We start from the raw sequence: 56,672 nt of genomic DNA, 5'->3' as shown, positions 1-56,672 counted from the left end.
GGACCTTGGCGCAGCCTGCGCCAGCGGCTACAGGGTCAGCCCAGCTTCTGCGCCAGCACCGCAATATGCTCAGGCCCGATGCCGCAGCAACCGCCCACATGGCTGGCACCGCGCCGCTGCCAGTCCGTCACCCATTGCAGGTAGCCCGGCGGGTCGAGGTCCTCACGCAGCGGGCACAGGCCGTCGTTGGCGGTGGCGTCCTCGGGCTGCGGCGGGAAGGCGTTGGCGTACACCCCGATGTTGATCGACGCGCCCAGGCGCTCAAAGGTTTCACGGGCCGCATCCACCGCCGCACCAATCACTTCCGGCTGGCTGCAGTTGAACAGCAGGGTCTGCACGCCCAGTTGCGCCGCCACCGCCGCCGCGTCAGTCACCGGCTCGCCGGAACGCAGGCGCGGTACTTCATCGACGTCTTCATCCTTCAGGGTGAAGGACAGCCAGAACGGCTTGCCGTCCTTGGGCAAGCCGGCGTGAATCGCCCGCGCCTCGATGATCGAGCTTTGGGTCTCCGCCAGCCACAGGTCGACAAAGGGCGCCAGGCCCTGAACCAGCGGGCTCAGGAGCTCCTCGACCCGGGACGCATCGAACAGGTCGGGGCGATAGGAACCAAACAGTGGCGGCAACGAGCCCGCCACCCGCACCGGCTTGCCCGAGGCTTGCACGGCGCGGCGTGCCAGTTCGCCAGCCAGCGCCGCCAGGGCTTGGCCTTCAGCGGCAAAACGCGCTTCACCGATATGAAACGGCACCACCGCGTAGCTGTTGCTGGTGATCACGTCGGCACCGCTGTCGATATAGGCCGCGTGCACCGCTTCCACCGCTTGCGGCGCTTCGCTCAGAGCCAGCGCCGACCACTCAGGCTGCCGGAACGGCGCCCCGCGACGTTGCAGTTCACGCCCCATACCGCCGTCCAGAATTACCGTATTGCCTGCGCCCATATGCTTTTTACTCATATGCTTATGAAAATAACTCACTATCAGAGTCGTTCTTATAACTATTAAATACGCACCATTCCGTTAATAACAACTTTTTTCAGTCAGGATTGCGATGACATTCAAACCGCTGCTAGCCCTCGGCCTGACCCTTCTGGCTGCCTCTTCCCAGGCTTTCGCCGGTGCCACTCTGGAACGTATCGAACAGAAAAAAGAGCTGGTGGGGGTGCTGATGGAAAGCTACCCGCCCTTCTCCTTCCTCAATGAGCAGAACCAGCTGGACGGCTTCGACGTCGATGTGGCCAAAGCCGTGGCCGACAAGCTCGGGGTCAAGCTGCGCCTGGAAACCCCGTCCTGGGACGTGATCGCCGCCGGACGCTGGGCCGGTCGCTACGACATCTGCATCTGCTCCATGACCCCGAGCAAGGCCCGCGCCGAGGTGTTCGACTTTCCGGTGCAGTACTACGCTTCGCCGGCGGTGATCGTGGTCAATGCCAAGGATGATCGTATCCACAACGCCAAGGACCTGAGCGACAAGAAGGTCGGCCTCACCGCCGCCTCCAGCTACGAGAGCTACCTGAACAAGAGCCTGGTGATCGAAGGCGCTGAAGACAACCAGCTGCAATACCCCTTCGAGAATGTGCAGATCGCCCCCTACGACACCGACAACGTGGCCTTCCAGGACTTGGGCCTGGGCCCGGGCGTGCGCCTGGATGCGATCCTCACCAACCTGGTCACCGCTCAGCCCCGGCTGACCCAGGACGCGCGCTTCAAGCTGGCCGGCGAACCGCTGTACGCCGAACCTAACTCGGTGGCCATCGAGAAAGGCGATGCCCAGTGGAATGCCAAGGTGCGTGAGGTCTTCGCCCAACTGAAGCAGGACGGCACCCTGAGCCAGCTCTCGCAGAAATGGATCGGCGCCGACATCAGCCAATGACTGCTTACACGCCACCGCCGCAGCCACCGCAACCGGTGGCTGAACCGCTGCTCAAGCGCCTGCTGGGCTTTCGCACCCGCCTGTACCTGACCTGGGCGGCGCTGCTGGGTCTGTTCACCAGCTTTTTCCTGAGCTTCGACCTGAAGTTCTCGATCATCCTCGACAAACTGCCGAACCTGCTGGGCCTGCACCTGTCCCCCAGCGGCTTTCTCCAGGGCGCGGCGCTGACCCTGTTCCTCTGCGCCTGCTCCATCGTCGCCTCGTCGCTGCTGGGCTTTGTCACCGCCCTGGCGCGACTCTCGTCCAGCGCCGTGGCCTTCGGCATCGCCAGCTTCTACGCCTCGTTCTTTCGCGGCACGCCGCTGCTGATCCAGATCCTGCTGATCTACCTCGGCCTGCCGCAATTGGGGCTGGTGCCCGGCGCCATCACCGCCGGGATCATCGCCCTGTCGCTGAACTATGGCGCCTACCTCAGCGAGATTTTCCGTGCCGGCATCCTCGGCGTACCCCACGGCCAACGCCAGGCGGCCCTGGCCCTGGGCATGAGCGACAGCGTGATCTTCTGGCAGGTGACCCTGCCCCAGGCCATGCGCACCATCATCCCACCGGCCACCAACCAGTTCATCTCAATGCTCAAGGACTCGTCGCTGATCTCGGTGATGGGCGTCTGGGAAGTGATGTTCCTGGCCCAGTCCTACGGCCGCTCCAGCTATCGCTACATCGAAATGCTCAGCACCGCGGCGCTGATCTACTGGCTGCTGTCCATCGGCCTGGAACTGATCCAGGCCCGGATGGAAAAACACTACGGCAAGGGCTACGCCAAGCGCGGCTGAGGCTCAGTTGAGTGCCGAAGGCCCGGGGATTCCCGGGCCCTTTTCCAGACGCTGTGGATCATTGAGCAGCGAACGGGCGCGGCTGGTCTTGTGCACCTTCACCACCCCCATCTGCAAACCGAAAGGCTTGAACACCGCGTTCAATGACTTGAGGGTCGGGTTGCCGTCTCCGTGTTCAATGTGGATCAGGGTGCGCAGGGAGATCCGGCACATGCGGGCGAACTGACTCTGATGCAGCCCCGTGACGTCAGTGCGCAGGCGCCTGACGGCATCGCCAATCGGCAAGCGACCGGCTGCCATTTCCTGCTGGACGCTGTCGATCAGCGCACCGCGTTCTTCCAGCGTCATCGTCATCGCAATCCCCACTCTTGCAGGCGTCGGTCCAGGTGGCGCAGATGAATGCGCGGATGATTCAGCGTGGCTTCGGGCAGGCCCCCGGCACTCAACAGGTCCGACAGGGCCCGCAGTTGTTCGGCATCTTCGCGCAAGCGGGTGAAGGCCGCCTCGGGATCAAGCAGCGGCTTGAGGCTGGCGCACACCAGGCGCCAGTCGACTTCGCCGGCCACTTCCATGCGTCCGGGCCATTTGAGGGTCCGGGTAATGCCTTGCTCATCCATGACGGTGGGCGCCAGGTCGTAGATAGGCGCCAGTTGCACCCCATCGTCGCTGCGGATGATCGCGATGTTGCGCCCATGGTTGCCTGAGTTGCCGAGGATTTTGTTGAGCAGGTCCCGTCGCAGATAATCCGCCACCAGCTCGGGAATCTGCGACTCCTGGCCGGTGATTCGCCATAGTTCGGCGAGTATCCCCAGGACCTCGGTGTGGCGCATGCCTTGGCTCTGGCCCACCAGCCCGGCCAGTGAATAGATCGACTCCACCGCTAGCCGCTCAACGCCTGCCCCCGTCACGCGACGGTCAAAACGCTGCATCCACAGGCTCGGCCGGCGCCCCTCTTCCAGGGCCAGTCCAGAAGCCGGCAACGTCTCGATCCCCAACTGTTGCAGCGCCCGGTAATAGTGGAACTCGCTCCGGAGGATGTCGCAGTCATTTGGCAAAGCCCCGTTGCGAGGGAACTTCACCCACCAGTGACGCGCCGCCGAAGGGTCATCGAGCAGCGCATCGGGGTACAACAAGCCCTCGCGGTTTTCGGTCAACAACAGCTTGGGCACTGCGTCGCCAATGCTCGCCGTGCCACCAAAAGCCGCCGCCTGCTCATGGGCGTATTCAAGAAAATGGTTATCCAGGGTCGCCACCTGATCCCGGGTGAAACCCAGGACCGGACGCCGATGCAACCCCGCCAGAGACTCCTTGATCCGCAGATGGCCAATGGGCGCCGCGGTGCTTCGGGCCAGGAGGAACAACTCACTGCCCATGTCATCGGGCCGCTCATGGCCGATCTGCCGGAGCAAAAAACTGCGCGTCGCCGGCGTGGCGACCAGGTCATAAAGAAAGGCCGGAGCCCGGTCTTCTCGCCAGGGCTCCCACCCCAAGGGTATCTGGGCACTGACCGCACGGCTCAGCGGGCTGGCAACAGCATCCAGGTTGTCCACCAGATACTGCGGCACATAACCAAAGCTGCAAGGGCTGGCAAAGCCCGCTTCGGGGTTGTCGAAACTCAGGGTCATGGCATCGCTCCACGCCCCTGCGCCGTAGAGCTGCAACGTCAGCCGGAGCATTGGGGTACCTGTAATTTGCTGCATTTCAATAGAGGTTCCGCCTCAATCATCTGTGCATTATGTTGCAGTTATTCTAAGTCTCCGAATCAATAAGTGCATTTAAATACATTTCAATAAACTATTCGCTGCAAAAAATGCATTAAACGACACTTCTAAAAAAGCAAAAAAAGGGGAGCCGTAGCTCCCCCGAGGTAAACAGTTGCAGATAAGGGGCTGAACTCAGCCCTCGATCTCAATCAGGATTTCGCCCGGGTTGACCCGGTCGCCCTTGGCCACGTGGATCGCCACGACCTTGCCGGCGACCGCCGCCTGGACTTCGGTTTCCATCTTCATCGCTTCGGTGATCAGCACCGCCTGGCCGGCCTTGACTACGTCGCCTTGCTTGACCAGCACATCGACGATGTTGCCCGGCATGGTGGTGCTGACATGGCCCGGCTCGCTGGCCTGCTTGCGCTTGCTGCTACCGCCAACAAACTCGTTGAGCGGCTCGAACACCACTTCTTCCGGCATGCCGTCGATGGACAGGTAGAAGTGCCGCTTGCCTTCGGCCTTGACCCCGACACCGGTGATGTCGACGCGGTAGGTTTCACCGTGGACGTCGATGACGAACTCGGTCGGCACGCCTTCACCGCCCGGCTTGCTGACGCCGCCAGCCTCAGGGATCGGCAGCAATACTTCCGGAACCAGGGTGCCGGCCTCACGCTCTTCGAGGAATTTGCGCCCAATGTCCGGGAACATGGCGTAGGTCAGCACGTCTTCCTCGGAATGCGCCAGGGCACCGATTTCGCCGCGCAGCTTGGTCATCTCCGGCTTCAGCAGGTCGGCCGGACGCACGTCGATCACGTCCTCGCTGCCGATGGCCTGGCGCCGCAGGTTTTCGTCCACCTGACCCGGGGCCTTGCCGTAGCCGCCTTGCAGGTACAGCTTCACTTCGTTGGTGATGGTCTTGTAGCGCTCGCCGGCCAGGACGTTGAAGAACGCCTGGGTGCCGACGATCTGCGAAGTCGGGGTCACCAGCGGCGGGTAGCCCAGGTCGTGACGCACCCGTGGGATTTCCGCCAGCACTTCGCCCATGCGGTTGAGCGCGCCCTGCTCTTTCAACTGGTTGGCGAGGTTGGAAATCATCCCGCCCGGCACCTGGTTGACTTGCACCCGGGTGTCGACCGCGGTGAATTCGCTTTCGAACTGGTGGTACTTCTTGCGCACGGCGTAGAAGTACAGGCCAATCTCTTGTAGCAGCTCCAGATCGAGGCCGGTGTCGAATTCACTGCCTTTAAGGGCCGCGACCATCGACTCGGTGCCCGGGTGGCTGGTGCCCCAGGCGAAGCTGGAGATGGCAGTGTCGATATGCTCGGCGCCGTTCTCGATGGCCTTGAGCTGGCACATGGCAGCCAGGCCGGCGGTGTCGTGGGAGTGGATGAACACTGGCAGCGACAGCTCGGCCTTCAGCGCCTTGACCAGCTCGCCGGTGGCGTAAGGGGTCAGCAGGCCGGCCATGTCCTTGATCGCGATGGAGTCGCAACCCATGGCTTGCATCTGCTTACCCTGGGCCACGAAGGCCTCGATGGTGTGCACCGGGCTGGTGGTGTAGGCAATGGTGCCCTGGGCGTGCTTGCCGGCGGCTTTCACCGCTTCGATGGCCACCCGCAGGTTACGCACGTCGTTCATGGCGTCGAAGATGCGGAATACATCGATGCCGTTGACCGCTGCCTTGGCCACAAAGGCTTTGACCACGTCGTCGCTGTAGTGGCGGTAGCCCAGCAGGTTCTGGCCGCGCAGGAGCATTTGCAGACGGGTGTTGGGCAGCGCCGCGCGCAGTTTGCGCAGGCGCTCCCAGGGGTCTTCCTTGAGGAAACGCACGCAGGCGTCGAAGGTCGCGCCCCCCCAGACTTCCAGGGACCAGTAGCCGACTTTGTCCAGCTTGTCGCAGATCGGCAGCATGTCTTCGGTGCGCATGCGGGTGGCCAGCAGCGATTGGTGAGCGTCGCGCAGGATGGTGTCGGTAACGAAGATCTTCTTAGTCATTGGTATCTCCTCATAGCTGCAAGCTCTGAGCTACAAGCCGCCAGTAAAAGCCGATCAGCTCTGACTTGGCGCTTGTGGCTAAAAGCTTGCCGCTGCTTATTCAAAGGCCTGCGTGGGCGGCGATGGCGGCGGCGATGGCCAGGGCCAGCTCTTCGGGTTTGCGCTTGATCGAGTAATTGGTCAGTTCCGGATGGCTCTCAACGAAGCTGGTGTTGAACTGACCGCTACGAAATTCCGGGTTACGGAGGATTTCCTGGTAGTAGGCGGCGGTGGTCTTGACCCCTTGCAAGCGCATGTCGTCCAGGGCGCGCAGGCCACGGTCCATCGCTTCTTCCCAGGTCAGGGCCCAGACCACCAGCTTCAGGCACATGGAGTCGTAGAACGGCGGAATGGTGTAACCGGTGTAGATCGCCGTGTCGGTACGCACGCCGGGGCCGCCGGGGGCGTAGTAACGGGTGATCTTGCCGAAGCTGGGGAGGAAGTTGTTCTTCGGGTCCTCAGCGTTGATGCGAAACTGCAACGCGAAACCACGGTGCAGGATGTCTTCCTGCTTGACCGAAAGCGGCAGGCCCGAGGCGATGCGGATCTGTTCGCGGACGATGTCGATGCCGGTGATTTCCTCGGTGATGGTGTGTTCAACCTGCACCCGGGTGTTCATCTCCATGAAGTACACCTCGCCCTCGGCGAGCAGAAACTCCACGGTGCCGGCGTTCTCGTAGCCCACGGCCTTGGCCGCGCGCACCGACAGGTCGCCGATGTAGGCGCGCTGTTCCGGGGTCAGCTGCGGGCTCGGGGCGATCTCGATGAGCTTCTGGTTGCGGCGCTGGATCGAACAGTCGCGCTCGAACAGGTGCACCACGTTGCCAAAGCTGTCGCCAAGGACCTGCGCTTCGATGTGCTTGGGATTGACGATGCACTTTTCCAGGAACACTTCCGCCGAACCAAAGGCCTTGGTGGCTTCGGAAATCACCCGAGGGAACGCCTGCTCCAGCTCTTCGCGGCTGTTACAGCGCCGGATGCCACGACCGCCGCCACCAGACGTGGCCTTGAGCATCACCGGGTAACCGATGCGATCGCCTTCAGACAGGGCTTCGTGGATATCCGCCACGTTGCCTTCAGTGCCCGGGGTCACCGGCACGCCGGCCTTGATCATGCTGCGACGGGCTTCGGTCTTGTCGCCCATGCGGCGGATGACTTCCGCCGACGGGCCAATGAACTTGACTCCACGTTCGGCGCAGATTTCCGCCAGTTCGGCATTTTCCGAGAGAAAACCATAGCCGGGATGCAAGGCGTCGCAACCGGTTTCCACCGCCAGGTTCACCAGTTTGCGTGGGTTCAGGTAGCCGGCCAGTGGCTCGGCGCCAATGCTGTGGGCCTCATCCGCACGCTTGACATGCAGGGCATGGCGATCGGCCTCGGAAAAGATCGCGACCGAACGGATGCCCATCTCGGCGCAGGCACGCACGATTCGTACGGCAATCTCACCACGGTTGGCGATCAGGATCTTTTTTATCACTTGGAGGTTCCCTTGAGCCGTTGGAACAAACGACCCGCTAGACCGAGTCGGCGCGTGACCAAATGTTTCAAGTCAGTCGCCGCGTCACACTAGCTCTGCGGAGGGATTAACAAAAATCAATAATTATTGGGTTGGGCATAAGTAAAGACTTATAGTCGTGCCACCAGCCCCAGGCGTGAGCACTCCAGAAATGCGTAAGTCCTTGATGAGACTGACATTACGTCAATTGCAGATTTTCAATGAAGTCTGCGATCTGCGCTCCTACAGTCGCGCCGCCGAAGAAATGAATCTCACCCAGCCGGCGGTCAGCCTGCAGATCCGTCAGCTGGAGGAACTGATCGGCCAGCCGTTGTTCGATTACGTCGGCAAGAAGCTCTACATGACTGAAGCCGCCGAAGCCCTGCAGCGGGCCAGCCGGGATATCTTCGGGCGCCTGGAAAACCTCGACATGCAGCTCTCGGACATGCAGGGCTCACTGCAGGGCCAGCTCAAGCTGGCGGTGGAATCCAGCGCCAAGTACTTTGTCCCGCACCTGTTCGCCGCCTTCAAGCGCCAACACCCGGAAGTCCACCTGCAACTGACCGTGGTCAACCGTGCCCAGGTGATCCGCCGCCTCTCGGACAACCGCGATGACCTGGTGATCATGTCCATGGTGCCCCAGGACATGGAGCTGGAGTTCCTGCCGTTTCTCAACAACCCGATCGTCGCCGTGGCCCCCCCGGATCATCCGTTGAGCCACCTGGGAGCGCTGCGCCTGCAAGACCTTGAGCCTTACACCCTGGTGCTGCGCGAACAGGGCTCGGGTACGCGCCTGGCGTGCGAGGAGTACTTCAAGGAAAAGCGCGTGCACTTCACCCAGATTCTCGAAGTATCGTCGGCCGAGGCTCAGCGTGAGTGCGTGCGAGCGGGTCTGGGCGTGGCCTTGCTGACGCGCCACGCCCTGAACCTTGAGTTGGCGACCGGCGGCTTGATCGAGTTGCCGGTCGAAGAGCTGCCATTGCTGCGCAGCTGGTGCCTGGTACAGGCCAAAGCCAAACGCCTGTCACCGGTAGCGCATGCGTTCCTGGGATTCATCCGCAGCGAACGGATGCAGATCAGCGGGCTGGTTGAGCGCTTCGACGGGAAGCCACGGGTGCTGCCTGCCAGTAATTGATGGCCTCGATATCCGGGTAATCGTTGATTTGCTGCTGCAACTGACGCAGTTCGAAGCGGTGTTCGATCGCACGGCGAAATTCCATGCGCCGTTGGTCTTCCTGCTGACGACGGGTTTTGACGACGCTGCTGCTCTCTTCGTAAGGCCGGGCCATTTCGAGTCTCCCAATGCGAGTACGGGAGTTTCACGATGCATCACCCCGATGACAGTTGTACGTCAGCGGGGTAACAGAACGATGAAGCTGGCGTGCCCAACGGACAACCAACCGGCCATGCTCAATGGGCCCGCTGCAAATCGTCTCGGTAACGATCCGGGTTCAAGGCTTTCAAGATCAGTTTCTTCCGGGCTTCGGGCAACTGGTAATACGCCTGTAAGTGCGGGTTCAACCGAAAGTACAGCTTGCGGCTGCCGAATAGCGTCTGCGCATACAGGTGTTCATCGCGCAAGACCTCATAAGGCGTGGCGCTATACATGCTCAACACCGAGCGCCCCCGGTCCTTGCTCTTGATGGCTTTGCAGATCAGCTTGCCGAACCCTGCCTCATCGCTTCCCGCCCCCAACAAGTTGAAGAACTCGCCCATCAATCCGTTGAGCTTTTTCAACGGGTTGCAGTAAATCTCCCGGGAGATTCGCGCCAGTTCCAACATATCCCTGTTGAACGCCTTGATCGAGGAAAACACGGCTTGCACCGGGGCCGGCCACTCAGGCGGCTTGCTATATGGGGTGAAGACCGTCGGGAACGCCACGCGCAGTTCGGCAACCTGCTGCTCCGATTCGATCCTGTAGCTGATCAGCGGGTTCTGGTATCCGTGTGGCAGAGGCATCTCCTGCATCACCTCCAAGGCAATGGCATAGGATGCGGCAAAGAACCCCACCCGCCCCAACTGCTGTTTTTCAGAGTACGGCAAGACCTTCCGATAAAACGCCAAGGACCGGGCAGCTTCGCCACTCTCCAGTGCCAAGACGGCCCGTGCCTGCCATGCGAAGGCCTCAAACAGCTGGTAATCCGGATGCTGCTCCAGCTTCGAGAATGCCTGCTCTATCGCTACGGGGTCCCGGGGCTCCTCTTCGATGGCCAGGACGAGTTGGTGCAAGGGTTCGAACTCCTCCACCGACCGTGCGGCGACTTGCTCGGAAAAGACGTCAAACAGCTGCTGAAGATGGTCATTTTCACTGGCATCCAGCGATCTCGAAACAATGAAGCCATCAAACAGCCCGATATGCGAAGTTGCCAGTCGGTCGGACTCCCCACATCCGCAGACTGCTTCGTAGTGATGACGAAAACGCTCTACCAGGGTGGCTTTCGAATCCGTCTGGACGGACTCATACATGCTCGAAAAACGACTGAGCGCAGTCGCCGCCGTATAGGCACAACGAAGGGTACCCAACAGTTCCAGTTGCGCTGCTACCGTCAGCTTGCTAGATGAAATTTCCGCGCTCAGGCCCTCGATCTCGGCATTGATCGTGGAGAGTTTCTTATGGGATTTATCGCTGACCTTGTCCAGGGCATAAAAAAAATCCGTCGTTTCTACCCCGGCCGGTACCAGGCCTTTTACGTAGCCCTTCAACGAAGAAGCTCGCATGTCATTGGCCCCGTGGCTGACCAGCAGTGTGTGGAAATGATAAAGCATCGTTCGAGGAGAAAGCCTGGTGTGAATTCGATGCAGAAGTACGGCCAACTGCGGAAGGACCCAGGTATCCAGGAATCGAGCTATTCCTGTTTCGTAATCCTGGTAAGTGATGATCGGACGTGACTTCAATATCGAGACCACATGCTCGTATTGACTCAGATAGTGCTGAAGCGTAGCGGCCAGCGCCTTGTCGTCCTGTACCAGATACTTGAGTAGATCCGGCAGCAGCCCCTGCTCCACCTCATTGTTTTTCCTGAAGTACAGCTTCTGCTTGCCCTCATAGGACCTAAGCTCGGAAAAGCCATCGGTAGCGGCAGTCAACAGCCCTGCCCCCCGGCACAGCACTTCGAAGACCTCAAAATACGCTGGAATCCTGACCATTGACTGTGGCTCCTTGAAAAATGGACACCGCCTCCACGGATTTCCGGTCCCCCGAAAAATGCCCGCTCTCTATTATCCCTCCCGCACCACCTAGCTGGACAAACCAATCCCTACGCCCTTTTTGGAGAGCCCCCATGACCACACCAGAACACGAAAAAACACCCGATCAAACACCTGCCAGGCAACCCACGGCCTTCAGCCAGGGGAAAGATGACGCCCTCGCCGCCCTCAGCGCCAATCAAAACCCAGGGCCAGCGCCTGAGGCTCCTGCCGACCCCGATGAGGTTGATGAAATCTTCGATGAGATCGTCGAACAGCAGGAACTCCTGGAAAGAATCCACGCCAACCTGGACAAAAAACAACGCCGTATCGATGACCTGTCAGACGATGACACTTGCTACGAAGGCTATGGCGAGGAGTTGGTAAGGCTTGAAGAGGCCAGCGAGCAATTGCTGGCCGCAGAGAGGTTGCTGAGCTTCAAGCCGGACAACGCGGCCCTGAACCAGGCCCGTAGCCTCAGCGAAGACGCGGCGGGCACCCTGGTGGAAGTCAAGCCGAAAGACCTTGATGACCAAGATCAGGACGACGCCCCGTCGCCCTACCCCGAGTGACCAGCCAGGCAATGCCGACGCCGTCGGCATCGCGCCTCCAGACTCAATCGTCCAGGGCTTTGACCGACTTGGGCGACAGGCGCAGGCTGCGAAGGCTGCGCTTGACGCTCTTGAGGTGATTCACCAGGCTCGGGCCGCGAGCCATGGCCACGCCCATGGCCAGCACGTCGATCACCACCAGGTGAGCAATGCGCGAGGTCAGCGGGGTGTAGATCTCGGTGTCTTCGTGGACGTCGATGGCCAGGTTGACCGTGGACAACTCGGCCAACGGCGTCTGGCTCGGGCACAGGGTAATCAGCGAGGCGCCGCTCTCGCGCACCAGGTTGGCGGTGATCAGCAGATCCTTGGAACGCCCGGACTGGGAAATGCAGATGGCCACATCGGTGGGCTTCAAGGTCACCGCCGACATCGCCTGCATGTGCGGGTCGGAATAGGCCGCCGCGGTCAGCAGCAGGCGGAAGAACTTGTGCTGGGCATCCGCCGCCACCGCACCCGAAGCGCCGAAGCCGTAGAACTCCACGCGCTGGGCCTGGGACATGGCGGTCACCGCCTGTTGCAGAGCCACCGGATCGAGCTTCTCGCGAACCTCCATCAGGGTGTGCAGGGTGGTGTCGAAGATCTTCAGGCTGTAGTCGGCGACAGAGTCGTCTTCATGAATCGCGAACTGACCGAAGCTGGCTCCGGCGGCGAGGCTCTGGGCCAGCTTGAGCTTCAGGTCCTGGAAACCCGAGCAGCCAATGGCCCGGCAAAAGCGCACGATGGTCGGCTCGCTGATGCCCACGCTGTGGGCCAGATCCGCCATGGAACTGTGCATCACGGCCGCAGGATCAAGGAGCACGTGATCGGCGACCTTGAGTTCCGACTTGCGTAACAAATGACGTGACTGGGCGATGTGCTGCAACAGGTTCAAAGGGCTGGACTCATTGTTGTTGGCTGACGCCGGAGATGTAGCAAGCTTGTAGTTATACTACAGGAATCGGCTTTTTGCCTGCTCAATGCATCACGAAGTTACCTGCCTACCCCCCATTTTCAGCCGGGTACGACTTATGTAGCCGTTGCGGCGTGTGCCAAGAGCGGTTACCGGGTCTGGGCCTGCAACAACAGCGCGAGCCCTTCGGCGTTCACCGGCCGGCTGATCAGGTAGCCCTGCACTTCATCGCACTGTTCAGCCCGCAGGAAGGTCATTTGCGCCGGATCCTCAACCCCTTCGGCCACCACTTTGAGCGACAACCCGTGCGCCATGGCGATGATCGCCCGGGTGATCGCCGCGTCTTCGCCGCCTTCGGCCAGACCACGAATAAAGGCCTGATCGATCTTCACGTAGTCCACCGGAATCCGCTTGAGATAACTCAGCGACGAGTACCCCGTGCCAAAGTCGTCGATGGCCAGCTTCACCCCCAGGTCACGCAGTTGCTGGAAGGTCGCAATGATGTGTTCGACGCTGTCGAGCAATTGACTTTCTGTCAGCTCCAACTCCAGGAACTGCGGCGCCAGGCCGGTTTCTTCCAACACTTGGCGCACCAGGCTTACCAGCTTGCCCTGACGCAACTGATACACCGACAGGTTGACCGACACACGAATCGGCGCCAGGCCCTGTCGCTGCCATTCACAGGCTTGCCGACAGGCCTCGCGCAGCACGAACTCGCCGATGGGGGCGATCAGCCCGGTTTCTTCCGCCAGGCCGATAAAGTCCCCGGGGGGCACCCGGCCCATGGTCGGATGCTCCCAGCGCACCAGGGCTTCGGCGGCGTTCAAGCGCCCGGAGCTCAGGCATAGCTTGGGTTGGTAGAAGACCATCAACTGGCCCTCGTCGATGGCCTTGCGTAGCTGGTTTTCCAGTTGCAGACGCTCCAGGGTGCTGGCTTGCAGGCTCTCGGTATAGAACTGGAAGTTATTGCCACCCAGGTGCTTGGCGTGGGCCATGGCCATGTTCGCCTGACTCACCAGGGCCGCGATCTCCCGAGCACTGTCGGGCAGCATGCTGATGCCAATGGACGCGCTGACCACCAGTTCGTGGCCGTCAACGGTGATCGGCAGGCGCAGCTTGCTCAGCAGCCGGGTGGCCACCCGGGTCAGGCTCGACAGGCTGCCGTAGGCGTCGAACAGCACGGCGAATTCATCTCCGGACAGCCGGCTAATGGTGTCGGCTTCCGGCAAGGCGTTGACCAGTCGCCGAGCCATTTTCTGCAACAACTGGTCGGCCACCTCATGACCGAGGCTATCGTTGAGCAGCTTGAAGCGATCCAGATCGATGTGCAGCAACGCCAGGCTACGCCCGCCCTGGCGCACGCGCTGATGGGCTTCGCACAGGCGCTCGCGAAACAGCGAACGGTTGGCCAGCCCAGTAAGCTCGTCGTAATGGGTGAGATAGCGCATGCGCTCCTCGGATTCGCGCCGGGCTGAAAGATCGGCGAAGAAGCCCACGATATGCCGGACTTTTCCTCGTTTATCCCGCACCACATTCAACTGCAGCCACTGCGGATAAAGCTCGCCATTCTTACGCGCCTCCACCAATTCCCCCTGCCAACTGCCGTGCTGTTCCAAGGCCTGGTGGATCAACGGGTAGTGGCGCCGGGCATCGCGGCTGCAGGACAGCTCCACCACATTGCGCCCGAGCATGTCTTCGATCTGGTAGCCGGTGACCTGGCTGAAGGCCTGATTGACCGCCAGCAGGGTGTAATCCGGGTCGAGGATGACAATGCCTTCGCTGGCCGCTTCGAACACTGTGGCCGCCAGGTTGCGCTGCACTTCCAGCTCCTTTTCGGCGCTGATGTCGCGGCGGGTGCCGACCATGCGCAGCACCCGCCCGTCGCGGCCGCGCTCCACCGCACGGCCGCGGTCCTCGATCCACACCCAGTGGCCGGCGCCGTGGCGCAGCCGGTATTCCACCTGATAATCCTCGCTGCGGCCCTTGAGGTGCTCCACCAGGGCCCGCTTGAGCAGCGGCAGGTCCTCAGGGTGCAGGCGCGGCTTGAGATGGCGGAGCATCGCCGTGACGTCTTCGGGCTCCAGGCCGAACAGCTCTTTGATCTGAGTGTGATGGACCTCATCGGTTTGCAGGTTCCAGTCCCATAACCCCAGCTCGCTGGCGCTCAGGGCCAGGGCCAGGCGCGCTTCGCTCTTGCTCAGGGCCTGATTGGCCGCGTCCAGTTCCAGGCTGCGCTGGGCCACCCGCTGCTCCAGACCTGTCTGGGCTTCTCGCAGTTGTTCCTCGGCACGCCGGCGCTGCTCCACTTCCCGGGCCAGCTCACGGTTGAGCTGGCCGCTGCGGCTCTGAGCGTCTTGTAAATGTTCGATCAACGCCTGGTTCTGAAAACGCCGCAAAAGGCCTCGCTGGATCAGACCATTGACTTGCCAGGCCACCACACTCAACGAGACCAGCAGAATCAGCCCCAGCCAGCCCCAGCCGCGCTGCTGTTCATCACCGCCCCAGAACAGGTAGGCGATGGCCGGCAGCAGGCAAGGCAGGGTGAAGGATAGAAAAGCCTGCAGGCTAACCGCATACGCCACGCTGGCCGAGAGAATCGCCGCGCCAATCAGGCCGAAGACCCAGGCCTGCTGCATGAAACTGTCGGTGGGTGCCAGGGCGATGCCGGCGCAGGCCAGAGTCAGACCGCTGACCGTCGAGCCCAGGAGGAACATGCGTCGCCAGACCGGCTGCGCCTGACGGCTGGGAATCGCCGAATCGAAGGCCGCGACCTGAATCACCCGCAAGGCCGCCAGGGCCAGCAGCCAGACCATCCACACACTGAGCAATAGATAGCGCGCCGGGCTCCACAGCAGCCAAGTGCAGACCAGGCCGTTGAGCAGCATGAACAGAGTCGGCAGCAGCGAGCCCTGATACAGCAGACGCGTGCGCGCAACGGCCATCTCGACGGCATAGTGCTGGCGTATGACCCGCGGCTCCACAACAGGGCCAAACAGGTCGGGGTCAAGGGTCATAGGCAGTGTTCTTATAATGGTTGAGCCTGAAACGTCGGCGGAGCATACACAAGCAAACGCCCGAGCCAAACTGCTCAGGATCATAAAACCGATAAAACAAATCCTGGCGCAATCGATCTGGAAAGTGTCCAGCCGGGCAGCACCCATGGCTGCAGCCTGTGACTCGCCAGTCGTCCTCAAGCGTTGTTTTATCGGCTTATGCAAAGCCGGGTTTGCCCGGGGTGACGCGGCCCCCTAGAATGCCCCGATGCGCGATGATCTCTCCCTCCTGTTGAACTCCCTCAACGATGCCCAACGCCAGGCCGTAGCCGCCTCCGTGGGTCGTCAGTTGGTCCTGGCCGGTGCTGGCTCCGGCAAAACCCGTGTGCTGGTGCACCGTATCGCCTGGTTGATCCAGGTCGAAAATGCCTCGCCCCACTCGATCCTGTCGGTGACCTTCACCAACAAGGCCGCCGCCGAGATGCGCCACCGCATCGAACAACTGCTGGGCATCAACCCGGCGGGCATGTGGGTCGGCACCTTCCACGGCCTGGCCCACCGCCTGTTGCGGGCCCACTGGCAGGAAGCGGGCCTGAGCCAGACCTTCCAGATCCTCGACAGCGACGACCAGCAACGCCTGGTCAAGCGGGTGATCCGCGAGCTGGGCCTGGACGAACAACGCTGGCCGGCCCGTCAGGCCCAGTGGTTCATCAACGGCCAGAAAGACGAGGGCCTGCGCCCGCAACATATCCAGGCCAGCGGCGACCTGTTCCTGGCCACCATGCGCAGCATCTATGAGGCCTACGAGGCCGCGTGCCTGCGTGCCGGGGTCATCGATTTCTCCGAACTGCTGCTGCGCGCCCTGGACCTGTGGCGCGACCACCCCGGTTTGCTGGCGCACTATCAGAAGCGTTTCCGCCACGTGCTGGTGGACGAGTTCCAGGACACCAACGCCGTGCAATACGCTTGGCTGCGGCTGCTGGCCCAGGGTGGCGACAGCCTGATGGTGGTGGGCGACGACGACCAGTCGATCTACGGCTGGCGCGGGGCGAAAATCGAGAACATCCATCAGTATTCCGCCGACTTCCCGGACACCGAAGTGATCCGCCTGGAGCAAAACTACCGCTCCACCGCCGGCATCCTCAAGGCCGCCAACGCCCTGATCGCCAACAACACCGGGCGCCTGGGCAAGGAGCTGTGGACCGACGGCGGTGACGGCGAAGCCATCAACCTGTACGCCGCCTTCAACGAGCACGATGAAGCCCGCTACGTGGTGGAAACCATCGAGAGCGCGCTGAAAACCGGCATGGCCCGCAGCGACATCGCCATTCTCTATCGCTCCAACGCCCAATCCCGGGTGCTGGAAGAAGCTCTGCTGCGCGAGCGCATTCCGTACCGCATCTATGGCGGCCAGCGCTTCTTCGAGCGGGCCGAAATCAAGAACGCCATGGCTTACCTGCGCTTGCTGGAAGGCCGTGGCAACGACGCGGCCCTGGAGCGGGTGATCAACGTGCCGGCCCGGGGCATCGGCGAGAAGACCGTCGAAGCCATTCGCGACCACGCCCGCCACGCCGATGTGTCGATGTGGGAAGCCATGCGCCAACTGGTGGCCAATAAAGGCCTGACCGGTCGCGCGGCCGGCGCCCTTGGGGCCTTCATCGAACTGATCGAGAACCTCGCCGCCAAGACCCTGGAAATGCCCCTGCACCTGATGACTCAGACGGTGATCGAGCAGTCAGGGCTGATCGCCTACCACGAAGCGGAAAAAGGCGAAAAAGGTCAGGCCCGGGTGGAAAACCTTGAAGAACTGGTGAGCGCTGCGCGCAACTTCGAAAACACCGAAGAAGACGAGGATCTGACCCCCCTGGCGGCCTTCCTCGGCCACGCCTCCCTGGAAGCCGGCGACACCCAGGCCGACGAGCACGAAGACAGCGTGCAGTTGATGACCCTGCACAGCGCCAAAGGCCTGGAGTTCCCCTACGTGTTCTTGGTGGGCATGGAAGAAGGCCTGTTCCCGCACAAGATGAGCCTGGAGGAGCCCGGCCGTCTTGAGGAAGAACGCCGTCTGGCCTACGTGGGCATCACCCGGGCCATGCAGAACCTGGTGATGACCTACGCGGAAACCCGTCGCCTGTACGGCAGCGAGACCTACAACAAGGTGTCGCGCTTCGTCCGCGAGGTGCCCAAGGGGCTGATCCAGGAAGTGCGCCTGTCCAACAGCGTCAGCCGGCCTTTCGGCGGTGGCCAGTCGCGGAGCACCAGCAGCCTGTTTGGCGGCAGCGAGATTCCGGACACCGGCCTGAGCCTGGGCCAGGCGGTACGGCACTCGGTGTTCGGAGACGGGGTGATCCTCAATTTCGAAGGCGCCGGTGCCCAGGCCCGGGTCCAGGTCAACTTCAGTGAAGGCAGCAAATGGCTGATGCTCGGCTACGCCAAGCTGGAAGCCATCTAACCCCACCCGACCGCAGGGGCCGGCGTACCGGCGAATCTCACTGGCGAAGCACCCCTTCGCCGATTCGCCGGCGCCTCCAGGTCAGTGCAGAAAAGGCAGTGCGAACATGGGTTCAGGCTTTTTTTCCTCATGGACATTCTGGGCCCTGTTGTCAGCGACCTTCGCGGCGTTAACGGCGATCTTTGCCAAAGTCGGCATCGAGAACGTCAATTCAGACTTCGCTACCCTGCTGCGCACCGTGGTGGTGCTGGTGAGCCTGGCGCTGATTTTGTACGCAACGGGCCAATATCAGTCGTTGGGATCAATTTCCGCCAAGAGCTACCTGTTCCTGCTGCTCTCGGGGCTGGCCACCGGCGCGTCCTGGCTGTGTTACTTCCGCGCCCTGAAACTAGGTCCTGCTTCGCTGGTGGCCCCCGTGGACAAACTCAGCGTGGTGTTGGTCGCCCTCATCGGCGTGGCGCTGCTGGGAGAACGACTCGATCTGCGGCAATGGGTCGGAATCGGCCTGATTACCGCAGGCGTGGTGCTGCTGGCACTGCGACGCTGAAGCACTTCGCAAGCCCCCACAAACGCATCCCGACGCCTAAACAGCACATCGACGAGCCTGACGCCGGGTAAAACTGAACCCAGCCTGTCAGGCAAAAGCCCGAAACATTATGCCGCTCGCCACTGATACGCCACCTGTGCACTATGGCGCGCGTGCCATCCACAATGAGACCCCTTTATGAAACGTTTTCTTAGCATCGCCATGGCGCTGTGCATCGGCCTGACAATGAGCCTCGACGCCAACGCCAAGCGCTTTGGTGGCGGCAAAAGTGCCGGCGCGGCGCCCACTCACCAAACTCGCCAGGCGGCGCCCGCCACTCCGGGCGCTCCCGCTGCTGCCACCGCTGGCGCAGCCGGTGCCGCGGCCAAGGCGGGTGGTGCTTCACGCTGGCTCGGCCCTCTGGCCGGTATCGCCGCCGGCGGCCTGCTGGCCTCCATGTTCATGGGTGACGGCTTCCAGGGCATGCAGATCTTCGACATCCTGATCATGGCGGTCATCGCCTTTGTGATCTTCCGCTTCATCGCCGCACGTCGTCGCAAGCAGCAGGAGCAATTCGCTCCGGCAGGTCATGCGCCCATGCAGCGTGAGGCCTTCGAACCTCAGCCACCGGCTGGCGGCTCGATCTTCGGTGGCTCGGCCGCGCCTGCTGCGCGTCCGGTGATCAACGCTCCGGCCTGGTTCAATGAAGAGCGCTTCATCGAAGCCGCGCGCAACCACTTCCAGTCCCTGCAGCAACACTGGGACGCCAACGAAATGGACAAGATCGCCGAGTTCGTCACCCCGCAGATGCTGCAGTTCCTCAAGCAGGAACGTACCGATCTGGGCGACGGCTTCCAGTCCACCTACATCGACAACCTGCAAGTGCAGCTGGAAGGCGTGGATGACCGTGCCGACAAGACCATCGCCACCCTGACCTTCAGCGGTGTCTCGAAGACTTCGCGCTTCGACCAGGGCGAAGCGTTCAGCGAAAGCTGGAACATGGAACGCGCCCAGGGCGACAACCAGCCATGGCTGGTGGCAGGTATTCGCCAGAACGGTTGATGCATGCCGTTGTCACAGCAGTAAGGCAAAACCCCGACTCAGGTCGGGGTTTTGCATTTCACGATTGCACTTATAGCGAGCTACTGTATAAACCGCCGTCAAACAACCGCGCCATTGAGCTAAGAGGACCCAGGCCGTGGAAGAAGTCATCGAACAACTCCGTGAAGCCAACGAACCGGTACCCGTCCCCCTGGAACTGCCGGACGAAGACCTGCTGGTGGAAATTGAGGAACAGCTGTTCATCAATATCCCGTTCGTCTTCAAAGAGTTCCTGTTGACGGTCAGCGATGTGGTTTACGGCAGCCTGGAGCCAGTCACCACCACCGACCCGCAATCCCATACCTACCTGCCGGAAGTGGCCGCGACCGCCTGGGACCTGGGCGTACCACGTGAGCTGATCCCGATCTGCCAGGACGGTGACGACTACTACTGCGTCGAAGAAGACGGCACCGTGGTGCTGTGGTCCGGCGAGGAAGAGCTGATCACCGAAGAGTCCTGGGAATCGGTGTGGCACTGGGCGCGGGACGTGTGGCTGGAAAGCTGAGTACCCCCCCTGTTTGAACCGACTCGCCAGCGCCCGGCTGGCGAGCGGCAAGGTCAGTGGCCACTGTTGTCCTTGCTGTGATCAAAGGTTTCGATCAGCGCCACCTGCATTCGCGTATGTACGCGGATGAACCAACGCCAGAGCACCGCCGCCACCGCTGCCGCCACCACGGCGATCAAAACCAGCAACTCCAGGGTCGGCAGGATGCTCGACGACAGCGCCGCCAGCAGCAGGAAAATCACCAGCAACGACAGAATCGGGATCACCTCGGCAATCACCCGACGCACCCGCTGAGTGTGGCGCCCGGCCATTTCCGCCTTGACCCCCATCTCCGCCAGCAACATCGACAGCGCCTTGAGCTTGCGGTACGCAGCAATCAGGAACGGCAGCGACAGCAGCAAGGCTGCGCCCCAGATCAACGCCTTTTGCCAGCTTGGTTCGGCTATCCAGTCCGCTAGATACGCGCCAATGCGCTTGGCGAAATAGCCGCCGGAAAAGAAGATCGCCACCACCAGCGCCAGGTTCACCCCGACTTGCAGGAGGATCTTACGAATCATCGACGCCAACAGCGCGCCCTCGCCCTGAGGCTGGATACTGCGCAACCACTCACCGTACAGGCTCAGCACCCGGCTCAAGCGCTTAGGCAGCACCCCCGCCAGCTTCAGCGACAACGGATCGGCGGCTCGAATCAGGTACGGCGTCAACAAGGTGGTAACGGCCGATACCGCAACCGCTACCGGATAGAGGAAGTCGCTGGTGACCTGCAGGGTCATGCCCAGGGCGGCGATGATGAACGAAAATTCACCAATCTGTGACAGGCCCATACCCACCCGCAGCGAGGTCCGTCCGTCGTTGCCGGCGATAAAGGCACCCAGACCGCAGGACAGCATCTTGCCCAGCACCACCGCCACGCTGATCACGGCAATCGGCCAAGCGTATTGCCAGAGAATCTGCGGGTCGATCATCAGCCCGATGGCGACGAAGAAGATGGCGCTGAACAGGTCGCGAACCGGTTCAATCAGCCGCTCGATCTTCAGCAACTGGCGGGACTCGGCCATGATCGCACCGATCAGGAAGGCGCCCAGGACCATGCTGTACTCCAGCTTCACCACCAGCAGGCAGAAGCCGAAACACAGCCCCAGCACCGTGATCAGCAGCATCTCGTTGCTGTCGAACCTGGCCACGTAGGCTAAGAGGCGCGGCACCAGCAGAATGCCGATCACCAGCGCCACGACCATGAACAACGAGAGCTTGCCGACCGTGGAAAACACCTCGCCGGAACTCACCGTGCCACTGACCGCGATACTCGACAGCAAGGCGATGATGCCGATGCCGAGAATGTCCTCGACGATCAGCACGCCAAAGATCAATTGCGCGAAGCGCTCGTTCTTCATCTTCAAGTCATTGAGCGCCTTGACGATGATGGTGGTGGAGGAAATGGCCAGGATCGCGCCGAGGAACAGCGAATCCATGGTGCTCCAATCGAACCAGCGACCGATCTCGTAGCCGATCCAGATCATCAGGACGATTTCCAGGAAGGCCGCGATAAACGCCGTGGCCCCGACCTTGAACAGCTTGCGCAGGCTGAACTCCAGCCCCAGGCAGAACATCAGGAAAATCACCCCCAACTCCGCCAGGGTCTTGATGGTCTGCTCGTCGTGGATCAGGCCGAAAGGCGGCGTGTGCGGGCCGATGATGAAGCCGGCAACGATGTAGCCCAGCACCACAGGCTGCTTGAATCGATGAAAGAGAATGGTCACCACGCCTGCGACCAACATGATCACGGCCAGATCCTGAATGAAGCTGATGGCATGCATGGTCAGGGTTCTCCTTGAATGCTGGGCGGCGCAAATCGCCTAATAAAATGCTCTGGTCGGCAGTAGGAAATATCCTGAATAGTTATCGGAAAATGCCCTGAAACGGGTGTTTTGCAGGTTAACACTGCGACTTGTGGCAGAAAGGCGGTGCAATATATGGAAACAGATGCACTTGAGCGTGACGGCGTGGCGCAGCCCGGCGTCCCGTTATCGATGCGTTGAAAACTCTTCGTATAGCACCCGCAGAGGTGCTCTCGACCCTCCTGCCCAGAACCGTGAGCGTGCTATGGAACCCGGAAACGCCCAGCTGTCGATGACGGTATTGATGACCCCCGACATGGCCAACTTCTCTGGCAATGTCCACGGCGGCACCCTGCTCAAGTACCTCGACGAAGTCGCCTACGCCTGCGCCAGCCGTTATGCCGGGCGCTACGTGGTGACCTTGTCGGTGGACCAGGTGATCTTCCGCGAGCCGGTGCATGTCGGCGAACTGGTGACCTTCCTGGCCTCGGTCAACTACACCGGCAACACCTCCATGGAGGTGGGCATCAAGGTGGTGACCGAGAACATCCGCGAGCGCTCGGTGCGCCACACCAACAGCTGCTTCTTCACCATGGTGGCGGTGGACGACCAGCGCAAACCGGCCCCGGTGCCGCCGCTGCAGCCCGAGAGCGCCGACGGCAAGCGCCGCTACATCCAGGCCCAGCAGCGCCGGCAGATCCGTCAGGAACTGGAACAACGCTACCGGGAAATCAAGGCCGACGGCCCGTGACCCTCGGGCACACGCGCTGATTCAGCCGGACCACGGACGGTCCCATCCCCCCCTCCTGCAGAGCCTCCCGCGCTCGCCCTGCTCTGCCGCTGTCGCTTCAGGCAGTCTTCTGCGGTCATCCCGAATGGCCACATCCATCCCTTTTTGACCACATAGAGAGTTATGCCCCAGGGGCACCGCTGCCAGAATCATTGGGCAAGGCACAAGCGCACTCCCCGTTTGGGGAGCCTTCGAATCCACGAACGCGTGAGAACAATAACAATGCCCAGCGCCAATACGCTCTCCGACAAGTCCGCCCTCGTCCCCGGTGATTTCACTCACAGTGCCCAGGGCACCTCCCTGCGGCGCATCCTCGGCCTGCCGGCCCTGGTGTTCTTCGGCCTGGTGTACATGGTCCCGCTGACCGTCTTCACCACCTACGGCGTGGTCACCCAGATCACTGGCGGACGAACGGCCGCCGCCTATGTCGTGACCCTGTTCGCCATGCTCTTCACCGCCCTGTCCTACAGCGTCATGGTCAAGAAATACCCGATCGCCGGCTCGGCCTATTCCTATGCCAGCCTCAGCTTCGGACCGGGGATCGGCTTTCTTGCCGGCTGGTCGCTGCTGCTGGATTACCTGTTTCTGCCAATGATCAACTACCTGGTGATCGGCCTGTTTCTCAACCTGGCCTTTCCCGCCGTGCCGGCCTGGGTCTTCGTGGTGGCGACCCTCAGCCTGGTGACCCTGCTGAACATTCGCGGCATCGGCTCGGTGTCGAGCATGAGCAACCTGATCGTCTGCGCGCAGATGGTGTTCGTGGTGGTGTTCGTGGCTCTGGTGCTGAGCCAGTTGGCCGGGGCCGAGAGCCTGGACCTGAGCGCGCCCTGGGTCGGCGACGGCACTCAGACCGGCCTGTTGCCATTGATGGCCGGGGCAGCGGTGCTGTGCCTGTCGTTCCTCGGCTTTGACGCGGTATCGACCCTGGCCGAGGAAACCCGCGACCCGCGCCGGGACATCCCCCGAGCCATCGTCATCACCACGCTGGGGGCGGGCCTGCTGTTCATCCTGCTGGCCATGACCAGCCAGTTGGCCTTCCCCGGCAGCGGCTTCAAGGACGCCGACTCGGCGGCCAGCGAGGTGATGCTGCACGCCGGCGGACGCTTCCTGGAGATGTTCTTCACCGCCACCTATGTCGCCGGCGCCGCCGGCTCGGCCCTGGCGTCCCAGGCTTCGGTGTCGCGCATCCTGTTCAGCATGGGCCGCGACGGCATCCTGCCTCGGCGGCTGTTCGGCACCTTGTCCGAACGCTACAAGACCCCGGTGAGCGCGATTGTCCTGGTGTCGCTGGTGTCGTTGCTGGCGGTGGTCATCGACCTCACCACCCTGGCGTCGATGATCAGCTTCGGCGCGCTGGTGGCGTTCTCGGTGGTCAACCTGGCGGTGATCAAGAGCCATCTGGGCCAGGGCCAGCCGCGCACGGGGGCGCGACTGCTGCAGTACGGCCTGCTGCCGCTGATCGGCTGTGGCCTGATCGTCTGGCTGTGGACCAGCCTTTCGGCCCTGACCCTGGGGATTGGCCTGGCCTGGTTCGCCCTCGGCCTGGCGTACCTGGGTGTGCACACCCGGGGCTTCCGTCAGCCGGCGCCGACGGTGCAGTTCTCCGAGCAGGCCTGACTCAACGCCCGCCGGTCGCCATCAGAAGCCGATCGGCGTGGCCTCGAACCGTACTCGCGGATGGGCAATGCGGTCCTGGGCCCGCATCAATTCCAGCTCGTAGCTGGCGCAGGCCTGGGTTTCCAGCAGCACTTCATGCACCGCCGCGGCAGTGAATTCGAACGCCGCCACCAGGCTGTCACCCAACAGCACCCGGGCCAGGAACAGGCCTGACGTCAGGTCGCCCACCCCCACCGGCTGCCGCGGGAACGCCAGCAACGGACGCCGCAAGTGCCAACTGCCCTCGGCGGTTACCAGCAGCATCTCGAAACCATCAGCCTGCTTGCCCGGATAGTCCAGGTGCTTGACCAGCACCGCCTTGGGGCCTCTCTCCAGCAGTGAGCGCGCCATGGCCAAACAATCGAGCAGCGACTGCGGCTTGCGGGCGCAGAAGCTGTCCAGCTCCAGCTGGTTGGGGCACAGCAAGTCGGCCATGGCCACCGCCTCATCCAGCAGAAAGTCGCTGACTTCGGCCGGCACGCTGCAGCCCTTCTCCGGATGGCCCATCACCGGGTCGCACAGGTACAGGGCTTTGGGATTGACCGCCTTGATCCGCGCCACGCCGCTGAGAATCGCCCGGCCCTGGGCCGCGCTGCCCAGGTAGCCGGAGAGGATTGCATCGCAGTTGCCCAGCTCGCCGATGGCGGCGATACCTTCCACCAACTCGGGAATCTGATGAGGCGCCAGCACTTCTCCCGTCCACTGACCATACTGAGTGTGGTTGGAGAACTGCACGGTATTCAGGGGCCAGACATTCACCCCGACCCGCTGCATGGGAAACACCGCAGCACTGTTACCGGCGTGGCCGAAAACCACATGGGACTGGATCGCGAGCAGATGAGGCGTACGTTTCATGCAGGATTTTCCATAAAACCGGTGGAATTCAAGCCGCGCAGTATGCGACTAAACGCAGCCTGTACGACAGACCGAAGACGCAGTTAAGCTGACGCCACTTCGTTGGAGCGAACCCTCATGCTGACCCTTGGAAACATCTTTGTGCTGATGCTGCTGGCGACCGGCGCCGCTTGGCTGTGGCACAACCATGGCCTGCGCGAGCGGGCGCTGGAGCGGGTCAAGCAACACTGCTCGCGGCTGGGTATCGAGTTGCTGGACGACAACGTCGCGCTCAAGCGCATCGGCCTGGTCAAGGACGCCAATGGTCGCCGACGCCTGGCGCGAATCTACACCTTCGAATTCACCGTGACCGGCGAAGCCCGCCACTCCGGAACCATCACCCAGTTCGGCGCCCACAGCGCCCATATCGAGCTGGCGCCCTACCCGTTTGAAGCCAAGGAGCCCCCACCCAGCGCCGAAGTGATCGAACTCAGTCAGTGGCGCGAAGAACATCGCAAGTTCAAGCCGTAAGATGCGCCGGCTCGCCGGTGCCTACAGGCGGCAAGCGCTGAGGCTGGCTTGTAGCGCGGCAACGTCCTGAAGCGCACTGAAGATCAACTCCAGACGCGAATCACGACGCCACTCACTGGGCAGCCAGTTGAGCGGTGAGTTATCCAGCCCGTTGCCCGAGCGCCAACCCTGGTCGCTGTGAATCACCAGTTTGGCCCGGCGCCAGTCGAGGTTCTGCAGCCAGTGATCGACCCGGGCCAGATCGAACTGCTGGCTCGGGTGCCAGCGCCAGCCGATGCTCCAGCCATCCTCCTGGGCCTGACTGAGGCAGATCGGCAACGCAGGGTCAGCCCAGAGCGCCGGCAATTGCGCCAGCCCCCGGGGCAGTTCGAACGGTTCACTTGCCACTTCGGCCGTGATCGTCAGACCCGGCAGTTCGGCCAGGGGCAAGGCGGCATGACGAGTCCAGAACAACGGAGTATCCGGCAGTTGCTCCAGCACCCGCAGGCGATCACTGTCGCTCAGCAATTCGTCCTTGTTCAGCACCAGCAACCCCGCGCTGCACAGTGCATCCTGCTGGGCCTGAGGCAACGCTTTGCCGGCGGCCAGCGCCTGGGCGTCCAGCACCAGCACGCAGGGTTGTACCGCCAACACACCTGTCCAGGGGGCCACGCGCAGTTGCTTGAGCAACTGCGCCGGGTGGCCGAGGCCGGACGGCTCAATGAACAAGCGGTCCGGCTTGGCCTTGCGCAGCAAGCGGCCGAGCCCGACCTGAAACGGCGCGCCGTTGACGCAGCACAGGCAGCCACCGGCCACTTCGCCCAGCGCGATGCCGTCTTCGTCGCGAGTCAGCAAGGCTGCATCCAGACCGATCTGGCCGAACTCGTTGATCAACACCGCCCAGCGCTCGTTGGCCGGACGCTGACTCAGCAGATGACGGATCAGGCTGGTCTTGCCGGCGCCCAAGGGGCCCGCAATCACGTGGGTGGGGATGTTCTGCAGCATGGGAAGGGGTTCCGGTAGCGGGTGGGGTGATGCTACGCCCTTCCCGGCCAGGGCGAAAATCCGCGCGCTCAAGAACGACGTCGCAGGAGACGCCGTTCTTGAGCGCACTGAAGGTCCTGCGGACCTTGGCGCAGCCTCTCAGGCTCGGCGGCGGCTACACGCCTGGGTCAACCCAGCCAATCAAGGGTCAGGATCAATCGCCGGTCGCCCGCGGCCGGCTGCGGCGAGCGGTGGATCAGGCCGAAACCTTCGTTGCCGTGCCATTTCTCGCCTTTGAACAGCGCCACTTCACCGCTGCCAATCTGCTGGATCAACCCCGGGTCCCGAGGTTCAGCCCCGGCCTGTCCGAGCCGGCGACGGTCCATCACACCTTCGCGCAGCCACTGGCTGCCAATCCCGGCATAGGTGGTGATCAGGCGTACCGGCACATGGTCCACGTGAAAGCGTGGGCACATGGCCTTATCCAGCACCCGCAGACGCAACCCCACACGCTTGGCGCCCAGCAGACAAGCAAAGGCGCCGACCAGCCAGGCAACGTCGGCGATAAAGCCGTCATAACCCTGCAAGTCACTGAACCCAGCAGCCAGGCCGCGCAGGTTCGGCAGCGACTCTTCATCAGCCAGCTCCAGGCACAATGACTCCGCCAGCGGTTCGTTGAGGGACAGCAGCAGCTCACCGAAATCGGCGATGTGGGCCGGCAACTGGCGCTGCCAAAGACCAAGATTGACCTCGTCCTCCAGCACCTCGGCCAGGACCGTCGGGGTCGCGCCTATGGCCTGGCGCCGGGCGACCAGAGGCACCACGCTGGGCAGCAACAGCCCCTTGGCGGGCAGCGGGTTCAGCAGCGGCGTCACCGGGGTACTCAGGGTCAACATCAAGCAGCCTCCTCGTCATGCCAGGAGCCAAAGGGGTCGCTCATCAGGCTCCAGCCTTCAACCCCAAGGGCCATTTCATCGTCGTCCAACAAGCACAGGTCCAGTTCGGCACTGAGTCGGGCAAAGTCGATGTTCTGGCCGATGAACACCAGCTCCTGGCGGCAGTCACCGGTGGCCGGGGTCCAGTTCTGCATGATCGCGGCGCTGCTTTCTTCGTCCTGGGGCCAGTGCTGCTTGGGTACAAAACGCCACCAGCGCCCGGCAAAACCGTGGCGCATCAGACCACCAGCCTGGGACCAACTGCCGGCCTCTTGATATTTGCTGGCCAGCCAGAAGAAGCCCTTGGAACGCAGCAACTTGCCGTTGACCCAGGGCCGGTTGATGAAGTTGAAGAAACGCTGCGGCTGAAACGGCCGCCGGGCCCGGTAGGCCAGGGACGCGATACCGTACTCCTGGGTTTCCGGCACATGCTCGCCACGCAACTCCTGCAACCAGCCCGGCGCCTGAGCCGCACGCTCGAAGTCGAAACGCCCGGTGTTGAGAATCTTCGCCAGCGGCACCTGCCCCATGACCATCGGGATGATTTCTGCCTGGGTGTTGAGCCGCGCCAGGATCGCCATCAGTTCCTGGCGCTCGTCGCTACTGATCAGGTCAATCTTGCTGACCAGGATCACGTCGGCAAATTCCACCTGCTCGATCAGCAGGTCGGTGATCGAGCGTTCATCCTCCTCCCCCAGGGTTTCGCCACGGCTGGCCAAGCTTTGCGCGGCTTGGTAATCGAGCAGGAAGTTCATGCCGTCGACCACCGTGACCATGGTGTCGAGCCGGGCGATGTCCGTCAGGCTCTGGCCGGACTCATCGCGGAAGGTGAAGGTTTCCGCCACCGGCAGCGGCTCGGAGATGCCGGTGGACTCGATCAGCAGGTAATCGAAACGCCCGTCGCGAGCCAGCTTGCCGACCTCTTGCAGCAGGTCCTCGCGCAGGGTGCAGCAGATGCAGCCGTTGCTCATCTCGACGAGTTTTTCTTCGGCGCGGTTGAGGCTGACATCGCGCTGCACTTCGCTGCCGTCGATGTTGATTTCGCTCATGTCGTTGACGATCACCGCCACCCGCAGGTTGTCGCGGTTACGCAGGACGTGATTGAGCAAGGTGCTTTTGCCGGCGCCGAGAAAGCCGGACAGCACGGTAACGGGAAGACGGTTGGTCATGGGTGGTTCCTCATCAGGTTCGCGACGGGTCAAAGCGCCCGTTGGTGGCGTTCGCGCAGCTCTTGGCGTTCTTTGGCTTCGATGCACAGGGTGGCCGTGGGCCGTAGCAGCAGGCGCTTGAGGCCGATGGGCTCACCGGTGTCACGACACCAGCCGTATTCGCCACGGGCCAGGCGCTCCAAGGCTTCGTCGATCTTGTCCAGGAGCTTTTTTTCCCGCTCCAGCAGACGCAGTTGCCATTGCCGCTGCTCTTCGGCGCTGCCGATGTCGGCGGGGTCGCTGTGAGGCTCCTGCTCGCGCAGTAGGTCGAATTCAGCGGCGATGCGTTCCTGCAACTCATTGCGCTGGGCCAGCAGCAGTTCGCGGAAGAAGCCCTGCTGGGCGTCGCTCATGTAATGCGCTTCGGGTTCGGCGAGGAGCTCTTGTTCAGTCATGGCAAGTCACGGGGCGGGCTTTATTAAATGTTATATTATAACGACACAAATTAGCCAACCCTCTCTTGCCGCCCACGACGAAGGGCGCGATGCTGCGCCCCTGTCGCTACGAGAATCGCCATGCGCCTTGCCCTGAACGCCCTGTTTTCAAGCCTGATACTGCTTGCCGGCCCCGCTGTCGCCGCCGTGCCCAGTACCCTGGCCACCTGCACCCGCAGCGCCAACCTGCTGGCCTGCGTCGATCCGCTGGGCAACGCCTACAGTGTCGCCACCGCCGGCAGCACCACCTACCTGCGGGGGTTTGAAGTGATCGGCAAACGCTATTGGGCGCAGACCAACAGCCGCTATGGACAACTGACCTTCTTCACCGGCCTGGCGTCCGATGGCGAAGCCTGGGTGGGCTACAGCCAGCGCGTGGGCTGGACCACCCGCAACCGCTTCTCCAGCTCCGGTGGCAGCAGCGCCAAATTCACCTGCAGCCGCCTCAGCGGCTGCTAGCCCCGTTTTCCCGTCCCCTACGGAGCCGGCTTGCCGGCGAAGGTGCTCTCGGGAACGGTACAACACGCACCGGCCTGTTCGCCGGCAGCCGGCGCCTACGCGGGGCGGGTGTTCTTGGCTTCCTGGAGCCAGGCCAGGTAGCTGTTGGCCGGCGGGTTCTTCTCGAAATAACGTTGCAGGCCGTTGAACAGGCCATCGGCAATCGCCTGCTGGTGACGGGCGGTCACCAGCCGCCGGCTGTCGCGAAGGTTGGAGATAAACCCGGTTTCCACCAGGATCGATGGTACGTCCGGTGACTTGAGCACCGCAAAACCCGCCTGTTCCACACGCTTCTGGTGCAGGGTGGTGATCCCCGCCAGGCTCTCCAGCACCGTGTTGCCCAATTGCAGACTGGCGGCGATGGTGGCGTTCATCGACATGTCCACAATCACCCCGGCCAGCATCGGGTCCTTGTCCTTGAGATTGAGCAAACGGGTAGCGCCCAACAGATCGGCGCCGTTTTCCCGCTGAGCCATGAAACGCGCGGTGGCTGAGGTCGCGCCCCCTTCAGACAGGGCATACACCGAGGCGCCGGACGCACTGAGTCGTGGCGCAGCATCGGCATGCACCGAGATGAACAGGTCGGCCTGATGCTTGCGCGCAATCTCCACACGCTTGCGCAGCGGTACGAAAAAATCGTCATTGCGCACCAGCTTCACGTCAAAGCCCTTCTCGCGCTTGAGTCGCTTGGCCAGTCGTTGCGCAATGGACAGCACCACATCCTTTTCCCGCTCACCCTTGGCACCCACCGCGCCCGGGTCCTTGCCGCCGTGACCGGGGTCCACCACGACGATGATGTCGCGCTTGGGATGTACCTTGTCCGCCGGCTCCCCGGGCTTGGCCAAAGGCGCCATCGCGGCGATCTGCGCCGCCCCCTTGCCAAGGTTGGACAGGTCCAGGACCAAGCGATGCCCCTGTCCATCCTGGGGCGCCAAGAGAAAACTGTTGAACTGCACCGGCGCACTCAGATCCAGAACAATTCGCGTATCGCCCAGACCGAAGGGGCCGGAGCGGATCGAGCGGATCACCGTGCTGGCCAGGGGCAATTGGCTGAAATCGCCGCTCAGGCGAGCGCCGCTGATGTCGATGATCAGGCGCTCCGGGGCACTCAGAGTGAAGGTCTTGTACTGGACCGGCCCGCTCAGATCGAGCACCAGCCGCAGCTTTTCGGCATCGCTCCACAGCCGCGCATTGCGGATCTGCGCGGCGCTCACACGCCAGGGCAACATCAGGGCCGTACTGGCCAACAGCAGGTTGAGAAATTGACGTCGGTGCATGACAAATACCGCCAATAAAAGGAGCGTCCGTACTCACAAGACAAGGTGAAGAGGCGCCGAGGAAAAATTTCCCATCAGGCATATTGTTATAATATAACATGTCGAAATATTCCTAACGACGGACCTGTTCATGAACGCGCTGACTCTGCCGGATATCGCCGCGCAGGCCTCAGGCCAAGCCTTGCCCCTGGAGTGGGTGGGCATGTGCGGCATTGCCTTACCTGTAGTGATGGACGGCCAACGGATCGCCGCCAAAGCCGACGCTGGGGTCAGCCTGGATGATGGTGGCGCCCGAGGCATTCACATGTCACGCCTGTACCTGGCCCTGGAAATGCTGGAACAGGAGAACCTCACCCCCGCGCTCCTGCGCCAGGTGCTACAGCGTTTTCTCGACAGCCACCAAGGCTTGTCCCACAACGCTTACTTGCGAATTCACCTGGATCTGCTGCTCAAACGTCCGGCTCTGGTCAGCCCTTTGGCCGGTTGGAAACGCTATCCGTTGAGCCTCGAAGCACGGTTGAAAGGCACGATGTTCCACGTGGAACTAAAAATCGACGTGCCGTATTCCTCAACCTGCCCGTGCTCAGCCGCCCTTGCCCGGCAGTTGATTCAGCAGCAGTTCGTCGATGATTTCGCCCATCGCCCGTTGCAGCACGCCGACGTTCTGGCCTGGCTGGGATCAAGCCAAGGCATCGTCGCCACGCCCCATAGCCAGCGCAGCAACGCCGAACTGCGATTGCAGCTGGCCGATTTTCTGGATGAGCTGCCGCTGATTGCGGTGATCAATGACGCCGAAAACGCCCTGGGCACGGCGGTGCAAACCGCAGTCAAACGCGCCGACGAACAGGCCTTTGCCCTGGCCAACGGGCAGAACCTGATGTTCTGCGAAGACGCCGTTCGACGCTTGAATCAAGCCCTGCGCCGCAGCCCCGGGATCAACGCTTTCCACGTGCGCGTGGTCCATGCAGAAAGCCTGCATGCACACGATGCTGTGGCGGAAAGCCGCTGGAACTGGGAGCTCTGATGATCAACTGCCGAGCCTTACGCTGGGGCGCGCCGGGGCAGCCACTGACCCCGCCTCTGGATCTGCACCTGCCCGCCGGCAGCCTGAGCGCGGTGATCGGCGCCAATGGCTCAGGCAAAAGCAGCCTGTTGAAAGTCCTCGCGGGCTTGCAAAAGCCGCTGTCGGGCAAGGTCGAGCTGGCGACGCCAAAGCCTGGCGGCCTGGCCTTTCTAGCGCAACAGCAACACCTTGATCGACAGTTTCCCATCAGCCTGCAAGAGCTGGTGGCCGCCGGCTTCTGGGGCAAGCGCGACACCGCGCCGACGCGCGCCTACAAACTCCAGGCGGCTCTCGAAGACTGGTGCCTGAGCGGTCTGGAAAAACGCCCCCTGATGGCCCTGTCCGGCGGTGAACTGCAACGCGCGCTGCTGGCGCGCCTGAGCCTGACCGAAGCCCCATTGCTGATGCTGGATGAACCTCACGCCGCCCTCGACGAGCTGGGCCAGTCCCTGCTGTGGCAACACCTGCATCGCTGGCACGCCGAAGGTCGCACCCTGCTAGTGGTGTGTCACGACCTGGCTGCCGTGCGCCAACACATCGCGCAGACCTTGCTGGTGCACAGCAGCGGCTGTGTCTTGGCACCCAGCCAAGAACTGATCAGCCCAGCCCTTCAAGCGCAGGTGGCTTGATGCAGCTCGCCGCGCATTTCTGGCAGCCCTTCAGCGAGTTTGTGTTCATGCGCCGGGCGCTGTTCGGCGGCCTGGTACTGGCTTGCAGTGTTGCGCCTTTGGGGGTGTTTCTGATCCTGCGCCGCATGAGCCTGATCGGCGACGCCGTGGCCCACGGCATACTCCCCGGTGCGGCCCTGGGCTTCTGGTTCGCCGGCTTGAGCCTGCCGGCGCTGACCCTCGGAGGCCTCGGCGCCGGGCTGGGCATGGCCGGTCTGGCCGCCTGGATCACCCGCCGTACCGGCCTGCGAGAAGACGCCAGCATCGCCGCCATTTACCCCATTTCGCTGGCCAGCGGCGTGCTGATTCTTGGCTTGGCCGGCAAGCGCCTGGACCTGTTGCACCTGCTGTTCGGCTCGGCCCTGGCCGTAGATGGCCCTACCCTGAACGGCATGTTGCTGGTGTCGGCGTTCAGCCTGCTGGCCATGGCGCTGATCTACAAACCGCTGCTGCTGGACACCCTCGATCCGTTGTTCCTGCACAGCGTAAGCCGCCTGGGTCCGCTGGCTCACGGCCTGTTTCTGACCTTGGTGGTGCTCAATCTGGTGATCGGTTTTCAAGCCATCGGCGCGCTGATGGTGGTGGGTTTGATGATGCTGCCTGCCGCCGCCTCGCGCTTCTGGAGCCGACGCCTGCCGCTACTGATCGGCCTTGCCGCCGTGTTCGGTTGCCTCTCGGTCTGGCTGGGTCTGCTGCTCTCCTTTCATTACTCACTGCCCAGCGGACCGGCCATCGTACTGGTGGCGGGCGCGCTGTACCTGCTGTCCGTGGTGTTCGGTCCGGTGCACGGCCTGCTGCACCGCCCGCCCTTGCTCACATCCCCATGAGGTGTTTCCCGATGCGCGCCCTACTCGTGCTGTTCAGCCTGCTGCTGTCGTTGTCCCTTGCCACCGCCCAGGCCGAGGACAAACTGGCCGTGGTGACCAGCTTCAGCATCCTCGCCGACATGACCCAACAAGTCGGCGGTGAGCATGTGCAGATCACCAACCTGGTGGGTGCCGATGAAGACGCCCACACCTACGAGCCAACCCCAGACGATGCCAAAGCCCTGCTCAAGGCCCGACTGATCATCAAGAACGGCCTGGGCTTCGAACCCTGGCTGGATCGCCTGGTGGCCAGCTCGGCCAGCCAGACGCCGGTAATCACCGCCAGTCGCGGGGTGATTCCACGCACCCTGGACGAAGACGGCGAGCCGATTCCCGACCCGCACGCCTGGCACAACCTGGCCAACAGCGAACTCTATGTGCACACCATCACCCAGGCGCTGATCGCTGCCGATCCCACCCACCAGGACGACTACCTGCACAACAGTCAGGCCTACTTGAAACAGATCTATCGCTTGCTGGCCGAAGCCAAGAGCAAGCTCGGCGCCCTGCCTGTGGGCAACCGCAAGATTGTCACCTCCCATGATGCCTTCGGCTACCTGGGCCAGGCCTACGGCATCGACTTCATGGCGCCCCAGGGACTGTCCACCGAACGTGAACCCTCGGCCGCCGAAGTCGCCGCACTGATCACCCAGATCCGCCACGCCAAGGTCAAGGCAGTGTTCATGGAAAACATCAAGAACCCGCGCCTGCTCCAGCAGATCGCCGACGAAAGCGGCGCTCATGTCGGCGGCACCTTGTACTCCGACGCGCTCGCCGCCAGCGGCCCGGCCAGCACCTTCATCGGCCTGTTCGAATACAACCTCAACACCCTGTACGACGCCCTGAGCCGACCATGATCGAACCGCCGCTGTCGCTGCTGGACCTAGAAAATGCCGCCCTGGGCAGTCGTTGGCCTCTGCCTGCCGTGCTCGACGCCCTGCCCTGGAACAGCGACGGCCTGATCGCCGCCATCGCCCAACAACACGACAGCGGCGAGGTGTTGATGCTGGCCTGGATGAACCGCCAGGCGTTGACCGAAACCCTCGCCAGCCGTCAGGTCTGCTACTGGTCGCGCTCGCGCCAGTGCCTGTGGCGCAAGGGCGAAAGCTCGGGCCACCGCCAGCGCCTGATCGAAGCGCGCCTGGACTGCGACGGCGATACCGTATTGCTGCAGGTGGATCAGCAGGGCCCGGCCTGCCACACCGGCCGCCCCAACTGTTTCTACAACGCCCTTCGCGATGGCGCGGTGGAAGTCATCAGTTCCCCCCTTGAAGGACTCGCGCCATGATTCGTAAAAACCCCTCCGGCGACCTGCCGGTGATCGCTGAATCTGCCTATGTGGACAAGACCGCCATCATCTGCGGCAAGGTGGTGATCGGCGACAACGTGTTCGTCGGCCCTTACGCAGTGATCCGCGCCGACGAGGTGGACGCCAGCGGCCAGATGCAAGCCATCACCATCGGCGCCAACTCGAACATCCAGGACGGCGTGGTGATCCACTCCAAATCCGGCGCGGCGGTGACCATCGGTCAGCACACTTCCATCGCCCACCGCTCCATCGTCCACGGCCCCTGCGTGGTCGGCGACCGGGTGTTCATCGGCTTCAACAGCGTGTTGTTCAACTGCGCGGTGGGCAACGGCAGCGTGGTCCGGCACAACTCGGTGGTGGACGGCCGCGACCTGCCCGAGGGTTTCTACGTGCCCTCCACCACCCGCATCGGCCCCAAGACCGACTTGGCGCAATTCCCTCCGGTGAGCATCAGCGCCTCGGAGTTTTCCGAAGACGTGGCCCGCACCAACATCGACCTGGTGCGTGGCTACAAGGCCCTGCAAAACGAGTTTTGAGCATGAGCCGAATCCTCATCCGCAATGCCCGCCTGGTGAACGAAGGCCGCGAGTTCGACGCCGACGTGCTGGTGGCACACGGGCGCATCGACACCATCGGTAGCCTGGACCGCCTCAGCGCCGAGATCGAAATCGACGCCCACGGCCAGTGGCTGCTGCCGGGCATGATCGACGACCAGGTGCACTTTCGGGATCCTGGCGCGCCGGAAAAAGGCAGCCTGTACAGCGAATCACGCGCGGCGGTGGCTGGCGGCATCACCAGTTTCATGGACATGCCCAATACCTCGCCGGCAACCCTGAGCCTGGAAGCCCTGGCGGACAAGAAACGCCGCGCGGCGGTCGCCTCGGTGGCCAACTTCGGCTTTCACTTCGGCGTCAGCAACGACAATCTGGACATCGTCGCCGCCCTTGATCCGTGCGAAGTAGCCGGGGTCAAGGTGTTCATGGGCGCATCCACCGGCAACCTGCTGGTGGACGACCCTCAGGTGCTGGACCGGCTGTTCCGCGAGGTGCCGACCATCCTGCTCGCCCACTGCGAACACAGCCCGAGCATCCAGCTCAAGCAACAACGCTGGCAGCAGCTGTATGGAGAACAGATTCCCGCCGCCGCCCACCCACGCATCCGCGATGCCGACGCTTGCTACCGCTCTTCGTCGTTGGCGGTGGAACTGGCGAAGAAACATGGCACGCGTCTGCACGTGCTGCACCTGAGCAGCGCCCGTGAACTGGCCCTGTTCGAGGACCGGCCCCTGGCCGAGAAACGCATCACCGCCGAAGTCTGCCTGCATCACCTGTTGTTCGACGAACGCGACTATCCGCGCCTGGGCCACTTGATCAAATGCAACCCGGCAATCAAGACCCAAGCCGATCGCGACGCCCTGCGCCAAGCCCTGAACAGCCAGCGCCTGGACATCATCGGCAGCGATCACGCGCCCCACACCTGGGAACAGAAACAACAGCCCTACACCCGCGCCCCGGCGGGCCTGCCCTTGGTGCAACATGCCTTGCCGGCCTTGCTGGAGTTGGTCGCCGACCAGCTACTGCCGCTGACCACCCTGGTGGCCAAGACCAGTCACCGAGTGGCCGACTTGTTCGCCATTCCCGATCGCGGATACCTGCGTGAAGGTTACTGGGCCGACCTGGTGCTGATCCGCCCCGAGCCCGAAGGACTGGCCGTGGACAGCCAACCGATCCTCGCTCGGTGCGGCTGGACGCCTTTCACCGGCCAGACCTTGCGCCACAGCGTCAGCACCACCTTGGTTTCCGGCCAGCTCGCGTGGCACCAGGGACGCCTTTACCACGACTGTCAGGGCCTGCCCCTGCGCTTCACCCGCTAATCCCCCTCGCCAGACCAAGGACCACCGAAGATGATCCGCATCACCCTGCCTGATGGCGCGTGCCGTGAGTACGAGCCGCCGTTGTCCGTGTTCGAGGTCGCCGCCAGCATCGGCAGCGGCCTGGCCAAAGCCGCCGTGGCCGGGCGTGTCGATGGTCGCCTGGTGGACTGCGATTACCAACTGCACAAGGACGCCAGCCTGAGCATCGTGACCGCCCGTGATCCAGAAGGGTTAGAGGTGCTGCGCCACTCCTGCGCCCACCTGTTGGCCATGGCGGTGAAACAGCTGTATCCGACGGCCCAGGTCACCATCGGCCCGCTGATCGAAGACGGCTTTTTCTATGACTTCGCCTACGAGCGCCCCTTCACCCCCGAAGACCTCAGCGTGATCGAGGCGCGCATGGCCAGCCTCGCCGCCACCAATCACTCGATACACCGCCGCGAGCTGTCCCGGGAGCAGGCGCTGGAACACTTCGCCGCCCAGGGCGAGCACTACAAGGTCGAACTGATTCGCGACCTGCCCCAGGACGCCGTGCTATCGCTGTACCGCCAGGGCGATTTCGAAGACCTGTGCCGTGGCCCCCACGTGCGTGCCACCGGCCTGTTGCGCGCCTTCAAATTGACCAAGGTGGCGGGCGCCTACTGGCGCGGCGACGCCAACAACGCGCCGCTGCAACGGATCTACGGCACCTGCTGGGCCACCCGCCAGGAACTGGACGCCTACCTGGCTCGCCAGGAGCAAGCGGCCAAGCGCGACCACCGCAAGCTGGGGCAACAGCTGGACCTGTTCCACTTCGACGACTGCGCCCCAGGTTCGGTGTTCTGGCATGCCAAGGGCTGGACGCTGTTTCAGCAACTGATCAGCTACATGCGTCGGCGCCAGGAACAAGCCGGCTACCAGGAAGTGAACACCCCGGATGTGATGGACCGCAGCCTCTGGGAAACCTCCGGGCACTGGCAGAATTACCGCGACCACATGTTCACCACCAGCACCGAAGACCAGCGCACCTTCGCTCTCAAGCCGATGAACTGCCCAGGCGCAGTGGCAATCTTCGGCCACGGCCTGAAGAGTTACCGCGACCTGCCGCTGCGCATCGCCGAGTTCGGCAAGGTCCACCGCTACGAACCTTCGGGAGCCCTGCACGGCTTGCTGCGGGTGCGTCACTTCACCCAAGACGACGCGCACATCTTCTGTACCCCGCAACAGATGCAAGGCGAATGCGCCCGCACCATCGCCCTGGTGTTCGACATCTATAAGGAGTTCGGTTTTACCGAGGTGGCGGTCAAACTCTCGACCCGCCCGGCCCATCGCATGGGTAGCGACGAGGTGTGGGACCAGTTGGAAAACGCTCTGCTCGGCGCCTTGCACAGCATGCAGATCGACTACCGGCTCAACCCTGGCGAAGGCGCCTTCTACGGCCCCAAACTGGAGTTCGTGCTCCGCGATGCCATCGGCCGCGACTGGCAGTGCGGCACCCTGCAAGTGGACCTCAACCTGCCCGAACGCTTCGCCATCGGCTACATCAGTGACAACGGTGAGCGCCACCCACCGGTGATGCTGCACCGCGCGTTGTTCGGATCGCTGGAGCGCTTCATCGGCATTCTGTTGGAACACCACGGCGGCGCCCTGCCCCTGTGGCTGGCGCCGCAACAGGTGGTGGTGCTGAACATCAGCGAAGCGCAGGCCGACTATGCGCAAGACATCGCCGACCGCCTGCGCCAACGTGGACTGCGGGCCAGCGTTGACCTGCGCAACGAAAAGATCGGCTACAAGATCCGCGAGCACAGCCTGCAGAAGGTGCCTTATCTGCTGGTGACGGGTGACAAGGAAAAAGCCGGGGGTTATGTCAGCCTGCGCAGTCGCAACGGCGAAGACCTGGGGCGACTGACACTGGAACAGGCGTTGGCGCGCATTCAGTAGCCGCGCCCCCCGGCTTGCCGGCGACGGCAGCGCCCCGCAAGCTTGTATGGGACGCGCCGACGCTGGCAAGCCAACGCCCGCGGATCGGATTACGAGGCGCGGGGTTTGACCGTACCGCAGTCTTGCCCCAGCCACACCGCACGGGTGTCCAGGCTGCCCTTCTGTTGCATGCCCGTGACATTGAAGGTGCCAATCACCTGGGTGGTGAACTCGCGATCGCTGATGAACTTGGCCACGCCATTCCCCTGGGCCTTGGGGCAACTGAAGCGGAACTTCCACTGATCGCCGTTGCGTTCGGTGACCTGCTGCTGGCAACCCGATTGCGGGTCCTGCAGCGGTATGGTGTCGGACTGTACCTGAGCCGGGGTCAGGCACACACGAATGCCCTTGCCGCCCATAGTCACGCCCTGCTTTTCCAGCATGGCCCGTTGATCCGGGGTCATCTGTTGCTGCAACTGGCCCAGGATCAACGACAAATCCGGCAGGTTCTGGTCATCGATCTTCATATTGCTGCTGGTTAATTCCCATAAACCCGGTTGCAGCATCTGCGCCTGCACCGCCACCGGCAACACCAGACCCGCCGCCAAGGCCCAACCCAGTAAACGAAGTTTCATCGAATGACTCCTAGACAATAGTGGCCGTTAGACTTCGGCCAAGGCACGGCGTTGCATGCAGAATAAAATAGCGACATTCGCGGTGGAACATGGTCTGTTAAGGACTGTCTCTTCAGGAGCAAGGTCGCCCCATGGATTACTTTGGCCCGCACATCTTTGGCTATCTCATTGCAACGCTGCATTTTCTCGGACTGATTGCCGCGATCCATGCCGTGCTTACCGTCAGAACCGCCCAAGGCGCCATTGCCTGGGCCTTGTCGCTGATGTTCATGCCCTACCTGACCCTGATCCCCTACCTGGTATTCGGTCGCAGTACCTTCGACGCCTACATCCAGGCCCGGCGCCAAGCCAACGTGGAAATGCACAAGGCCATCAATGAGCTGAACTGGCGTCCATGGATTGAAGAGGCACTCACCGCCCGCGCCTCCCTGGCCTACGCCTCACTGCGGGCCATGCCCAAGCTCGGACGCATGCCCTGCCTGGCCAACAATCAGGTGCACCTGTTGATCGATGGCGAAGCCACCTTCGAGGCGATCTTCAACGCCATCCGCCGCGCCCACAAGGTGGTGCTGATCCAGTTTTTCATCATTCACGACGACGATCTGGGCCGGCGCCTGCAACGCCTGCTGCTGCAAAAAGCCGCCGAAGGCGTGTCGATCCACCTGCTCTACGACGGCATCGGCAGCCACTCCCTACCCGCCAGTTACGTGCAAACCCTGCGTGAGGCCGGGGTCCGGGTGTGCGCGTTCGCCACCCGCAGCGGCTGGCTGAACCGCTTTCAGGTGAACTTTCGCAACCATCGCAAGATCGTGGTGGTGGACGGTTTGCTAGGGTTTGTCGGCGGGCACAACGTCGGCGATGAATACCTGGGCAAGAAGCCGCCCCTGGCACCCTGGCGCGATACCCACGTGCAGGTCAGCGGACCGGTGGTGGCCTGCCTGCAGGAATCCTTTGCCGAGGACTGGTTCTGGGCGGCGCGGGAACTGCCGCCGCTGATCCTCCCGGACACCTACCCGGACGACGGCGTGCTTTGCCAGCTGCTTGCCAGCGGCCCGGCCGACGCCTACGAAACCTGCTCGCTGTTCTTCGTCGAAGCGATCCACGCGGCCACTGAGCGGGTGTGGATCACCAGCCCGTATTTCATTCCCGACGAGGCGGTATTCGCCGCCCTGCGCCTGGCGGTCCTGCGCGGCGTGGATGTGCGCATCCTGCTGCCGGCCCGCCCGGACCACCGCATCGTCTACGCAGCATCCAGCCTCTACGCCTTCGAAGCGGTGCGCGCCGGGGTCCGGGTGTTCCGTTACCAGCCGGGGTTCTTGCATCAAAAGGTGGTGCTGATCGACAACGAGATCAGCGCCATTGGCAGCGCCAATCTGGACAACCGCTCATTCCGCCTGAACTTCGAAGTGATGCTGCTGACCGTGGACGACGACTTCGCCACGGCAGTGGAGGACATGCTCAGGGCCGACTTCGCCAAGGCGCGGGAAATCGACCGAGAAGAAAGCCGCCAGACCCACCGCCTACAAAAGCTCGGCATGCGGGTCGCGCGGCTGATTTCTCCGATTCTGTAGAGCGCGGCTTCAAGGGTTATAGAGATCGTCGCGGGTCCAGGGCAGTTCATGACTGCCATCGGCATGGGGCTTGACCGCGAGGATCTGGTGCAAGTTGATCCAGCCTCGGGCAAACGCGTAGGCGCAACCCGCCAGGTACAGCCGCCAGATGCGTAACGCCTGCTCAGGAACCTGCCGGGCGGCGGCTTCAAGATTGTCTTCCAGACGTTCGCTCCAGTGGTCCAGGGTACGGGCGTAATGCAGGCGCAGGCTTTCGACATCAACAATTTCCAGCCCCGCTTCGCTGATCTGCGCCGAGATCATCGCCAAGTGCGGCAGCTCGCCATTGGGGAACACATAACGCTCGATGAAATTCCCGGCGCCCCGGCCCACGGGTCGCCCATCGATGTACTTGGCGGTAATCCCGTGGTTCATCACCAACCCGCCCTCGCGCACGGCGTTGAACAGGGTCTGGCAGTACTGCGCCAGGTTGGCGTGGCCGACGTGCTCGAACATGCCGACACTGACCACCTTGTCGAAGCGCCCGTCCTGGGGCAGATCGCGATAATCCAGGAGCTGCAACTCCACCTGATCGTCCAGGCCTTCGGCGCTGACTCGCTCCCGGGCCAGGGCCAGCTGCGCCTTGCTCAAGGTAATGCCGAACACCTTGGCGCCAAATTCACGGGCGGCGTAGCGGGCCAGCCCGCCCCAACCACAACCGACATCCAGCAAATAGTCACCCGGTTGCAGGCGCAACTTGCGGCACAAATGACGGAATTTGGCTTGCTGGGCCTGCTCCAACGATTCGCTGCCTGTCTCGAAGTAGGCACAGGAATAGGCCATGTCGCTGTCGAGCCAGAGCTGATAGAAGGCGTTGGACAGGTCGTAATGGTAGGAAATGGCCGCCGCGTCGGTGGCTTTATCGTGCATTGAGCGTTCTGGCTGGTTATCGCCGTCATCATCGAGCAAGGCCTCGCTCAGCTCAGCACAGACCCGGATGACTTCGCTGATGGAGCCTTCCATCTCCAGTTTGCCCTCGACGAATGCAGCCCCCAGGGCGTCCAGGCTGGGATGGGTGAACTGCGCCACCAACTGCGGATCCTTGACCACGATGGTGACACTGGGCTCGGGCCCGAAATTGAACTCATGGCCGTCCCAGAGTCGCAGACGCAAGGGCAGTTGCAGATTCTGTAAGGCCGGTGGAAGTTGCGCGAGCATAGATATCCCCCCTATTTCAGAGTGCTGAAATGAGGGTAGACCATCGCCGAAAAATAGCTGACTAACGACTGACCAGCGATTCACCGGACGCGTGGCGAACAACCAGGCCCTCTTCGACCCATTGTTTCAGCCAGGTAGCCGCCTGCAGCGGGGCCCCCTCTCGATAAGTGACGGCCAGCTCTGCACAGAGTTCCGCGAAATTCCATTGCGCGTCGATCATGCCCAGCAATGCCCGCGCCTCCTCGGCCGACAAGCTGCGATAACGGCACACTCGTTCCGCGCGCCAAACCAGACAAAGCTGCTCGTGTTCGAGCAAAACACTGGCCGGGAAGTCTGCTTGATCCTTGACCGCCCGCCACTGGGCGACACTGTTGTAACGACAGTCGAGCCTCTGCACACAAGGCGCCAGGCGCAGTTGCAGCAGGGGCCAGGCTTCGGCATCCAGCGCGGCCATGTCCGGCACCGTCAGCACCTGAGCCTCAGCGGCGTCAAAAGCCAGGGTGAAGGCCCACTCCAGACGCGCCAGTTCGGCCAGGGGCGCGCCCTGCTCGGGCACCAGATGCCCCTGGATAAATTCGCCAAAGCCCTGCCCCAACCAGCGCAAACTGAAATGTCGGGACGGTGTCTGACGTATATAAGCAGCGGCCAGGGCTTGGAACTCGTCATCCCCAAGCCAGTAGAGGATCGTCGGAAAATCAGCGCCCATGACCTCTAACAGCCGCGCTTGATAGGCGTTGTGATAAATCGCCAGACCGGTGCCGACGTCCAGGGACGGCCCGCCCATCAGGCTGTCGGCCAGCGCGGCGTTCACCTGGGGTTGCTCTGCCAGCAAATAGGCTTCAAAGGCCAACTGCCACTCGTTCAGGCGCATTGCCGCCTCCCGGCTAGAGTCTGTTGACCCAGCTCACGAGCCTTGTGCAACTCGCCGAGCAGTTCACTCAGGGGTGGAAAATGGTCGTCACGCTCCAGCAGCGTCGAAACCGGTCCCAGGTGTTCGAGGGTCCGCTGATACAAGGCCCAAACCGGATCGCACACCGGATGGTCGTGGGTATCGATCACGTAGTCGCCATAGTCTTGATGACCGGCCAGATGCAGTTGACGCACCCGCTGCGCCGGCAGCCCCTGAATGAACTGCCAGGGATCGAAACCGTGATTGCGCGAACTGACATAGACGTTGTTCACGTCCAGCAACAGCTCGCAGCCGCTGAGCTGGCTCAGGGCCGCGAGAAACGCCCATTCGCTGAATTCATCGGCGGCGGCGCGCACATAACTGGAGACGTTCTCCAGCACCAAGGGCCGCTCCAGCACGTCCTGTACCTGACGCACCCGACCCGCCACGTACTCCAGACTTTCCTCGGTGTAGGGCAAGGGCAACAGATCGTGTAATTGATGGGCATTACCGCGACTCCAGCACAGGTGATCGGAGACCCAGGCCGGGCCAACGCGCTTGGCCAGTTGCTTGAGTTGCGACAGGTAATCCAGGTCCAGGGCATGGGGGCCGCCAATCGACAGTGACACCCCATGCATCACGATCGGGTAACGCTCAGCAATGGCGTCCAGGTAATAAAGGGCCTTGCCGCCTTCAACCATAAAGTTCTCGGACACCACTTCAAACCAGTCGATGTTCGGCGCTTCGTCGAGAATCTGCTGATAGTAGGCACTGCGCAAACCCAGGCCGTAGCCCAGGCTCAAAGGGAAATCAGACATCGCGAACTCCTTGGCAACGTGGCCGCAGTGGTGGCCAGCGCCACTGCGGCTCACTGGACTGCCGCTTACTCGCCGACTTTGCCGTCGGCTTTTTCGCACGCGGACTGGGTCATGACCTTGAAGCCCTGGCCTTTGCAAGCGCCCATGCCTTTGCATGCGTGGTCCTTGGTTTTGCAGTCGTTCTGGCCTTTGCAACCATTCACGCCGTAACAATGAACCTGGGCATCGGCGGCCGATACCTGAGTCGCAACACCGGCAAACAGGGTGGCGGCAGCGAAAGCCAGGGCAGCACCGGCAGCGGTTTTTTTCATGTTCATGTTTAATTCCTCAATAGTCGCAGGGGGACGGCGGGAGCGTGTTCAATCCCGTCATAGCACTAGAGAGAGGAGCCATCCCGGCGTTACAGCCGGGATGAAAAAAAACAGAAACAATTCACCAACCCGCGCCGCGCCCTTGATTCAGAGCTTGGATAACGGTTCCTGAAAGCGCAGCAGGCGCCCGGCATTGCCCAGCACCAGCAAGGTACTGAGGTTGTGCAGCAGCGCCGCGATCATCGCCCCCGCCGCCCCCAGCCAGCCAAACGCGGCCAGGGCAACGATGGCCAAGGTCCAGCCCAGACCGATGATCACATTGACCTGCAAGGTGCGTCGGCACTCCCGGCTCAGGCGCACGCAGGTCCCCAGGCGTCTCAGGTCACTGCCGATCAGTACCACATCCGCCGAGGCCAGGGCAATGTCGGCGCCTCCGGCGCCCATTGCCACGCCCACCACCCCGGCCTTGAGGGCCAAGGAGTCGTTGATGCCATCCCCCACCACCATCGGCCGAAAGCCCTTATCGATCTCTCCCAGCACGCGCTTGAGTTTGTCCTCGGGTAATGCCTGGGCCTCGACATCGCTGATGCCCACCTCCAACGCCAGGCTGTCAGCCACGCTCTGACGGTCGCCGGTGAGCAGCAACTGCCGGCCCAGGCCCAGCTCGTGCAGCTCAGCCAAGGCCAGGCGCGCCTCGGGTTTGACGCTGTCGGCCAGCAACAACCAGCCCAGAAACTCGCCGTTGAGCGCCAGCCCGGCAATCGGCCCATCGTGACTTGGCACCGGATGCGTGGCGATGCCCAACTGGGTAAACAGCTCGGGACGCCCCAGCGCCGCCTCGCCTTCAGCGGTTTGTGCTACAACGCCCAGCCCCTGACGCTCATGGATGTCCCGTAGTGCCCAATGCTGCTCCTGAGGCACCAACCCTGCCAGCGCCCGGCTCACCGGATGGCTGCTGGCCGAGCCCAGGCTGGCGGCGAGGTCCAGCAGGCCCGGCCGGTCGGGTTGGGCGCTGTCGATGCCTTGCAGGCGCAAGGCACCAAAGGTCAGGGTGCCGGTCTTGTCCACCACCAGTGAGGTCAAGTCCGCCAACTCCTCCAGAAACGCCGAGCTACGGATCAGAATGCCGTGGCGCGCCGCCACGGCGATCCCGGCGATGGCGGTGGCCGGCGCCGACAGCACCAGGGCGCAAGGACAAGCTGCCACCAACACCGCGAGCATCGCCTGAGCATCGTCGGTGATAAACCAGGTCACCGCCGCCAACAGCAGCACCAGCACCAGATAACTGCTGGCGTAACGCTCCAGCAAACGGGTGATGGGCGGCTTGGCCCGTTCGGCGCTTTGCATCAGGGCAATCACCTTGCCCAGGGTCGACGCCTCGCCGGTACGGGTCACTTCCAGGCGCAACAGGCCGTCGAGGTTGATCGCCCCGCCGAACACCTGCGTGCCCACCACGGCTTCCAGCGGCACCGATTCCCCGGTGATTGGCGCGGTATCGAGGCTCGCCTGGCCGGCCAGCACCACGCCATCGGCGGGCACCCGGTCACCGGCGCGCACCTCCACCCGGTCGCCGGGCTTGAGGGTGGCGTTATCCACCTCCAGCACACTGCCATCTGCCTGGACCCGCCGCGCCTGGCTGCGAGTCAGTCGGCCCAGTGCATCAATGGCTTCCTGGGAGCCGATCACGCTGCGCTCCTCCAGCACATGGCCGAAGATCATGATGATCGGCAACAAGGCCGCGGTCAGCAGGTCTCCAGTCGCCCAGGCGCCGAGCATGGCCAAAGCAATCAGTTGATCGGTGATGCCGTGCAGGCTGGGATAACGCAGGCTGAACCAGGCCGAGCGCATCACGGGCACCGCCACCAGCAGCGAGGCCACCCCCAGCAACATCTGGCTGACGCCAAGCTGCGCCGGTGCCAGCCAGCGCCACACCAGGCCAAGGCCCAGCAGCCCCAACGCCAGCATGGCCAGGGTCAACTGGCGCGCGGCGCGACGTTGCTCGGCCGAGGTCAACAGACTCACGGGAGCCGCCCCATGGACAGAAGCAGTCATTGTTTGGCCCCCTGAATGATCAGCCGGGAATCGTCTTTAGGATTGACCGTGATCACCGAGCCGGCCCGAGCCAGGATCTTCGGCAAGCGCTCACGGTAGATACGCAGGAGCATTTCCGGATCGGTGCCGTCGCGCTGCGCCTGGGCCAGGCTCTGCACCGTGGCGGTCTGCGCCTGGGCCAGGGCCAAGCGCTCGCGGGCTTGGGCATGGGCCACTTGCAGACGGTGATCGGCTTGCTGGTTAGCGCTCTGGGTCAGCTTCTCGGCCTCGGTGCGGGCATTGGCCACCGCTTTGTCGGCTTGCTGGCTGGCGGTCAACACCGCGTTGAACGCACTCACCGCCGGAGCGGGCAAACTCGATTGCACGTCCACCCGGGTGACCTCGACGCCAATCCCCTGGCCGCTGGCACTCAGTTGCATGAGGCGCTGATTGATGCTGTGCAGCAAATCGCCCCGCAGCCGCTCACGGCGCTCGGCGGCCTGATTGTCACCGCCGATCAACTCCGGACGCGCCACCAGAATGGTGTCCAGGTCGCGGGCGGCAGTCAGGGCCAGGGCGCTGCGGGTGACCAACCGGTCCAGGGCTGGCAGCACATGTTCGCCTTGCAGCACATAAGCGTAGGGATCGCTGACCTTATAGAAGACCCGCACATCCAGTTGCACCACGCCAGCATCGCCAGTCAGCAGATAGCCCGAACCGGCCAGTGTGTCGTTCAAGGGGGTGGCAAAAGTCGCGACCCGATCCGCAGCCAGCGCCGCATCGGAACGCAGCAGGCCTTCAACATGACGCTCAAGCACCCGGTCAGCGGCCGGCAGCAACACCACCTGCTCAAAAGGCTGCGGCCAGGCCAACAACAAACCGGCGTTCTGCACCCGATTCTCCGCGCCGAAGCGCAGCACCACCGCCCGATCTTGTGCATCGATCTGCCGGACGTTGGATACCGCCCACGCCAGCGCAGCCAACACGGTCACCGCATACAGCGCGATAAACGCCAGGCGACCAGCCTGAATCCACGGACTGCTCAGCTCATGTGTTCCACGTGGAACCTGACTCATGGCTGTGATCCAGGGGCTGTGTTCGGCAGGTTCGGCGGGCCATCCACCAACGCCCGGAACGGCGCCGCGTCGGTACGCAAAATCACCTGAGTGCCAGGCGTCACCACGGTGCCCAAGGTGTCCAGCGCACGCAGCAGGTTGTACAGCTGTGGTGAACTGGCGTAGGCGCGACCATAAATCCGCGCCGCTTCGACCCGCGACTGGGCTTCGATATCCGCGGCCTTGACCGAAGCATCGGCCTGAACAATCCGTGCATCACGCTCGGCAGCGGAACGAATCTGCGCCGCTTCGCGCTTGCCGATAGCGGTGCGTTCCGTGGCGATGGTTTCCCGTTCGGCGCGCATACGATCCACCGTGGCCGTCAGCGTCACCGACGGCAGAGTCAGGCGTTCGATACCCACTTGCACCACGCGCACTCCATAGGTGGCCAGCAGTTGCTGATCGATCTGCTTGCGCAGTTGCGCCTCGAAGTCGGCGATTCGTACTTGGCTGGCGTCGGTGTTCACCAGATTGGCCAGATCAAAACTGCTGGCGGTGGTTTCCAGGGCAGATCCGACAAAGGTACGAATCTGCCGCGCGGCCTCATCGGGCTGGTTCTGCACCGCGCGCATAAAGCGCTGCACATTGTCCGGGTCGCCCTGCACCCGCCAGGCCACATAAGCCTGGACGATGATGCGCAGCCCATCGCGGGTGCCCACATCCTGCAAACCGCTGGAGGTGGTGCGCAGACGCAAATCCACCGCAATCGCCGCCTCGAACGGTGCCGGCCAGCGCCAGCTCAGGCCCGGTTCCAGCAGCACCCGAGCCGGGTTGCCGAAACGGGTGATCACCGTGGCCTCGCCGGAGCGGACTTGCACCAGACTCGCGGCGGCGATGGCGAACAGCACCAACAGCAGCGCCCAGCTCATGCGCCGCCAGGGAAAAGGTCCCGCCTCGGCCGGCGCACCGTGGTGAGGGTGGTGATGCCCGTGATGGTGATGATGGCCGTGCCCATGGTCATGAGCGGCGTGATCGTGGGGGTGGGAAGACAGACTCAATGGACGGCTCCTGGCTGAGCGGCTTTACGCGGCGGCACAGGGTCGGCCGGTAAGGTGAACGTACGCAGGTCGAGGGTCGGCGCAGTGTCGCCCCCCAGACGATGATCGAGAATCAGCAGCTTGGCCTGACGCAGGCCCTGGCTCAGTTGGCTCAAGTACTGCTCCAGGACAAACGCCTGTCCGGCGCGGGCATAGGCTTGCTGTTCGGCAGCGAAACGGCGATCGGCGGCCTCGGCCGTGGCCTGCACTTCACGGGCGTCGGCCCGGGCTTTATCGCTGATGACGCTGGCCTGCAACTGCGCCTGATTGGTTTGTTCGGCGGCCGCGCCGCGCTCGCGGGCTATCAGCGCCTGGGCGCCGATCTGCGCCGCCTGCACCCCGTGATAGGCATTGGCGGCCCCGGCTGGCGGGTGAATGGCCTCGACCACGGTGGCCAGAATTTCCACCCCGCTGTCGAGCCTGGCCAGATCGGCCTGCACGGCCCTGCCAATGTCATCCGCCAAACCGGTACGGTCTTCGCCCAGCAAACCGTCGAGGGTGCGCGAGGCAAAATCGTGCACCAGCACTCGGCTGGCGGTGCGGCGAATCAGCGTTGGCACATCGTCACTGTGATAGGTGGCCGCCAGGGCTGAGGCATCATCCAGGCCAATGCGATAGATAAAGCGCACGTCCATGTTGACGATCTGAAAGCTCTGTTGCCGGGCATTGCCACTGGCGATCACCTGGGATTTGTCATTGATGTGGCTGGCGTCCCACAGGCGATTGGCAATCGCCGGCGCCGGGCCTTCGGCCGACGCTGGCGGAAGGGGTTGCGAATTGTCGCCAACGCTGGTGGCCAGCTCATGAACCACGCCGTTTTCCACGCTTATCACGCGCCCCAGCGGCCAAGGCAGACCGACATGCAAGCCAGGGGCGAAGACCTTGACCGGCTTGCCGAATCGCTCATAAATACCGCGATTTTGCAGCGAAAGTTCGTGAACACCGGTCAATAGCCAGCCTAGCAACAGCACCACCGCGACTATCGGCAGGCAAGCCCGGCGCATGTAGGCAAAGGCCCAGATCTGCCGCAGATCGATACCAAAACGGTTGTGCAATTCGTGCTGCACACTGAGCAGCGGTTGCGGAGGCCAACGCAACAGGTGGGCAATAAAACTGTGGGCCAGCAAACGTGGTTCACGCCGATCGTGCTGAGGGCTGAACAGCGACAACAGCGCCCGCAACAGCCACTCACCCGCCACCAGTGCCGGCAACAGACCGATCAACACCGCCAACCGCACCGGCCACAACGCCGCCTCGCGGCTGAACAACAGACACAGGGCACTGACCAGCAAACAGCCGATGGCCACCCGCACCAGTTGCGCCAGGGCAGCGGCTTCCGGCCATTGGGCGGATGACTCCTGAGCCAGTTGCCGCTCCAGTACCAGCAGCGCAAAGGCCAGCAACAGCGCCAGCACCGCCGCGACACTGGCGCTCAAACCCAGGGCGCTGGCGGGCAACGACAGGTTGAACACCTGGGCCTGGCTGTACAGGATCAACAGCGACCAGCCGGCAAGCCACAAGGTCGGCGCACCGATCTGCTGTAGCAGAAGGCGCCAACGGACACCCAGGGCGGCCGTGAAACCTTCAGCCACCGGCTTATCCACCGCCTCTGGCGCCAGCGCTGCCGACAGGTTGATCGCCTCCTCCCGCCAACGACTGACCCAGCAGGCCGATTGCAGGCCCGCCACGACCACCAGCAAGGCACACGACAGGTTCACCAGCAGCGCCGGCCAGATCGTCAGCGCCGCAAACAGGTCGACAAACACCGCCGACACCAGCCCCAGCACCGCCAGCCCGAGCAAACCGGCGCCCCAGCGCTGCAAACGCCCGGTGTGAAACGCTGCCCGCTGAAACCGTGGCATGGCAGCCACTTCGGCCCCTTGTGTCTCTAGATCGACTTGCATACCACCCCGTCGCTCAGGTCCGGGCCTGTGGATAAATCCCGGGCCGAATAAACTTGAAACAAACCGTTACTCTATAACGAGCCGAGTGAAATTTTTGTCGCGCTCCATGCCTTTTCATCTATTACGTGCGTCGTAGACACAGTGACTGCTTGTTAGCATCTGCAGAAACTCCTGGTGTCAGCCCCCTGGCATTTAAGGCAATAATCCAGCCTTACTCCCTGCGTGCGACAAGGAACCGTCCCATCATGCTCTCGATTTACCAGCTCAAACCGCGCTTTCAGAACCTGCTGCGGCCGTTGGTGCAGCGCTTGTACGACAACGGCACCACGGCCAACCAAGTCACCGTATTGGCTGCCGTCATCTCGCTTTTGGTCGGCGCATTGATCGCCTCCTTCGCCAACCACGCCTGGTTATTCGCCCTGATCCCTCTGTGGATGATCCTGCGCATGGCGCTCAACGCCATCGACGGCATGCTGGCCCGGGAATTCGGCCAGCAGTCACGCTTGGGCGCCTACCTCAATGAACTGTGCGACGTGGTCGCCGACAGCGCGCTGATCCTGCCCTTCGCCCTGCTTCCGGGTGTCAGCCTGCTACTGGTGCTGGCCGTGAGCCTGCTGGCGCTGTTCAGCGAATACGCCGGGGTGCTCGGGCCGATGGTCGGCGCGTCACGGCGCTACGACGGGCCCATGGGCAAAAGTGACCGGGCCTTCATCCTCGGCGTGCTGGCCACCGGCATTGCCCTGGGCTGGCTCAGCGCCCTGTGGATCAACAGCGTGCTGGCGCTGGTCGCCGCGCTGCTGGTCTACACCCTGATCAATCGGGTCCGCCAGGGCCTCAAAGAAGTTCAGCACAACGCTCCCTCTGCATAAGGAAATGGCAATGCGCGACGCTCAACACCAGACGTTCCGGACCCATGACGGCGTCGAACTGTTTTACCGCCACTGGCCGGCCACTGAAGTGGCCCCTGGCGAACCGCGGCAGGCAGTGATGCTGTTCCATCGCGGTCACGAACACTCCGGGCGCATTGCCCATCTGGTGGACGAGCTGAACCTGCCGCAGTTCGACTTCTTCGCCTGGGATGCCCGTGGCCACGGCCAGTCGCCGGGCGCCCGGGGCGATAGCCCGAGTTTCGCCACCAGCGTGCGTGACGTGCAGACCTTCTGCGACCACCTGGCCAGTGCTCACCAGATCGCCGAAGAGAACATTGCCGTGGTGGCCCAGAGCGTCGGCGCGGTGATTGCCTCCACTTGGGTTCACGACTACGCCCCACGGATTCGATCCCTGGTGCTGGCCTCGCCGGCATTCAAGGTCAAGCTGTACGTGCCTTTCGCCCGTTCCGGCCTGGCCCTGATGCGGCGCTTTCGCGGCAACTTCTTCGTCAACAGCTACGTCAAGGCGCGCTTTCTGAGCCACGACCCGGAACGGGTACGCAGCTACGACGCCGACCCGCTGATCACCAAGGCCATCTCGGTCAATGTGCTGCTGGGGCTGTATGACGCCGCCGACCGCGTGGTGGCCGACGCCCAAGCGATCCAAGTGCCGACCCAGGTACTGATCTCCGGCGCCGACTTCGTGGTGCACCGCAAGCCCCAGGAGCAGTTCTTCGAGCGCCTGGGCAGCCTGCACAAGGAAAAACACATTCTTCCCGGGTTCTTCCACGACACCCTGGGGGAAAAGAACCGCGCCCCGGCCATGGCCAGCATCCGCCGTTTTGTCTTGCAGAACTTCGAGCGCCCACTGAACCGCCCTGCCCTGCTGGACGCCGACCGCCTGGGGCTGACCTGCGCCGAATCCGAAGCCCTGGCCGCGCCGCTGCCACGCAACTCCCTGCGCGACCTGTACTGGCGCGCCACCCGCGCCAGCATGCGTCTGGGCAGCCAAGTGTCGGCGGGGGTCAAGCTGGGCTTCGACACCGGCTTCGACTCCGGCAGCACCCTGGACTACGTCTACCGCAACCAGCCCACCGGGCAGTCGGCGCTGGGTCGGCTGATCGACCAGAACTACCTGAACTCCATCGGCTGGCGCGGCATTCGCCAGCGCAAGCTGCACGTGGAAGAACTGCTGCGCCTGGCCATGGAAAAACTGCGTGAGCAGGACCGCGAAGTGCGCATCGTCGACATCGCCGCCGGCCACGGCCGCTACATCCTCGAAGCCCTGCAAGGGGTCAGCCCGCTGCCGGAATGGATCCTGCTGCGCGACTACAGCGACATCAACGTGCGCGACGGCAGTGCCCTGATCCAGGAAAAGGGCCTGGGTGAGATCGCCCGCTTCGTCAAAGGCAACGCCTTCGACCGTGAGGACCTCGCCGCCCTTGATCCCAAGCCGACCCTCGCGGTGGTCTCCGGGCTCTACGAACTGTTCGCCGACAACCAGATGGTCGGCGGCTCCCTGGCCGGCCTGGCCAGCGCTGTGGAACCCGGCGGCTACCTGGTGTACACCGGCCAGCCGTGGCACCCGCAACTGGAACTGATCGCCCGCGCCCTGACCAGCCACCGCGAAGGCCAGGCCTGGGTCATGCGCCGCCGCACCCAGGCGGAAATGGATCAGCTGGTGGAGACCGCGGGCTTTCGCAAGATCACCATGCGCGTGGATGAATGGGGGATCTTCAGCGTATCCCTGGCGCAACGGGTGCAATGATGAGCACGGGCGCCTTGCCGGCGCGGGAGCCAGGCCTGCTGAAACCGGCGGTGCTCTGGCTGCTGCTCTTGGCACCGCTGTTCTTCAGCACCTACGGCTTCGCCACCTGGGTCACCGCGCAACGGGACGACGTCGGCAGCCTGGTCTTCGACTGGGAGCGGCAAATGCCGTTCTGGGCCTGGACCATCGTGCCCTACTGGTCCATCGACCTGCTCTACGGCCTCTCCCTGCTGCTGCCGCGCAGTCGGGAGGAACTCAAGCGCCACGCCCTGCGCCTGCTCACCGCCCAACTGATCGCGGTCAGTTGCTTCCTGCTCTGGCCGCTGCGCTTCACCTTTGCCCGGCCGGAGCTGGACGGGGTGTTCGGCTGGCTGTTCGAGGTGCTGGCCGGCTTCGACAAGCCCTTCAACCAGGCACCGTCGCTGCACATCGCCCTGCTGGTGGTGCTGTGGGTCTGCTACGCCCGGCATAGCCAGGGCTTCTGGCGCTGGTTGGTGCACGGCTGGTTCGCCTTGATCGGGGTGTCGGTGCTCACCACTTATCAACACCACTTCGTCGATGTGCCCACCGGCGCCCTGGCCGGCTGGCTGTGCGTCTGGCTGTGGCCGCTGGATCGCCCCAGTCCGTTGTTCAGCGCAAGGTTGGCTCAGGACCCGCGCCGTCGACAACTGGCCTTGCGGTACGGCCTGGGCGCAGCGTTGTCAGGGGTGACCGCCTTCACTTGGGGCGGCACCGCGTTGTGGTTGATCTGGCCTGCGGTGGCGCTGCTGCTGGTGGCCCTGAATTACGCGCTGCTGGGGGCCAAGGGCTTCCAGAAACGCCAGGACGGGCGCCTGAGTCCGGCAGCGCGCTGGCTGCTGGCGCCTTATCTGGCCGCGGCCTGGATCAATTCACGACTGTGGACAAAAAAACATCCACAGCCGGATCAGGTTGTGGATAACGTCTGGCTGGGCCGTCTGCCGACAACAGCCGAGCTCAAGGACAGCCCGTTTGTCGCGGTGCTCGACCTGTGCGCCGAGCTGTCTTTGAGCAGCCAGCCGTTGCGGGCCTACCAGAGCCTGCCGGTGCTGGACCTGTGTGCCCTCAGCCCCGAACAATGCCGGGAAGCCGCGCACGCGGTTGAGCGCCTGCGCCAACAGGGGCCACTGCTGGTGTGCTGCGCCTTGGGTTATTCGCGCAGCGCCACGGCGATTGCTGCCTGGCTGCTGCACAGCGGTCGCGCCGCGACGGTGGACGCGGCCATTGGGCAGATCCGGCGAGCGCGTCCGCAGATCGTCCTGCAAGCGGCCCATCGGCAGGCGCTGGAAACCCTGATCAGTAGCAAGAGAGCGGCCCATGTCCACTGAAATGCAGCTGTACAGCGTCGCCAGCCTGTTGCGCCGGGGCCGAGCCCTGGATCAGTTATCCACAGGTCTGACCCTGCTCGGCGCCTTGTATGGCCTGGGCCAGTACCTGCTGGCCAGTGTCACCCTCGTCGGTCTGAGCGCCAGCCTGGCGTTGATACTGCTGGGGCTGGTAGAAAAGTACCTGGCGTTGCGGGTGGCCTTCGACGCCGACCTGTTTCAGCGCGTGGCCGATGGCCCCGCGTCCCTCGAACACAGCACCCAGGCCCTGGACCAGGCCCTGAGCGCCCTCGGCCTGCAGCCCGCGGAAAAAAGCGGTCGGCCCTGGAACCAACGCAGCCGCGGGGCCCTTGGCCTGTTGCGTCGTCAGGCATTGCTGCTGGCGGCACAACTGCTGGTGCTAGTGAGCGTGATCCTGGTCAGCCCCTGGCTGACCTTCGCCGGATAAGGAATGCCCATGTTCGACCCCCTGGTTGCCAATCTCATCACCTCCGCCGCCCGCAGCATTACCGGGGCCCGCAGCCTGTGGCTCGGCTCAACGCCCCAACCGGTGCAGCGGATCTACTTCGCCAACCACAGTAGCCATGGCGACTTCGTGCTGCTCTGGGCCTCGCTGCCGCCGGCCCTGCGCAAGCTGACCCGGCCCGTGGCCGGTGCCGACTACTGGCAGAAAAGCGCCCTGCGCCGCTACATCATCAACCGCGTGTTCAACGGGGTGCTGATCGACCGCGAGCGCAAGGAGGCTGTGGATAACAATCCCATGCAGCCGATGCTCGATGCCCTGGACCAGGGCGACTCGCTGATCATCTTTCCGGAGGGCACGCGCAACCCGGAAGACGGCCTGCTGCCGTTCAAGAGCGGGATCTACCACCTGGCCAAACGTTATCCACAGGTGGAGGTGATTCCGGTGTGGATCGCCAACCTCAACCGGGTCATGCCCAAGGGTCACTTCCTGCCCTTGCCCCTGCTGTGCACCATCAGCTTCGGCGCGCCACTGAGCCTGGAAGAGGATGAAAGCAAGGAACACTTTCTCGAACGCAGCCGCGCCGCGCTGCTGGCCCTGGCCCCGGAGCACAACTGACATGGATAAGCAGACCCTGATGTTGTTCGGCGGCATCGGCGCCATTCTGGTACTGGCCTCGCTGGTCGGTTTCATCCTCCAGTGGCGCAGCCGTGGCGCGCCCAACCCGGTGATCGACAACCTCAACGCGCGGATCAACGCCTGGTGGGTGATGGTGTTGGTGATCGGCATCGCTTTCTGGCTCGGCACGGCGGCGGTGATCCTGTTGTTCTACGCGGTGTCGTTCTACGCCCTGCGCGAATTCCTCACCCTGACCCCGACTCGGCGCAGCGACTACCCGGCCCTGGTGGCGGCCTTCTACCTGGCCCTGCCCTTGCAGTACCTGCTGATCTATTACGACTGGTACGGGCTGTTCTCGATCTTCATCCCGGTCTATGTATTCCTGCTGCTGCCAATCCTGGCGTCCTTGGGCGGTGACAGCACGCACTTCCTGGAGCGAGCCTCCAAGGTCCAGTGGGGGCTGATGATCGCGGTGTTCTGCGTGTCCTTCGTGCCGGCCCTGCTGACCCTGGACATCGCCGGCTACGAGGGCCGCAACCTGCTGCTGATCGCCTATCTGGTGATCGTGGTGCAGCTCTCGGATGTGCTGCAGTACGTCTGTGGAAAACTCTTCGGCAAACGCAAGATCGCTCCCAACCTGTCGCCGTCCAAGACCGTCGAGGGCTTTGTCGGCGGCATCCTGCTGGCGTCCTTGATCGGCGGCGCGCTGTTCTGGATCACCCCGTTCAACATCTGGCAGTCGTTCCTGATCGCCCTGCTGATCAACCTGCTGGGTTTTGCCGGCGGCATCGTCATGTCGGCGATCAAGCGTGATCGCGGGGTCAAGGACTGGGGGCACATGATCGAGGGCCACGGCGGCATGCTCGATCGCCTGGATTCGGTGTGTTTCGCCGCACCGATCTTCTTCCACCTGGTGCGCTACTGGTGGACCTGAGCACCGTGGCGAGCGAGCTTGCTCGCGCGGGGCTGCAACGCAAGCCCCAGACCCGGCCAGCACTGAGTGCCTGACACTGCATAACCTGTTCTAAGACCGCCACGCGCCGGGGCGCCAGCCGACCGGGCCAGAGCTAGCTCCCTCGCCACGAACAACAACGCGCTTGCTGACTGGCCGGGATCATCAGTTGGGTAGATACCCCAGAGGCAAGGGCCCTGGGGTTTTTACCGTGTGAATGGCGAAATTGCTGCGGATATCGCTGACCCCTGGGATCTTCAGCAGGCAGCCGGTGAGAAACCGGTCGTAGCCGCGCAGATCCGGGACCACCAC

Annotated in this window: 52 protein-coding genes and 1 pseudogene (1 of these 53 running past the window's edge); 27 read left to right on the top strand and 26 right to left on the bottom strand. The window is 63.0% G+C overall.

Annotated elements, in window-relative coordinates; genetic code table 11:
• Positions 1-35 precede the first annotated feature (35 nt).
• The gene (locus PLD_RS15330) at positions 36-935 is read right to left on the bottom strand and encodes a homocysteine S-methyltransferase family protein (protein ID WP_159894106.1); all 900 of its coding nucleotides are present in this window, start codon (positions 933-935) and stop codon (positions 36-38) included.
• Between the two features lie 109 nt (positions 936-1,044).
• Between PLD_RS15330 and PLD_RS15325 the strand changes: the two genes are divergently transcribed.
• On the top strand, positions 1,045-1,866 hold the full coding sequence (locus PLD_RS15325) for an ABC transporter substrate-binding protein (RefSeq protein ID WP_159894104.1): 822 nt from the start codon (positions 1,045-1,047) through the stop codon (positions 1,864-1,866).
• Complete coding sequence (locus PLD_RS15320) at positions 1,863-2,699, top strand: amino acid ABC transporter permease (RefSeq protein WP_159894102.1); 837 nt, start codon at positions 1,863-1,865, stop codon at positions 2,697-2,699. Before PLD_RS15325 ends, PLD_RS15320 begins: the two co-directional genes overlap by 4 nt.
• A gap of 87 nt (positions 2,700-2,786) precedes the next feature.
• On the opposite strand, the pseudogene PLD_RS15315 reads toward PLD_RS15320, so the two are convergent.
• The 4 genes and pseudogenes from PLD_RS15315 to PLD_RS15300 all read right to left on the bottom strand — a co-directional run.
• Positions 2,787-3,053 (bottom strand): annotated as a pseudogene (locus PLD_RS15315) (helix-turn-helix domain-containing protein); the annotation flags it as partial.
• Positions 3,050-4,324: a type II toxin-antitoxin system HipA family toxin gene (locus PLD_RS15310; protein WP_159898154.1), complete on the bottom strand. Its 1,275-nt coding sequence runs from the start codon at positions 4,322-4,324 to the stop codon at positions 3,050-3,052. The pseudogene PLD_RS15315 and the gene PLD_RS15310, both read right to left, overlap by 4 nt.
• A gap of 270 nt (positions 4,325-4,594) precedes the next feature.
• Positions 4,595-6,400: a sodium-extruding oxaloacetate decarboxylase subunit alpha gene (gene oadA, locus PLD_RS15305; RefSeq protein WP_159894098.1), complete on the bottom strand. Its 1,806-nt coding sequence runs from the start codon at positions 6,398-6,400 to the stop codon at positions 4,595-4,597.
• 100 nt (positions 6,401-6,500) lie between these two features.
• A complete protein-coding gene (locus PLD_RS15300; RefSeq protein ID WP_159894096.1) occupies positions 6,501-7,916 on the bottom strand; it encodes an acetyl-CoA carboxylase biotin carboxylase subunit in 1,416 nt (471 codons plus the stop codon).
• 190 nt (positions 7,917-8,106) lie between these two features.
• On the opposite strand from PLD_RS15300, the gene PLD_RS15295 reads away from it, so the two are divergent.
• Positions 8,107-9,069: a LysR family transcriptional regulator gene (locus tag PLD_RS15295; RefSeq protein ID WP_159894094.1), complete on the top strand. Its 963-nt coding sequence runs from the start codon at positions 8,107-8,109 to the stop codon at positions 9,067-9,069.
• Here PLD_RS15295 and PLD_RS15290 read toward each other — a convergent pair.
• The gene (locus tag PLD_RS15290; protein WP_159894092.1) at positions 9,011-9,223 is read right to left on the bottom strand and encodes a PA3496 family putative envelope integrity protein; all 213 of its coding nucleotides are present in this window, start codon (positions 9,221-9,223) and stop codon (positions 9,011-9,013) included. The two genes, PLD_RS15295 and PLD_RS15290, sit on opposite strands and share 59 nt — an antisense overlap.
• Positions 9,224-9,344: 121 nt before the next feature.
• A complete protein-coding gene (locus PLD_RS15285; protein ID WP_159894090.1) occupies positions 9,345-11,081 on the bottom strand; it encodes a hypothetical protein in 1,737 nt (578 codons plus the stop codon).
• A 134-nt stretch (positions 11,082-11,215) separates the two neighbouring features.
• Between PLD_RS15285 and PLD_RS15280 the strand changes: the two genes are divergently transcribed.
• The gene (locus PLD_RS15280; protein WP_159894088.1) at positions 11,216-11,692 is read left to right on the top strand and encodes a hypothetical protein; all 477 of its coding nucleotides are present in this window, start codon (positions 11,216-11,218) and stop codon (positions 11,690-11,692) included.
• 43 nt (positions 11,693-11,735) lie between these two features.
• On the opposite strand, the gene hexR is transcribed toward PLD_RS15280, so the two are convergent.
• A complete protein-coding gene (gene hexR, locus PLD_RS15275; protein ID WP_011064325.1) occupies positions 11,736-12,602 on the bottom strand; it encodes a transcriptional regulator HexR in 867 nt (288 codons plus the stop codon).
• Between the two features lie 167 nt (positions 12,603-12,769).
• Complete coding sequence (locus tag PLD_RS15270) at positions 12,770-15,634, bottom strand: EAL domain-containing protein (protein ID WP_159894086.1); 2,865 nt, start codon at positions 15,632-15,634, stop codon at positions 12,770-12,772.
• 247 nt (positions 15,635-15,881) lie between these two features.
• Here PLD_RS15270 and uvrD point away from each other — a divergent pair, with 247 nt between their 5' ends.
• From uvrD to PLD_RS15250, 4 genes are all read left to right on the top strand, one after another.
• A complete protein-coding gene (gene uvrD / locus PLD_RS15265) occupies positions 15,882-18,065 on the top strand; it encodes a DNA helicase II (protein WP_159894084.1) in 2,184 nt (727 codons plus the stop codon).
• A gap of 106 nt (positions 18,066-18,171) precedes the next feature.
• Positions 18,172-18,612 carry an EamA family transporter gene (locus PLD_RS15260; RefSeq protein ID WP_159894082.1) on the top strand — a complete coding sequence of 147 codons (441 nt, stop codon included), beginning with the start codon at positions 18,172-18,174 and terminating at the stop codon, positions 18,610-18,612.
• A gap of 177 nt (positions 18,613-18,789) precedes the next feature.
• Complete coding sequence (locus PLD_RS15255; protein WP_159894080.1) at positions 18,790-19,653, top strand: Tim44 domain-containing protein; 864 nt, start codon at positions 18,790-18,792, stop codon at positions 19,651-19,653.
• A 136-nt stretch (positions 19,654-19,789) separates the two neighbouring features.
• A complete protein-coding gene (locus tag PLD_RS15250; RefSeq protein ID WP_159894078.1) occupies positions 19,790-20,197 on the top strand; it encodes an SMI1/KNR4 family protein in 408 nt (135 codons plus the stop codon).
• Positions 20,198-20,250: 53 nt separating this feature from the next.
• Here the strand turns inward: PLD_RS15250 and PLD_RS15245 are convergent, their stop codons facing one another.
• Positions 20,251-22,014: a cation:proton antiporter gene (locus tag PLD_RS15245; RefSeq protein WP_159894076.1), complete on the bottom strand. Its 1,764-nt coding sequence runs from the start codon at positions 22,012-22,014 to the stop codon at positions 20,251-20,253.
• Positions 22,015-22,300: 286 nt separating this feature from the next.
• Between PLD_RS15245 and PLD_RS15240 the strand changes: the two genes are divergently transcribed.
• Positions 22,301-22,786, top strand: coding sequence for an acyl-CoA thioesterase (locus PLD_RS15240; RefSeq protein ID WP_159894074.1), 486 nt, complete (start codon positions 22,301-22,303; stop codon positions 22,784-22,786).
• 261 nt (positions 22,787-23,047) lie between these two features.
• Positions 23,048-24,442, top strand: coding sequence for an APC family permease (locus PLD_RS15235; protein ID WP_159894072.1), 1,395 nt, complete (start codon positions 23,048-23,050; stop codon positions 24,440-24,442).
• 21 nt (positions 24,443-24,463) lie between these two features.
• Here PLD_RS15235 and pdxY read toward each other — a convergent pair whose 3' ends face one another.
• The gene (gene pdxY, locus PLD_RS15230) at positions 24,464-25,336 is read right to left on the bottom strand and encodes a pyridoxal kinase PdxY (RefSeq protein WP_159894070.1); all 873 of its coding nucleotides are present in this window, start codon (positions 25,334-25,336) and stop codon (positions 24,464-24,466) included.
• A 117-nt stretch (positions 25,337-25,453) separates the two neighbouring features.
• Here pdxY and PLD_RS15225 point away from each other — a divergent pair, with 117 nt between their 5' ends.
• The gene (locus tag PLD_RS15225; protein WP_159894068.1) at positions 25,454-25,846 is read left to right on the top strand and encodes a DUF3301 domain-containing protein; all 393 of its coding nucleotides are present in this window, start codon (positions 25,454-25,456) and stop codon (positions 25,844-25,846) included.
• 21 nt (positions 25,847-25,867) lie between these two features.
• On the opposite strand, the gene PLD_RS15220 is transcribed toward PLD_RS15225, so the two are convergent.
• From PLD_RS15220 to dksA, 4 genes are all read right to left on the bottom strand, one after another.
• Positions 25,868-26,830, bottom strand: coding sequence for a GTP-binding protein (locus PLD_RS15220; RefSeq protein ID WP_159894065.1), 963 nt, complete (start codon positions 26,828-26,830; stop codon positions 25,868-25,870).
• A 167-nt stretch (positions 26,831-26,997) separates the two neighbouring features.
• Entirely contained in the window at positions 26,998-27,705 is a 708-nt protein-coding gene (locus PLD_RS15215; RefSeq protein WP_159894063.1) for a DUF1826 domain-containing protein, read from the bottom strand.
• Positions 27,705-28,913 (bottom strand): zinc metallochaperone GTPase ZigA, encoded by a 1,209-nt coding sequence (gene zigA, locus PLD_RS15210; RefSeq protein ID WP_159894061.1) that lies wholly within the window; start codon positions 28,911-28,913, stop codon positions 27,705-27,707. Before zigA ends, PLD_RS15215 begins: the two co-directional genes overlap by 1 nt.
• A 29-nt stretch (positions 28,914-28,942) precedes the next feature.
• Positions 28,943-29,347, bottom strand: a complete 405-nt coding sequence (gene dksA, locus PLD_RS15205) for an RNA polymerase-binding protein DksA (RefSeq protein ID WP_159894059.1) — start codon at positions 29,345-29,347, stop codon at positions 28,943-28,945.
• A 120-nt stretch (positions 29,348-29,467) separates the two neighbouring features.
• Between dksA and PLD_RS15200 the strand changes: the two genes are divergently transcribed.
• A complete protein-coding gene (locus PLD_RS15200; protein ID WP_159894057.1) occupies positions 29,468-29,845 on the top strand; it encodes a glutamine synthetase in 378 nt (125 codons plus the stop codon).
• A gap of 95 nt (positions 29,846-29,940) precedes the next feature.
• Here the strand turns inward: PLD_RS15200 and PLD_RS15195 are convergent, their stop codons facing one another.
• Positions 29,941-31,161, bottom strand: a complete 1,221-nt coding sequence (locus PLD_RS15195; protein ID WP_159894055.1) for an N-acetylmuramoyl-L-alanine amidase — start codon at positions 31,159-31,161, stop codon at positions 29,941-29,943.
• 130 nt (positions 31,162-31,291) lie between these two features.
• Between PLD_RS15195 and folE2 the strand changes: the two genes are divergently transcribed.
• Genes folE2 through thrS form a run of 8 tightly spaced genes read left to right on the top strand, consistent with a single transcriptional unit; the run spans position 31,292 to position 38,860 of the window.
• On the top strand, positions 31,292-32,185 hold the full coding sequence (folE2, locus tag PLD_RS15190; protein ID WP_159894053.1) for a GTP cyclohydrolase FolE2: 894 nt from the start codon (positions 31,292-31,294) through the stop codon (positions 32,183-32,185).
• Positions 32,185-32,853, top strand: a complete 669-nt coding sequence (locus PLD_RS15185) for a metal ABC transporter ATP-binding protein (protein WP_159894051.1) — start codon at positions 32,185-32,187, stop codon at positions 32,851-32,853. The genes folE2 and PLD_RS15185 overlap by 1 nt, the downstream gene beginning before the upstream one ends.
• Positions 32,853-33,719 (top strand): metal ABC transporter permease, encoded by an 867-nt coding sequence (locus PLD_RS15180; RefSeq protein ID WP_159894049.1) that lies wholly within the window; start codon positions 32,853-32,855, stop codon positions 33,717-33,719. Before PLD_RS15185 ends, PLD_RS15180 begins: the two co-directional genes overlap by 1 nt.
• A gap of 11 nt (positions 33,720-33,730) precedes the next feature.
• Positions 33,731-34,615: a metal ABC transporter substrate-binding protein gene (locus PLD_RS15175; protein ID WP_159894047.1), complete on the top strand. Its 885-nt coding sequence runs from the start codon at positions 33,731-33,733 to the stop codon at positions 34,613-34,615.
• Complete coding sequence (hisI, locus tag PLD_RS15170; RefSeq protein WP_159894045.1) at positions 34,612-35,046, top strand: phosphoribosyl-AMP cyclohydrolase; 435 nt, start codon at positions 34,612-34,614, stop codon at positions 35,044-35,046. The genes PLD_RS15175 and hisI overlap by 4 nt, the downstream gene beginning before the upstream one ends.
• Positions 35,043-35,603: a carbonate dehydratase gene (locus tag PLD_RS15165; RefSeq protein ID WP_159894043.1), complete on the top strand. Its 561-nt coding sequence runs from the start codon at positions 35,043-35,045 to the stop codon at positions 35,601-35,603. The genes hisI and PLD_RS15165 overlap by 4 nt, the downstream gene beginning before the upstream one ends.
• Before the next feature lie 2 nt (positions 35,604-35,605).
• Positions 35,606-36,940, top strand: a complete 1,335-nt coding sequence (locus PLD_RS15160) for a dihydroorotase (RefSeq protein WP_159894041.1) — start codon at positions 35,606-35,608, stop codon at positions 36,938-36,940.
• 30 nt (positions 36,941-36,970) lie between these two features.
• Complete coding sequence (thrS, locus tag PLD_RS15155) at positions 36,971-38,860, top strand: threonine--tRNA ligase (protein WP_159894039.1); 1,890 nt, start codon at positions 36,971-36,973, stop codon at positions 38,858-38,860.
• Between the two features lie 89 nt (positions 38,861-38,949).
• Here thrS and PLD_RS15150 read toward each other — a convergent pair whose 3' ends face one another.
• Positions 38,950-39,474, bottom strand: a complete 525-nt coding sequence (locus PLD_RS15150; RefSeq protein ID WP_159894037.1) for a DUF3617 domain-containing protein — start codon at positions 39,472-39,474, stop codon at positions 38,950-38,952.
• Between the two features lie 131 nt (positions 39,475-39,605).
• Here PLD_RS15150 and cls point away from each other — a divergent pair, with 131 nt between their 5' ends.
• Complete coding sequence (gene cls / locus PLD_RS15145) at positions 39,606-41,045, top strand: cardiolipin synthase (protein ID WP_159894035.1); 1,440 nt, start codon at positions 39,606-39,608, stop codon at positions 41,043-41,045.
• A 9-nt stretch (positions 41,046-41,054) separates the two neighbouring features.
• Here the strand turns inward: cls and cfaB are convergent, their stop codons facing one another.
• The 8 genes from cfaB to hflK (PLD_RS15105) form a co-directional block, all read right to left on the bottom strand.
• Positions 41,055-42,242, bottom strand: a complete 1,188-nt coding sequence (gene cfaB, locus PLD_RS15140; protein ID WP_159894033.1) for a C17 cyclopropane fatty acid synthase CfaB — start codon at positions 42,240-42,242, stop codon at positions 41,055-41,057.
• Positions 42,243-42,303: 61 nt separating this feature from the next.
• Positions 42,304-43,113, bottom strand: a complete 810-nt coding sequence (locus PLD_RS15135; protein ID WP_159894031.1) for a DNA-binding domain-containing protein — start codon at positions 43,111-43,113, stop codon at positions 42,304-42,306.
• A complete protein-coding gene (locus tag PLD_RS15130; protein ID WP_159894029.1) occupies positions 43,104-43,949 on the bottom strand; it encodes a DUF692 domain-containing protein in 846 nt (281 codons plus the stop codon). Before PLD_RS15130 ends, PLD_RS15135 begins: the two co-directional genes overlap by 10 nt.
• Before the next feature lie 65 nt (positions 43,950-44,014).
• Positions 44,015-44,266, bottom strand: coding sequence for a hypothetical protein (locus PLD_RS15125; RefSeq protein WP_159894027.1), 252 nt, complete (start codon positions 44,264-44,266; stop codon positions 44,015-44,017).
• Between the two features lie 141 nt (positions 44,267-44,407).
• The gene (locus tag PLD_RS15120; protein WP_159894025.1) at positions 44,408-46,312 is read right to left on the bottom strand and encodes a heavy metal translocating P-type ATPase; all 1,905 of its coding nucleotides are present in this window, start codon (positions 46,310-46,312) and stop codon (positions 44,408-44,410) included.
• Positions 46,309-47,367, bottom strand: coding sequence for a protease modulator HflK (gene hflK, locus PLD_RS15115; protein WP_159894023.1), 1,059 nt, complete (start codon positions 47,365-47,367; stop codon positions 46,309-46,311). The genes PLD_RS15120 and hflK (PLD_RS15115) overlap by 4 nt, the downstream gene beginning before the upstream one ends.
• Positions 47,364-48,404, bottom strand: a complete 1,041-nt coding sequence (gene hflC, locus PLD_RS15110) for a protease modulator HflC (RefSeq protein WP_159894021.1) — start codon at positions 48,402-48,404, stop codon at positions 47,364-47,366. The genes hflK (PLD_RS15115) and hflC overlap by 4 nt, the downstream gene beginning before the upstream one ends.
• On the bottom strand, positions 48,401-50,347 hold the full coding sequence (gene hflK, locus PLD_RS15105) for a protease modulator HflK (protein ID WP_159894019.1): 1,947 nt from the start codon (positions 50,345-50,347) through the stop codon (positions 48,401-48,403). Before hflK (PLD_RS15105) ends, hflC begins: the two co-directional genes overlap by 4 nt.
• Positions 50,348-50,592: 245 nt before the next feature.
• On the opposite strand from hflK (PLD_RS15105), the gene PLD_RS15100 reads away from it, so the two are divergent.
• Genes PLD_RS15100 through PLD_RS15075 form a run of 6 tightly spaced genes read left to right on the top strand, consistent with a single transcriptional unit; the run spans position 50,593 to position 56,342 of the window.
• Positions 50,593-51,216 carry a CDP-alcohol phosphatidyltransferase family protein gene (locus tag PLD_RS15100; protein WP_159894017.1) on the top strand — a complete coding sequence of 208 codons (624 nt, stop codon included), beginning with the start codon at positions 50,593-50,595 and terminating at the stop codon, positions 51,214-51,216.
• Between the two features lie 10 nt (positions 51,217-51,226).
• Complete coding sequence (locus PLD_RS15095) at positions 51,227-52,984, top strand: bifunctional alpha/beta hydrolase/class I SAM-dependent methyltransferase (protein WP_159894015.1); 1,758 nt, start codon at positions 51,227-51,229, stop codon at positions 52,982-52,984.
• Positions 52,984-54,330, top strand: coding sequence for a phosphatase PAP2/dual specificity phosphatase family protein (locus tag PLD_RS15090; protein WP_159894013.1), 1,347 nt, complete (start codon positions 52,984-52,986; stop codon positions 54,328-54,330). The genes PLD_RS15095 and PLD_RS15090 overlap by 1 nt, the downstream gene beginning before the upstream one ends.
• The gene (locus PLD_RS15085) at positions 54,320-54,775 is read left to right on the top strand and encodes a hypothetical protein (protein ID WP_159894011.1); all 456 of its coding nucleotides are present in this window, start codon (positions 54,320-54,322) and stop codon (positions 54,773-54,775) included. Before PLD_RS15090 ends, PLD_RS15085 begins: the two co-directional genes overlap by 11 nt.
• A 9-nt stretch (positions 54,776-54,784) precedes the next feature.
• Positions 54,785-55,408, top strand: coding sequence for a 1-acyl-sn-glycerol-3-phosphate acyltransferase (locus PLD_RS15080; protein WP_159894009.1), 624 nt, complete (start codon positions 54,785-54,787; stop codon positions 55,406-55,408).
• 1 nt (position 55,409) lies between these two features.
• Positions 55,410-56,342 carry a phosphatidate cytidylyltransferase gene (locus tag PLD_RS15075; RefSeq protein WP_159894007.1) on the top strand — a complete coding sequence of 311 codons (933 nt, stop codon included), beginning with the start codon at positions 55,410-55,412 and terminating at the stop codon, positions 56,340-56,342.
• A gap of 183 nt (positions 56,343-56,525) precedes the next feature.
• Here PLD_RS15075 and PLD_RS15070 read toward each other — a convergent pair whose 3' ends face one another.
• Positions 56,526-56,672, bottom strand: the end of a protein-coding gene (locus tag PLD_RS15070; protein ID WP_159894005.1) for an Lrp/AsnC family transcriptional regulator. The gene runs 327 nt beyond the window's last position; only the last 147 of its 474 coding nucleotides appear in the window; the start codon falls outside the window, past its right edge; it ends in the stop codon at positions 56,526-56,528.

The sequence above is a fragment of the Pseudomonas sp. LD120 genome (genome assembly GCF_009861525.1).
Lineage (GTDB): Bacteria > Pseudomonadota > Gammaproteobacteria > Pseudomonadales > Pseudomonadaceae > Aquipseudomonas.
Note: the sequence above shows the minus strand (reverse complement) of the source record. Positions and strands in the feature narration are given on the sequence as shown.

Coding starts and splice junctions, on each gene's coding strand:
- PLD_RS15100 (WP_159894017.1), top strand. CDS start 50,593: ATGCTCTCGATTTACCAGCTCAAACCGCGCTTTCAGAACCTGCTGCGG.
- cfaB (WP_159894033.1), bottom strand. CDS start 42,242: ATGCTCGCGCAACTTCCACCGGCCTTACAGAATCTGCAACTGCCCTTG.
- PLD_RS15125 (WP_159894027.1), bottom strand. CDS start 44,266: ATGAACATGAAAAAAACCGCTGCCGGTGCTGCCCTGGCTTTCGCTGCC.
- PLD_RS15220 (WP_159894065.1), bottom strand. CDS start 26,830: ATGCTGCAGAACATCCCCACCCACGTGATTGCGGGCCCCTTGGGCGCC.
- PLD_RS15240 (WP_159894074.1), top strand. CDS start 22,301: ATGGAACCCGGAAACGCCCAGCTGTCGATGACGGTATTGATGACCCCC.
- cls (WP_159894035.1), top strand. CDS start 39,606: ATGGATTACTTTGGCCCGCACATCTTTGGCTATCTCATTGCAACGCTG.
- PLD_RS15080 (WP_159894009.1), top strand. CDS start 54,785: ATGTTCGACCCCCTGGTTGCCAATCTCATCACCTCCGCCGCCCGCAGC.
- PLD_RS15255 (WP_159894080.1), top strand. CDS start 18,790: ATGAAACGTTTTCTTAGCATCGCCATGGCGCTGTGCATCGGCCTGACA.
- PLD_RS15295 (WP_159894094.1), top strand. CDS start 8,107: ATGCGTAAGTCCTTGATGAGACTGACATTACGTCAATTGCAGATTTTC.
- PLD_RS15175 (WP_159894047.1), top strand. CDS start 33,731: ATGCGCGCCCTACTCGTGCTGTTCAGCCTGCTGCTGTCGTTGTCCCTT.
- hflK (WP_159894019.1), bottom strand. CDS start 50,347: ATGCAAGTCGATCTAGAGACACAAGGGGCCGAAGTGGCTGCCATGCCA.
- dksA (WP_159894059.1), bottom strand. CDS start 29,347: ATGACTGAACAAGAGCTCCTCGCCGAACCCGAAGCGCATTACATGAGC.
- PLD_RS15330 (WP_159894106.1), bottom strand. CDS start 935: ATGGGCGCAGGCAATACGGTAATTCTGGACGGCGGTATGGGGCGTGAA.
- PLD_RS15225 (WP_159894068.1), top strand. CDS start 25,454: ATGCTGACCCTTGGAAACATCTTTGTGCTGATGCTGCTGGCGACCGGC.
- PLD_RS15280 (WP_159894088.1), top strand. CDS start 11,216: ATGACCACACCAGAACACGAAAAAACACCCGATCAAACACCTGCCAGG.
- PLD_RS15095 (WP_159894015.1), top strand. CDS start 51,227: ATGCGCGACGCTCAACACCAGACGTTCCGGACCCATGACGGCGTCGAA.
- pdxY (WP_159894070.1), bottom strand. CDS start 25,336: ATGAAACGTACGCCTCATCTGCTCGCGATCCAGTCCCATGTGGTTTTC.
- PLD_RS15285 (WP_159894090.1), bottom strand. CDS start 11,081: ATGGTCAGGATTCCAGCGTATTTTGAGGTCTTCGAAGTGCTGTGCCGG.
- zigA (WP_159894061.1), bottom strand. CDS start 28,913: ATGACCAACCGTCTTCCCGTTACCGTGCTGTCCGGCTTTCTCGGCGCC.
- PLD_RS15090 (WP_159894013.1), top strand. CDS start 52,984: ATGAGCACGGGCGCCTTGCCGGCGCGGGAGCCAGGCCTGCTGAAACCG.
- folE2 (WP_159894053.1), top strand. CDS start 31,292: ATGAACGCGCTGACTCTGCCGGATATCGCCGCGCAGGCCTCAGGCCAA.
- PLD_RS15235 (WP_159894072.1), top strand. CDS start 23,048: ATGCCCAGCGCCAATACGCTCTCCGACAAGTCCGCCCTCGTCCCCGGT.
- PLD_RS15200 (WP_159894057.1), top strand. CDS start 29,468: ATGCGCCTTGCCCTGAACGCCCTGTTTTCAAGCCTGATACTGCTTGCC.
- PLD_RS15325 (WP_159894104.1), top strand. CDS start 1,045: ATGACATTCAAACCGCTGCTAGCCCTCGGCCTGACCCTTCTGGCTGCC.
- PLD_RS15260 (WP_159894082.1), top strand. CDS start 18,172: ATGGGTTCAGGCTTTTTTTCCTCATGGACATTCTGGGCCCTGTTGTCA.
- PLD_RS15310 (WP_159898154.1), bottom strand. CDS start 4,324: ATGACCCTGAGTTTCGACAACCCCGAAGCGGGCTTTGCCAGCCCTTGC.
- PLD_RS15150 (WP_159894037.1), bottom strand. CDS start 39,474: ATGAAACTTCGTTTACTGGGTTGGGCCTTGGCGGCGGGTCTGGTGTTG.
- PLD_RS15195 (WP_159894055.1), bottom strand. CDS start 31,161: ATGCACCGACGTCAATTTCTCAACCTGCTGTTGGCCAGTACGGCCCTG.
- PLD_RS15245 (WP_159894076.1), bottom strand. CDS start 22,014: ATGCATGCCATCAGCTTCATTCAGGATCTGGCCGTGATCATGTTGGTC.
- PLD_RS15075 (WP_159894007.1), top strand. CDS start 55,410: ATGGATAAGCAGACCCTGATGTTGTTCGGCGGCATCGGCGCCATTCTG.
- PLD_RS15180 (WP_159894049.1), top strand. CDS start 32,853: ATGCAGCTCGCCGCGCATTTCTGGCAGCCCTTCAGCGAGTTTGTGTTC.
- PLD_RS15290 (WP_159894092.1), bottom strand. CDS start 9,223: ATGGCCCGGCCTTACGAAGAGAGCAGCAGCGTCGTCAAAACCCGTCGT.
- thrS (WP_159894039.1), top strand. CDS start 36,971: ATGATCCGCATCACCCTGCCTGATGGCGCGTGCCGTGAGTACGAGCCG.
- PLD_RS15135 (WP_159894031.1), bottom strand. CDS start 43,113: ATGCGCCTGAACGAGTGGCAGTTGGCCTTTGAAGCCTATTTGCTGGCA.
- PLD_RS15215 (WP_159894063.1), bottom strand. CDS start 27,705: ATGTTGACCCTGAGTACCCCGGTGACGCCGCTGCTGAACCCGCTGCCC.
- hflK (WP_159894023.1), bottom strand. CDS start 47,367: ATGAGTCAGGTTCCACGTGGAACACATGAGCTGAGCAGTCCGTGGATT.
- PLD_RS15320 (WP_159894102.1), top strand. CDS start 1,863: ATGACTGCTTACACGCCACCGCCGCAGCCACCGCAACCGGTGGCTGAA.
- hisI (WP_159894045.1), top strand. CDS start 34,612: ATGATCGAACCGCCGCTGTCGCTGCTGGACCTAGAAAATGCCGCCCTG.
- uvrD (WP_159894084.1), top strand. CDS start 15,882: ATGCGCGATGATCTCTCCCTCCTGTTGAACTCCCTCAACGATGCCCAA.
- PLD_RS15120 (WP_159894025.1), bottom strand. CDS start 46,312: ATGACTGCTTCTGTCCATGGGGCGGCTCCCGTGAGTCTGTTGACCTCG.
- PLD_RS15130 (WP_159894029.1), bottom strand. CDS start 43,949: ATGTCTGATTTCCCTTTGAGCCTGGGCTACGGCCTGGGTTTGCGCAGT.
- PLD_RS15160 (WP_159894041.1), top strand. CDS start 35,606: ATGAGCCGAATCCTCATCCGCAATGCCCGCCTGGTGAACGAAGGCCGC.
- PLD_RS15185 (WP_159894051.1), top strand. CDS start 32,185: ATGATCAACTGCCGAGCCTTACGCTGGGGCGCGCCGGGGCAGCCACTG.
- PLD_RS15085 (WP_159894011.1), top strand. CDS start 54,320: ATGTCCACTGAAATGCAGCTGTACAGCGTCGCCAGCCTGTTGCGCCGG.
- PLD_RS15165 (WP_159894043.1), top strand. CDS start 35,043: ATGATTCGTAAAAACCCCTCCGGCGACCTGCCGGTGATCGCTGAATCT.
- PLD_RS15270 (WP_159894086.1), bottom strand. CDS start 15,634: ATGACCCTTGACCCCGACCTGTTTGGCCCTGTTGTGGAGCCGCGGGTC.
- oadA (WP_159894098.1), bottom strand. CDS start 6,400: ATGACTAAGAAGATCTTCGTTACCGACACCATCCTGCGCGACGCTCAC.